Origin of the sequence: Candidatus Tisiphia endosymbiont of Nemotelus uliginosus, assembly GCF_964264835.1 — a bacterium.
Classification (GTDB): Bacteria; Pseudomonadota; Alphaproteobacteria; order Rickettsiales; family Rickettsiaceae; genus Tisiphia.
This window is the reverse complement of record NZ_OZ183485.1, coordinates 1,441,431-1,499,101: the sequence shown is the minus strand read 5'-3', so window position 1 is coordinate 1,499,101 and position 57,671 is coordinate 1,441,431. Positions and strand designations below refer to the sequence as shown.

The 57,671-nt window shown below is 32.8% G+C and carries 48 protein-coding genes, 2 tRNA genes and 1 other RNA gene (1 of these 51 only partly in view); 18 read left to right on the top strand and 33 right to left on the bottom strand.

Annotated elements, in window-relative coordinates:
- Positions 1-4: 4 nt before the first annotated feature.
- From ACFELV_RS06640 to ACFELV_RS06625, 4 genes are all read right to left on the bottom strand, one after another.
- Entirely contained in the window at positions 5-1,264 is a 1,260-nt protein-coding gene (locus tag ACFELV_RS06640; RefSeq protein WP_375327277.1) for a pyruvate dehydrogenase complex dihydrolipoamide acetyltransferase, read from the bottom strand.
- 16 nt (positions 1,265-1,280) lie between these two features.
- Complete coding sequence (gene infC, locus ACFELV_RS06635) at positions 1,281-1,817, bottom strand: translation initiation factor IF-3 (RefSeq protein ID WP_375327553.1); 537 nt, start codon at positions 1,815-1,817, stop codon at positions 1,281-1,283.
- 199 nt (positions 1,818-2,016) lie between these two features.
- On the bottom strand, positions 2,017-3,930 hold the full coding sequence (gene thrS, locus ACFELV_RS06630) for a threonine--tRNA ligase (RefSeq protein WP_375327276.1): 1,914 nt from the start codon (positions 3,928-3,930) through the stop codon (positions 2,017-2,019).
- 317 nt (positions 3,931-4,247) lie between these two features.
- Positions 4,248-5,108, bottom strand: a complete 861-nt coding sequence (locus ACFELV_RS06625; RefSeq protein ID WP_375327275.1) for a hypothetical protein — start codon at positions 5,106-5,108, stop codon at positions 4,248-4,250.
- A gap of 436 nt (positions 5,109-5,544) precedes the next feature.
- Between ACFELV_RS06625 and ACFELV_RS06620 the strand changes: the two genes are divergently transcribed.
- The 5 genes from ACFELV_RS06620 (at position 5,545) to ACFELV_RS06600 (ending at position 10,491) form a co-directional block, all read left to right on the top strand.
- Entirely contained in the window at positions 5,545-6,831 is a 1,287-nt protein-coding gene (locus tag ACFELV_RS06620) for a bifunctional folylpolyglutamate synthase/dihydrofolate synthase (protein ID WP_375327274.1), read from the top strand.
- A 26-nt stretch (positions 6,832-6,857) separates the two neighbouring features.
- Positions 6,858-7,484: a superoxide dismutase gene (locus ACFELV_RS06615; RefSeq protein ID WP_375327273.1), complete on the top strand. Its 627-nt coding sequence runs from the start codon at positions 6,858-6,860 to the stop codon at positions 7,482-7,484.
- A 137-nt stretch (positions 7,485-7,621) separates the two neighbouring features.
- An RNA gene (gene ffs, locus ACFELV_RS06610) (signal recognition particle sRNA small type) lies at positions 7,622-7,715 on the top strand.
- 186 nt (positions 7,716-7,901) lie between these two features.
- Positions 7,902-9,437: a DNA polymerase III subunit gamma/tau gene (dnaX, locus tag ACFELV_RS06605; protein WP_375327552.1), complete on the top strand. Its 1,536-nt coding sequence runs from the start codon at positions 7,902-7,904 to the stop codon at positions 9,435-9,437.
- Between the two features lie 730 nt (positions 9,438-10,167).
- On the top strand, positions 10,168-10,491 hold the full coding sequence (locus ACFELV_RS06600; RefSeq protein WP_375327272.1) for a YbaB/EbfC family nucleoid-associated protein: 324 nt from the start codon (positions 10,168-10,170) through the stop codon (positions 10,489-10,491).
- 437 nt (positions 10,492-10,928) lie between these two features.
- On the opposite strand, the gene ACFELV_RS06595 is transcribed toward ACFELV_RS06600, so the two are convergent.
- The gene (locus ACFELV_RS06595; RefSeq protein WP_375327271.1) at positions 10,929-12,773 is read right to left on the bottom strand and encodes a ComEC/Rec2 family competence protein; all 1,845 of its coding nucleotides are present in this window, start codon (positions 12,771-12,773) and stop codon (positions 10,929-10,931) included.
- Between the two features lie 22 nt (positions 12,774-12,795).
- On the opposite strand from ACFELV_RS06595, the gene ACFELV_RS06590 reads away from it, so the two are divergent.
- Complete coding sequence (locus ACFELV_RS06590; RefSeq protein ID WP_375327270.1) at positions 12,796-13,005, top strand: hypothetical protein; 210 nt, start codon at positions 12,796-12,798, stop codon at positions 13,003-13,005.
- Positions 13,006-13,339: 334 nt separating this feature from the next.
- On the opposite strand, the gene ruvB is transcribed toward ACFELV_RS06590, so the two are convergent.
- Genes ruvB through ACFELV_RS06575 form a run of 3 tightly spaced genes read right to left on the bottom strand, consistent with a single transcriptional unit; the run spans position 13,340 to position 15,202 of the window.
- Positions 13,340-14,350 carry a Holliday junction branch migration DNA helicase RuvB gene (gene ruvB, locus ACFELV_RS06585; RefSeq protein WP_375327269.1) on the bottom strand — a complete coding sequence of 337 codons (1,011 nt, stop codon included), beginning with the start codon at positions 14,348-14,350 and terminating at the stop codon, positions 13,340-13,342.
- Positions 14,343-14,957, bottom strand: coding sequence for a Holliday junction branch migration protein RuvA (gene ruvA, locus ACFELV_RS06580; protein ID WP_375327268.1), 615 nt, complete (start codon positions 14,955-14,957; stop codon positions 14,343-14,345). Before ruvA ends, ruvB begins: the two co-directional genes overlap by 8 nt.
- A complete protein-coding gene (locus ACFELV_RS06575) occupies positions 14,954-15,202 on the bottom strand; it encodes a Holliday junction ATP-dependent DNA helicase RuvA (RefSeq protein WP_375327267.1) in 249 nt (82 codons plus the stop codon). The genes ruvA and ACFELV_RS06575 overlap by 4 nt, the downstream gene beginning before the upstream one ends.
- A 149-nt stretch (positions 15,203-15,351) precedes the next feature.
- On the opposite strand from ACFELV_RS06575, the gene ACFELV_RS06570 reads away from it, so the two are divergent.
- The 3 genes from ACFELV_RS06570 (at position 15,352) to ACFELV_RS06560 (ending at position 19,241) form a co-directional block, all read left to right on the top strand.
- The gene (locus tag ACFELV_RS06570; protein ID WP_375327266.1) at positions 15,352-16,617 is read left to right on the top strand and encodes an MFS transporter; all 1,266 of its coding nucleotides are present in this window, start codon (positions 15,352-15,354) and stop codon (positions 16,615-16,617) included.
- Between the two features lie 60 nt (positions 16,618-16,677).
- Positions 16,678-18,432, top strand: a complete 1,755-nt coding sequence (locus ACFELV_RS06565; protein WP_375327551.1) for an ABC transporter ATP-binding protein — start codon at positions 16,678-16,680, stop codon at positions 18,430-18,432.
- Positions 18,433-18,659: 227 nt separating this feature from the next.
- A complete protein-coding gene (locus tag ACFELV_RS06560; protein WP_375327265.1) occupies positions 18,660-19,241 on the top strand; it encodes a hypothetical protein in 582 nt (193 codons plus the stop codon).
- A 98-nt stretch (positions 19,242-19,339) separates the two neighbouring features.
- On the opposite strand, the gene ACFELV_RS06555 is transcribed toward ACFELV_RS06560, so the two are convergent.
- The 13 genes from ACFELV_RS06555 to ACFELV_RS06495 all read right to left on the bottom strand — a co-directional run bounded on the left by ACFELV_RS06555 (position 19,340) and on the right by ACFELV_RS06495 (position 31,446).
- On the bottom strand, positions 19,340-20,017 hold the full coding sequence (locus ACFELV_RS06555) for a 7-carboxy-7-deazaguanine synthase QueE (RefSeq protein ID WP_375327264.1): 678 nt from the start codon (positions 20,015-20,017) through the stop codon (positions 19,340-19,342).
- Positions 20,018-20,030: 13 nt separating this feature from the next.
- On the bottom strand, positions 20,031-20,867 hold the full coding sequence (mreC, locus tag ACFELV_RS06550) for a rod shape-determining protein MreC (protein WP_375327263.1): 837 nt from the start codon (positions 20,865-20,867) through the stop codon (positions 20,031-20,033).
- Positions 20,868-20,869: 2 nt separating this feature from the next.
- A complete protein-coding gene (locus tag ACFELV_RS06545) occupies positions 20,870-21,910 on the bottom strand; it encodes a rod shape-determining protein (protein WP_375327262.1) in 1,041 nt (346 codons plus the stop codon).
- A gap of 295 nt (positions 21,911-22,205) precedes the next feature.
- Complete coding sequence (locus ACFELV_RS06540; protein WP_375327261.1) at positions 22,206-23,294, bottom strand: LptF/LptG family permease; 1,089 nt, start codon at positions 23,292-23,294, stop codon at positions 22,206-22,208.
- Between the two features lie 15 nt (positions 23,295-23,309).
- Positions 23,310-23,386: transfer RNA gene (locus ACFELV_RS06535), tRNA-Ile, on the bottom strand.
- A 122-nt stretch (positions 23,387-23,508) separates the two neighbouring features.
- Positions 23,509-24,588, bottom strand: a complete 1,080-nt coding sequence (locus ACFELV_RS06530) for an IS4 family transposase (RefSeq protein WP_375326208.1) — start codon at positions 24,586-24,588, stop codon at positions 23,509-23,511.
- A 218-nt stretch (positions 24,589-24,806) separates the two neighbouring features.
- On the bottom strand, positions 24,807-25,301 hold the full coding sequence (locus ACFELV_RS06525; protein ID WP_375327260.1) for a hypothetical protein: 495 nt from the start codon (positions 25,299-25,301) through the stop codon (positions 24,807-24,809).
- Positions 25,302-25,335: 34 nt separating this feature from the next.
- Complete coding sequence (locus ACFELV_RS06520; protein ID WP_375327259.1) at positions 25,336-25,803, bottom strand: lysozyme; 468 nt, start codon at positions 25,801-25,803, stop codon at positions 25,336-25,338.
- Complete coding sequence (locus ACFELV_RS06515; protein ID WP_375327258.1) at positions 25,769-26,278, bottom strand: hypothetical protein; 510 nt, start codon at positions 26,276-26,278, stop codon at positions 25,769-25,771. The genes ACFELV_RS06520 and ACFELV_RS06515 overlap by 35 nt, the downstream gene beginning before the upstream one ends.
- A gap of 38 nt (positions 26,279-26,316) precedes the next feature.
- Positions 26,317-26,673: a hypothetical protein gene (locus ACFELV_RS06510; protein ID WP_375327257.1), complete on the bottom strand. Its 357-nt coding sequence runs from the start codon at positions 26,671-26,673 to the stop codon at positions 26,317-26,319.
- A 19-nt stretch (positions 26,674-26,692) separates the two neighbouring features.
- Positions 26,693-27,172, bottom strand: coding sequence for a hypothetical protein (locus ACFELV_RS06505; RefSeq protein WP_375327256.1), 480 nt, complete (start codon positions 27,170-27,172; stop codon positions 26,693-26,695).
- A gap of 97 nt (positions 27,173-27,269) precedes the next feature.
- Positions 27,270-30,821 carry a hypothetical protein gene (locus tag ACFELV_RS06500; RefSeq protein WP_375327255.1) on the bottom strand — a complete coding sequence of 1,184 codons (3,552 nt, stop codon included), beginning with the start codon at positions 30,819-30,821 and terminating at the stop codon, positions 27,270-27,272.
- Complete coding sequence (locus tag ACFELV_RS06495) at positions 30,811-31,446, bottom strand: hypothetical protein (protein WP_375327254.1); 636 nt, start codon at positions 31,444-31,446, stop codon at positions 30,811-30,813. The genes ACFELV_RS06500 and ACFELV_RS06495 overlap by 11 nt, the downstream gene beginning before the upstream one ends.
- Before the next feature lie 98 nt (positions 31,447-31,544).
- Between ACFELV_RS06495 and ACFELV_RS06490 the strand changes: the two genes are divergently transcribed.
- The 3 genes from ACFELV_RS06490 to ACFELV_RS06480 are packed head-to-tail and all read left to right on the top strand — an operon-like array spanning position 31,545 to position 36,990.
- Positions 31,545-32,624 carry an IS4 family transposase gene (locus tag ACFELV_RS06490; RefSeq protein WP_375326208.1) on the top strand — a complete coding sequence of 360 codons (1,080 nt, stop codon included), beginning with the start codon at positions 31,545-31,547 and terminating at the stop codon, positions 32,622-32,624.
- A gap of 12 nt (positions 32,625-32,636) precedes the next feature.
- Positions 32,637-34,007 (top strand): 2-oxo acid dehydrogenase subunit E2, encoded by a 1,371-nt coding sequence (locus ACFELV_RS06485; protein WP_375327253.1) that lies wholly within the window; start codon positions 32,637-32,639, stop codon positions 34,005-34,007.
- On the top strand, positions 34,000-36,990 hold the full coding sequence (locus ACFELV_RS06480; protein WP_375327252.1) for an alpha/beta fold hydrolase: 2,991 nt from the start codon (positions 34,000-34,002) through the stop codon (positions 36,988-36,990). The genes ACFELV_RS06485 and ACFELV_RS06480 overlap by 8 nt, the downstream gene beginning before the upstream one ends.
- Before the next feature lie 153 nt (positions 36,991-37,143).
- On the opposite strand, the gene ACFELV_RS06475 is transcribed toward ACFELV_RS06480, so the two are convergent.
- The 3 genes from ACFELV_RS06475 to ACFELV_RS06465 all read right to left on the bottom strand — a co-directional run bounded on the left by ACFELV_RS06475 (position 37,144) and on the right by ACFELV_RS06465 (position 39,303).
- Positions 37,144-37,587 (bottom strand): 4'-phosphopantetheinyl transferase family protein, encoded by a 444-nt coding sequence (locus tag ACFELV_RS06475; RefSeq protein ID WP_375327251.1) that lies wholly within the window; start codon positions 37,585-37,587, stop codon positions 37,144-37,146.
- The gene (locus ACFELV_RS06470) at positions 37,574-37,810 is read right to left on the bottom strand and encodes a hypothetical protein (RefSeq protein ID WP_375327250.1); all 237 of its coding nucleotides are present in this window, start codon (positions 37,808-37,810) and stop codon (positions 37,574-37,576) included. Before ACFELV_RS06470 ends, ACFELV_RS06475 begins: the two co-directional genes overlap by 14 nt.
- A 209-nt stretch (positions 37,811-38,019) precedes the next feature.
- Positions 38,020-39,303 carry a hypothetical protein gene (locus ACFELV_RS06465; protein WP_375327249.1) on the bottom strand — a complete coding sequence of 428 codons (1,284 nt, stop codon included), beginning with the start codon at positions 39,301-39,303 and terminating at the stop codon, positions 38,020-38,022.
- A 182-nt stretch (positions 39,304-39,485) separates the two neighbouring features.
- Here ACFELV_RS06465 and ACFELV_RS06460 point away from each other — a divergent pair, with 182 nt between their 5' ends.
- Entirely contained in the window at positions 39,486-40,442 is a 957-nt protein-coding gene (locus ACFELV_RS06460; protein WP_375326263.1) for a transposase, read from the top strand.
- 71 nt (positions 40,443-40,513) lie between these two features.
- Here ACFELV_RS06460 and ACFELV_RS06455 read toward each other — a convergent pair whose 3' ends face one another.
- From ACFELV_RS06455 to ACFELV_RS06425, 7 genes are all read right to left on the bottom strand, one after another.
- Positions 40,514-41,314: a hypothetical protein gene (locus ACFELV_RS06455; protein ID WP_375327248.1), complete on the bottom strand. Its 801-nt coding sequence runs from the start codon at positions 41,312-41,314 to the stop codon at positions 40,514-40,516.
- 48 nt (positions 41,315-41,362) lie between these two features.
- Positions 41,363-41,845, bottom strand: a complete 483-nt coding sequence (locus ACFELV_RS06450; RefSeq protein WP_375327247.1) for a hypothetical protein — start codon at positions 41,843-41,845, stop codon at positions 41,363-41,365.
- A 142-nt stretch (positions 41,846-41,987) separates the two neighbouring features.
- Positions 41,988-42,062, bottom strand: a tRNA-Thr gene (locus ACFELV_RS06445).
- Between the two features lie 345 nt (positions 42,063-42,407).
- Complete coding sequence (locus ACFELV_RS06440) at positions 42,408-44,522, bottom strand: AsmA-like C-terminal region-containing protein (RefSeq protein WP_375327246.1); 2,115 nt, start codon at positions 44,520-44,522, stop codon at positions 42,408-42,410.
- 196 nt (positions 44,523-44,718) lie between these two features.
- Positions 44,719-45,192, bottom strand: a complete 474-nt coding sequence (locus ACFELV_RS06435) for an AsmA family protein (protein WP_375327245.1) — start codon at positions 45,190-45,192, stop codon at positions 44,719-44,721.
- 525 nt (positions 45,193-45,717) lie between these two features.
- A complete protein-coding gene (locus ACFELV_RS06430; protein WP_375327244.1) occupies positions 45,718-46,422 on the bottom strand; it encodes a class II aldolase/adducin family protein in 705 nt (234 codons plus the stop codon).
- 7 nt (positions 46,423-46,429) lie between these two features.
- The gene (locus ACFELV_RS06425) at positions 46,430-47,605 is read right to left on the bottom strand and encodes a mechanosensitive ion channel family protein (RefSeq protein WP_375327550.1); all 1,176 of its coding nucleotides are present in this window, start codon (positions 47,603-47,605) and stop codon (positions 46,430-46,432) included.
- Positions 47,606-47,701: 96 nt separating this feature from the next.
- Between ACFELV_RS06425 and lgt the strand changes: the two genes are divergently transcribed.
- From lgt to ACFELV_RS06410, 3 genes are all read left to right on the top strand, one after another.
- Positions 47,702-48,478, top strand: a complete 777-nt coding sequence (lgt, locus tag ACFELV_RS06420) for a prolipoprotein diacylglyceryl transferase (protein ID WP_375327243.1) — start codon at positions 47,702-47,704, stop codon at positions 48,476-48,478.
- Entirely contained in the window at positions 48,472-49,554 is a 1,083-nt protein-coding gene (locus ACFELV_RS06415; RefSeq protein ID WP_375327242.1) for a class I SAM-dependent methyltransferase, read from the top strand. The genes lgt and ACFELV_RS06415 overlap by 7 nt, the downstream gene beginning before the upstream one ends.
- A 259-nt stretch (positions 49,555-49,813) precedes the next feature.
- Complete coding sequence (locus ACFELV_RS06410; RefSeq protein ID WP_375327241.1) at positions 49,814-52,042, top strand: hypothetical protein; 2,229 nt, start codon at positions 49,814-49,816, stop codon at positions 52,040-52,042.
- A 339-nt stretch (positions 52,043-52,381) separates the two neighbouring features.
- Here the strand turns inward: ACFELV_RS06410 and ACFELV_RS06405 are convergent, their stop codons facing one another.
- Both ACFELV_RS06405 and ACFELV_RS06400 read right to left on the bottom strand, forming a co-directional pair.
- The gene (locus tag ACFELV_RS06405) at positions 52,382-53,440 is read right to left on the bottom strand and encodes a hypothetical protein (protein ID WP_375327240.1); all 1,059 of its coding nucleotides are present in this window, start codon (positions 53,438-53,440) and stop codon (positions 52,382-52,384) included.
- A 127-nt stretch (positions 53,441-53,567) separates the two neighbouring features.
- Positions 53,568-54,836 (bottom strand): MFS transporter, encoded by a 1,269-nt coding sequence (locus ACFELV_RS06400; RefSeq protein WP_375327239.1) that lies wholly within the window; start codon positions 54,834-54,836, stop codon positions 53,568-53,570.
- Positions 54,837-54,956: 120 nt separating this feature from the next.
- Between ACFELV_RS06400 and ACFELV_RS06395 the strand changes: the two genes are divergently transcribed.
- Together ACFELV_RS06395 and ACFELV_RS06390 are read left to right on the top strand one after the other, a co-directional pair.
- A complete protein-coding gene (locus ACFELV_RS06395) occupies positions 54,957-55,376 on the top strand; it encodes a VTT domain-containing protein (protein WP_375327238.1) in 420 nt (139 codons plus the stop codon).
- Positions 55,377-55,426: 50 nt separating this feature from the next.
- Positions 55,427-57,671, top strand: the 5' portion of a protein-coding gene (locus ACFELV_RS06390; protein ID WP_375327237.1) for a PD-(D/E)XK nuclease family protein. The gene runs 680 nt beyond the window's last position; 2,245 of the gene's 2,925 nt are visible here — the first part of the coding sequence; its start codon is at positions 55,427-55,429; the stop codon falls past the right edge of the window.

Below are 57,671 nucleotides of genomic sequence, written 5' to 3'. Positions count from 1 at the left end.
GGAATTATATTAACATTGAAGCAGGGTGTTCTATAAATTTCTTAAATGCTGCTAAAAACTTAGCGCCAACTGCCCCATCAACCACCCTATGGTCAGCAGATAAGGTAACATCCATAATGGTAGCTATGGTTATTTGATCATTTTTTATTACAGGTCGTTTAGAGCTAGCCCCTACTGCTAAAATACAGCTTTGTGGCGGGTTAATAATCGCGCCAAAATTTTTAATATGATACATTCCTAGGTTAGAGACACTAAAGCTGCCACCCTGAAATTCCTCCGGCGATAATTTATTCTCTCTTGCTTTCTGAATCAAGGTTTGTAATTCAAGGGCTAAGGATATAATATCCTTTTGATCTGCATTTTTTACTATAGGAGTGATAAGGCCATTATCTATGGCAACAGCCACAGCCACATCTATATTATTATAGTAGCGAATAGCCGCTTCATCCCAGCTGGCATTTGCTTCGGGTACTAACTTCAAAGCTTTTGCTACTGCTAGAATAATAAAATCATTAAGGGACGTTTTGATTTGTCTCTCTTCCATCAAAGTTTTGTTAATATCTTCCCTCAAATCAAGCAGCTTATCCATAACGCACTCTATTGAAAGATAGAAATGAGGAATAGTTTGTTTAGAGTTAAGTAAACGCTTAGCAATAATCTTGCGAATATTATTGTGGGGTATTAATGAGTATTCCTCTCTATTTCTTTGTACTCCTGTAATTTTATTACTACTTGTTTTACTGGCTAGGTAAGAAATTATATCTTGTTTTATTATTCTTCCTTGTGGGCCACTACCTTGTAATAGAGTAAGATCGATGTTGTCAAGAGAGGCTAATCTTTTAGCTAAGGGCGAAGCAAATATTCTCTGGTGATTATTAATAAGGGAGACGTGCGCAGAGATGATAGATGTAGATTCATCTGGTCCTACTTGGTTGGTTGCTTCATTTACGGGTAAAGAGGTAGTCAAGGGGGTGGTAACATTATTGTGTAAGAGTAAATTATCTATTGTCGTACTATCTTCTCCTTCTTCAAGCAGTACAGCTATTAGAGAATTTACTGGTACATTTTCTGTACCTTGAGGTATAACAATTTTACTTAGAACTCCTGCATCTATAGATTCTATTTCCATAGTCGCTTTATCGGTCTCTATTTCTGCTATAATATCGCCAGGAGCAATTTGGTCTCCTTCCTTTTTTAACCACTTGGCAATATTCCCCTCTAACATTGTAGGAGATAAGGCAGGCATTAAGATTTTTATTGGCATAAGTATCAATTCTTATTTACTGAGTTTTTAAAGGATCAGGACTGACTAACATTATGATTTGTTTGCCTTCCATTTTAGGAGCTGAATCTATTTTAGCAATGCCCTCTAACTCTGTGGTTATGCGAGCAAATAGTTTCAAGCCAATATCGTTATGGATAATTTCTCTACCTTTAAACCATAAAGAAATTTTTACTTTATATCCTTCTTTGAAAAAATCTTTTATTTTCCGAAGTTTGATCTCAAAATCACCTTGACTAATATTAGGCTTAAATTTCATTTCCTTAAGCACAATTGTCTTTTGTTTTTTCTTAGCATCATGGATACGCTTTTTATTTTCGTATTTATACTTACCAAAATCTAAGATTTTACATACGGGTGGTTCAGCATTTGGCGAAATTTCTACTAAATCCAAGTTAGCTTTTTCTGCTCGATCTAACGCCTCTTTAATACTAACGATGCCGCACATTTCACCATTTTCATCAATTAACCGAACTTGACTAGCCCTAATTTCCCTGTTAGCCTTTGGAAAATTACTATTTTTAACTCCTAAAATCACACTGCTCCTTAATTATTGTTAAATAAATGATACTCCTATTATTTGAGATAAGAAATATACTACTCACCTTGCAAAAATTGCTTTTTCATTTTACCTATGAGATTAATCCACTGAGAATCTAATGGATTATTAAAAAAATTACAAGTAAATCTCTACTTCAGCGTATTAATTAAAAGATTTTTTTCTTGAATTGAGCCTATGTGAAATAGCGTTCATTTTGTTCAGTTATAAGTTTTATTAATTCTGTTATCTTAATCGTTTCTTGTTGCTCAGAACCAAGAGATCGTATAGTAAGTAGGTTATTTTCTACTTCATATTGACCTATAACTGCTATTATAGGTACCTTATTGTTAGAAAAATTACGGATTTTATAATTAATTTTTTCTCCAGACACATCAATATCAGTCCTAACGCCAGCATTAATTAATAATGTATTAACTTCTAAGGCGTAGGGCTGTAGGTTGCTCGTAATAGTGGCAATAGCTACTTGCGCTGGGGCTAGCCACAGTGGAAAACGGCCGGCATATTCTTCTATTAATATCCCAATAAATCTTTCAAAAGATCCAATGATTGCCCTATGCAGCATTACTGGTCTTTTTTTCTCACCATTTGCCGCGATATAAGTAGCATCAAGACGTTCTGGTAGTACAAAATCTACCTGTAAAGTCCCACACTGCCATTCTCTACCTATTGAGTCTTTAAGACAAAATTCTAGCTTAGGACCGTAGAATGCACCATCTCCAGGGCTTAATATATAAGAATACCCTGCTTCTTCTACTGCTTGTTTTAGGGACCTTTCTGCTTTATCCCACACCGCATCACTACCAGCCCTATCAATAGGCCGATCTGAAAATTTAATTTTTATTTCAGAAAAGCCAAAATCTTTGTAAATTTCAGTTAACAGTTTACAAAAACTCACTGTTTCACTATTAATTTGCTCTTCAGTACAGAATATATGGCCATCATCCTGAACTAAGCTTCGAACTCTCATTAGCCCATGTAAGGCGCCTGAAGCTTCATTTCTATGACATAATCCAAACTCAGACATGCGCAGCGGTAGATCTCTATAACTTTTTATTCCTTGCTTAAAAATCTGGACATGACAAGGGCAACTCATAGGTTTAAGTGCTGAAATTTTATCCTCTGTTAAATTTAAAGCAAACATATCTTCTCTAAACTTTTCCCAGTGGCCTGATTGCTGCCATAAACTTTGATCCAGTAGAATAGGGGTTTTTACCTCCTGATATCCAGCTTTCCTAATTTTTCTCCTAATATACTGCTCAATAATATTATATATGTTCCAGCCTTTATCGTGCCAAAACACCATTCCTACCGCCTCTTCTTGAAAATGAAACAGGTCTAGTTCTCTCCCTAATTTTCTATGATCGCGCTTTTCAGCCTCTTCTAGCATATAAAGATAGTCATCTAATTGTGTTTTGGTTGCCCATGCAGTACCATATATTCTCTGTAACATAGGATTGTTACTATTTCCACGCCAATAAGCCCCAGCTACTTTCATTAACTTAAAATATCGTACTTTACCGGTTGATAAAGCATGAGGGCCTCGGCATAAATCAATAAAATTGCCTTGCCTATATAAGATAATATTTTCATTGGCTGGAATTCCGGAGATAATTTCTGCTTTATAATGTTCTCCTAGCCCTTTAAAGAATTCTATCGCTTTATCCCGTTCCCATATTTCTCTAGTAATTTTGTCGTCTCTGTTAATGATTTCCTGCATTTTAGCAGTGATCTGGACTAAGTCCTCAGGAGTAAAGGGTTTATCGGTGGCAAAATCATAGTAAAAGCCATTTTCAATTGCAGGGCCAATAGTGACTTGAATATTAGGAAATAATTCTTTTACTGCTTGAGCAGTAATGTGTGCCGCATCATGTCTAATTACTTCCAAGCTTTCTGGATCTTTATTGGTTAAAATTCTTAAATTACAATCAAACTCAATAGGCAGATCTAAGTCTTGCAGTTGGTTATTGATTTCTACCACTAACGCCTCTTTGGCTAAAGAGGGGGAAATCAACCTAGCTATTGCCAATCCTGTAATATTTTTTATAAATTGTCTTGTTGATCCATCGGGAAAAGTAACATTAATCATTGTATGTAAGATGTTATTTTAGTTTATAGAAGGCCTGTATATTAGCTGGTTATATATTAATATTCAACTAATTTTATAGGATACGCTTTCTTCCTATTTCAAGAGCTGTGGCACAACTCTTGAAATTCTTGAAGTGGATTCTATAGTCTAGCAATTCTTTAAGCCATAGGAGTATACATACAAAATGCTGATACCAAATTGCTTTCTTCACATTATATTTCGGGATTCGTCGTGCTCACCTCGATCTACTAGGTTCCGCGCACTTCACCACTCATACTCCTATTACTGTCTTGAAAGCAACTTGATATGAGTATTAATTAAAGATCATTAAGATGATCTGTATCAACTTCTATGATACCAGCGTCACCACTTATTAATATTTTCACTATTTGAGAGTCATAAGACAAATGCTCCATGGAGAGCATAGGCTCCTCTTCATTGTGCTGTTTAATTACTTCAGGATAAATCTTGCGTTGTAACTGCACCTTTCCCCAGCAATATAATAGTTTAGCTGCAGATAGGAGGGCTAGCGTACCTGTTGCATATACAAAAATTTCCGTCCAATTAATTGAATTATTAATCTCGGATGTTTCTTCCTGCTCAGTGAAAATAGGAGGAGATAACCGTGAAACTATTCTTGCATTGTAGTGCGCTTCTTCTCTTGTGATCAACTTTCCCTCACTTGCAGAGAGGGTAGCATTATTATAAGTGATATTATTATGAAATGGGTTCAATAGTGTGCTAGTAAGATTAACTGCATCCTGACTCGTACTTATATTATTATGCTCCATTGTGTCTATTACACTAAAATTTGTATTGGTTGATTGATTAAATTGGCTTTCTGCTACAATAATTTTATTGACTGTGCCTTGCTCTTTTTGGTGCCAACAATCTTCTACAGATTTTAACTTTTGATCTGCAAGGTATTTAGAATGTTTAGCATTTTCCTTAGCGTTATTACATGTATTTATTACTTTTAATAGCTCCTGATATTTATTTATTTTGCGCTTACTATTCCTTTCAACTATAAAACTGTTTTGCATTTGGGTGATTTGATTTACACAGATTTCATCTATAATAATTAAATCAGTTTCCTGAGTCTTTTGTTCTTTTCGAGCATTTATTATATTAGCGTTTAATTCTGCTGTACTGTACTTATGGCATTTTTCTGGTAACATAACGAAAAATCTTTTTTTAATTAATAAAGTTCTTTTAGCGTGACCTTAATACGATATAATTATGGTATATCTAATTGAGGTTAAGTGTATAAAATTGTATTTTAATAGGATTGAAAGAATTGATTCCTAACGCCAATCAATTATCCAGTATAGCGATATAAATTAGCGTTATTATCCTTGAGCCTTAGCCGTTGCTAAGCTATTTCTTTTTAGCGTGTGGGGAAGTTGTCTTGCTATTTAATAGCTAACTCCAACTTTTACTATTGAAATATTGGTAATTAATACAGCGTTAGAAATACTTAAGATATTAATACAATTTTAACCAATGTAATGTATAGACAAAGATTTAAATAAGTCAAGCAATTTACACTAAAAATAGTAATTTAAATTTATTTGATGTCAGCATATTGCTAGAAATCGTTAGTTGAGAGAAATTATGAGAATGCCCCATTTTCCTACTGCGCCCTGGAAACAAAATATCCAGTATAATCTGGTGAATATTAATAGATTACTAGGAATATTGAATAATCCGCACCTGAAATTACCTCCCGTAATTCATATAGCTGGCACTAATGGTAAAGGATCAAGCGTTGCAATGTTTAAGAGTATATTTCAGAAAGCAGGTTATACAGTACATACTTATACCTCTCCGCATTTATTAGAAGTTAATGAAAGAATAGTAATACGAGGAGAAAAAATTTCGGATCAATTTTTATTTGAAGTATGTGAAAGAGTAAGAATTGCAAGCTTACAGGAGAATATTGAACCTAGTTTTTTTGAAGGTATAACAGCTGCTGCTTGTTTAGCATTTGCTGAGGTCAAAGCCGATATCTTAATCCTTGAAACGGGGCTGGGGGGCAGATTGGACGCGACTAATATAGTGGCGTCTCCTCTTATTACGCTGATTACTCCTATTTCTTACGATCACATGCAACAATTGGGTAATACACTGCCAGCTATTGCAAGCGAAAAAGCAGGTATTATTAAGCCAAATATTCCGTGTGTGATTAGTTGTCAAGTAGAAGAAGTATATCAAGTATTGTTAGCAAAATGCCAAGACTTAAATGCACCGGCTTTTTGTTATGAATATGATTTTTGTATCAAAAAAAATGCCGATAATTTTACTTATTTATCCAAGAATGCTAATCACCAATTTTCATTTCCCTGTTTGCTAGGTGACCATCAACTGATCAATGCTGGGGCGGTTATTGCCGCCATTAGCTTAATTAATACTAGATTTAATATAACTAATGGCAATATAGAAAGGGGGCTACAAAATATCAATTGGCCTGCTAGGTTGCAAAAAATGTCTTTTGGTAAATATTCTCACTTAGCGGGGGAGCATGTCCAAATTTGGCTAGATGGTGCGCATAATAGTGCAGGAGCCCAAGTGCTGTCCGCTTGGATTGCTGATAATTTAAAGCCGCCAGTTTATCTCATTTTAGGGATGACAAAAAATCGCAATGTAGAGGATTTTTGTTTACATTTAAAGCGATTGACAGTAAAAGGATACGGTGTTAGGGTTTTATCTGAAGTCATGAGTTATAGCAGTGAGACAATAAGTCATAGAGGCAATGCGGTAGGAATAGAATTTGTTCCTAGCGATTCTTTAGAAGACGCTATTAGGGAGATAAGCAATTTAAAACAAGCAAGAACTAATATTATAATCACTGGCTCTTTGTTTTTGGCAGCAGATTTTTTAAAGTTAATAGAAGCAGCCTAACCTTAATAATAAGTGGAGTAAATTACATGATATATTGTCCTCAAGCAAACCAACTATCCTATCCGTTTATTCTGCCAGAATTACCATATGATAAGAAGGGGTTTGCTCCTATACTTTCTGCCGAATCTTTTGATTATCATCATGGTAAACATCATCAAGCATATATAACTAACTTAAATAATTTATTACAAGATCAGCCAGTTTTACAAAAAATGAGCTTGGAAGAATTAATAATTGCCTCAGCTCAAGATCCGTCTAAAAGTACTATCTTTAATAATGCGGCCCAGGTATGGAATCATAGCTTTTTTTGGCATTCTATTAAACCACAAGGAGGAGGCAAGCCTAGTAGTAAAATATTAAAGATGATAGATAAAGATTTTACGAATTATGAAAATTTTGTTGCAGAATTTAAACAAGCGGCAATAAGTCAATTTGGTAGCGGTTGGGCTTGGTTAGTGTTGAATGATGGTAAATTGCAAATAGTTAAAACCAGTAATGCAGAAACTCCTATTACCAAATCCATTAAACCATTGCTTGCTTGTGATGTTTGGGAACATGCATATTATATTGATTATCGTAATAAACGCCCTGATTATGTATCAGCCTATATAGAGTCTCTGGTTAATTGGCAATTTTGTGAGAAGAATTTGTAAGACTTGCCAACTCATCTAACTGACATGAAATTTAGTATTGTGTGATATATGAGAAAAACAATTCTGGGCAGAAAAATTTTTATACAATATTCAGATTAAAATAGCTTGCGTTAAGTAAAGAAAATGACTATTTTACTTACTGCTAGTAGTGGGCATGAATTCTGCTCAGGTGGTCAGGTTCGAAAGAAAGCAGCCAAAGTAGTTTGTAGTGGGTCATTGCTAGCAATATTGAGTATATGGCGTCATTGTTTCCAAAAAATCTTAAGCAAATTCTATAGTCACTTCGGTGGTTCAAAGAAGTATCAGTCAATATAAAACGATTTTTAGTATATAGGCTACAAACACTTAAAAAACTCGGCAAAGTAAATTGCCAGTTATCTAACTCAACACTAATATTTCTATCGTATTTCTGTGAATATAAGTAGTAAAAAATTACCTGAGCAATATATTAACTTTGCCAGAAAATATCGCCCAAATAATTTTGCAAAGTTATATGGGCAAGAAGTGTTAACAAAAGTTTTAAGCTATACTATTGCTAAAGAGCGAATAGCACAAGGTTATCTTCTGACTGGTATTAGAGGAGTTGGTAAAACAACGTCGGCGCGTATTATTGCGAAAACTATTAATTGTACTAACCGACAAATCCAAGGTCAAGATATTAGTGCTTGCGACAATTGTCAGAATTGTACTAGCTTTAATAATAATAATCACCCAGATATAATAGAGATTGATGCGGCTAGTAAAACCAGTGTAGATGATGTTCGTAAAATAATAGAAAGTAGTGAATATAAGCCCTTAATAGCTCAATATACTATTTATATTATTGATGAAGTACATATGTTGTCTAAAGGTGCTTTTAATGCTTTACTTAAAATCCTTGAAGAACCCCCTAGACATATAATATTTATATTTGCTACTACTGAACCCCAAAAAATTCCACTAACAATAATTTCTAGATGCCAACGATATGATTTAAGAAGATTAACATTGTCAGAATTGTTTCAATTACTGCAAGAAATTGCTGATAAAGAACAGTTAAAAATTGACAATGAAGCCTTAAAAATAATCGCCTCTAGATCGGATGGCTCAGCTAGAGATGCTATTTCGCTATTAGATCAAGTAGTAGGGTTAGGGCAGGGCGAGATAATTACTGCCCTTGATATTTGTCAAATAGTTGGGCTAGTAGACACTGTAAGTATTATTAAATTTATGGAAGCTATTATTACTAAAGATACGGCTAAATCATTGGATTTGCTGCATGAACTTTATATGGCCTCAGCAAATCTTGAAGTGTTTATTGGACTCTTATCAGATTTTATTGCATATCTCACCAAATTGAAGATGTTGCCTAATTATCAAAATCCAATATACGAAGCTTTTAGCAAAGAAATAGCGAATATTTTATCGCAAGTGACTATTTGCCAGCTATCGATTATTTGGCAGATATACAGTAAAGGAGTTATGGAAATAAAAATATCACATAATCAACTGATAGAAGCAGAAATGTTGGCAATAAAATCTATTTATTGCCAAATGCTGCCATCTATTGAAGAACTAGCAGAGGCAGATAATCAGTTAGCTCATCAGTTAAAGCTGCCTGCTTCCCAAGAATCTAATTTACATAATCAAATTCTATCCTTTCTTGGTTATTTATATTTACATAATGAAATGGAAATATATTATTATTTAATGAATGAAGTAGAAATTAAGTCTTTCACGAATAATAGCATTGAACTTGCGGGTAAGAGCTTTAATGTCACAATACAGGAACAACTGAATAATTTATTATTGGCTTGGTCAGGCAATGCTTATAATATTATCGTTACGAAACAATTGAAAATCATTACTCTAAAAGAACAATTTATCGAGAAGGTCAAAACAAGTCAAGATTGGCAAACCTTAATCAGACATTTTCCAGATATCACTATCTCCGATATATTACTAGATAAGTAGTGGATACTCTAGGAATTTTAAGAATTGGCGTTGGTGTGTTCTAGAGGTTGATGGTGCTCACGTACTATATATAGTACTGCCTAGCGCTCCTTGAAGTTGATTCTATCGTCTACCAACTTTTAATCATAGGAGTGTATACTGCTTTAAATGGGCCTAATATCTGATTCTTTTTTTGGTGAAGTTGTATGCTCTACTGCAATTGTTGCCCTTTAACTCTTGATAAAGGATTAAAAATTGTTTTGTCAACTCCTTTAAGCTTTTGCTCGGGATGTAAAGAAATAAAGAAGAGAATTATATAGGCAAAGAGATTTAGGTACTGTAGAGGGTCCCATAATTTTGCAGGATTTGGTCATGCTTACGTATTACTTAGACGGCCTTAGGCAACCTGAACTTAACATGCAAATATTACTAACTAATCTCAACTCGATATAAGAATTAATAATTCTTATATCGAGTTGAGATTAGTTATAAGGAAAAATGCATACTCGAAACGGTTCTTCGTATGTATTTTAACTTTTTTCATCATTCAATAGATGATTTTAATAATTAAAATCATCTATTGAATGTAATGTTATATAGTAACAATCAGGTGTAAAACTGCTTTACACCTGATTGTTACTATATATTTCTCTGAATTTGATGTAACTTGTTACATCAAATTCAGGTTAACTACATCTCTTTGGCTATAAGATAAGCTTTGCATAATCTAATAATTAAAGGACAAATTAATATGGCAAATTTTAATCAGTTTTTAAAGCAAGCACAATCTATGCAGAAGAAAATGCAAGAGATGCAAGATCAAATGGCTAGCGCTGAATATACTGGCAATGCTGGAGGGGGATTGGTGCAGATTGTTATTTCTGGGCGAGGAGAAGCTCGTAAAGCTTTGATAGATCCCTCGTTACTTAGAGAAATAGAAAAAGAAATGCTAGAGGATTTAATTATTGCTGCTTTTAATGATGCTAAAAGCAAAGCCGATCAAGACTCCCAGAATTCTATGGCGGATGCTTTTAGTAATATTAGTTTGCCACCTGGCTTAAAAATGCCATTTTAGTACAAAAGAGACGTTTAGCATTTCTCTACTGCAAATTCTTGAAGAATTGACAAAATAATAACCTAGCTCTTGTTATGTTAAGGTTTAATGGGGATGCAACCAATTTGGGTTGTCAAGAAAATAGACTTTCTGCATAAATCTACTCATTACATAACCTCAATTTGATATAAGAATTATTAATTCTTATATCAAATTGGCTTTGTTATAAGGAAAAATGCATACTCGAAGCGATTCTTCATATGTATTTTAACTTTTTTCATCATTCAATAGATGATTTTAATAATTAAAATCATCTATTGTAATATTATATTTTAACAATCAGGTGTAAAACCGCTTTAAACTGATAGTTTCTATATATTTCTCTAAAATTCGATGTAACAAGTTATATCGAATCCAGGTTACATAGAAATCTTCACAGAACCTAGTAAAAAATTTTGTCAATAGAGCCTAAACCTATTATTATTGGTTACCACTTTACATTGTATAGGATTACAAAAGATCATTATGACTCCAGCTTGTTGTAAGTACTCTCTAGATAAAGTTATTTTATGACCTTGGCATTGATTTTTATCTGCTAAATTAAGATATATATCTACATTTTCACATTGTGTGTTATGCTCAATTGGTTGCGAATTGATAACGAGTTTATTGCCATCGGAAATAAATATGTTTTTTGGAGTCCTAACTATTTTAGCGTCTTTTTGGCCAAACCACTGTGCCCAATAAAGGCGTTTAAATTTTGATATTGTAGCTTGTGTGTTGATGCTACCCCGCCATGTGTTTCTTTGACTATTGAATTTATGAGAATAAGTATGAATTTCAAGTTTAGAATTATTATTTTTTAATCCTATATTATTGCTTGTGATATCAAAGATAAAATTAGGAACAGGAGATTTTAGCATTAAAATAAACGAAACTAATATTATTAGTACCCCTAAAATACGCCATTTTGTTTGCCATAAACAAATCCAAAAAAATCCCAATAAAAATATAGTTAAGCTAAGTTTACTGATATAGCCTACATGCCAAAGAGGGAAGGGTAATAATGTGGTAAATTTTACAGATTTAATGATTAAATCAATAAAAAACCCCATACAACTCAGACAATATTGCTCTATGCCAAATATCATGAACCATAACGACATAATTGCTAAAGGCATTAAAAAGAAAGACATTATAGGCACGGCAATAAGATTCATGATGATAGAGTAAGTAGGGAAAGTATAAAATTGATTTATTACCACAGGCGCTGTTACTACTCCGGCCAGAAGGCTTGAATAAATATTAGAAGCATAATAAAATTTTATCTTCGTAAATATTCCCTGATTTGCTCCTAAAATCCATTGATTCTTTAAGTAAAATTCATAACCACTAGTTAAAGACAATACCGCGATGAAAGACAGCTGAAAACTTGGGTAAAATACCACTTCTGGATTGATCGATAATATTATAAATGCTGCAGCTGCCAGGGAACGAAGAGGAAAAATTGCACGTTCTATCATCAGAGCATAAATAAAAATCGCTGTCATAATAAAAGCTCTAGTAGCAGCAATTTGCATATTGGTTAATTCTAAATAACTATAACTACCAATTAAAGAGCAAATTGCTGCAATAGATTTTATGTTATAATTATAAGCTATATAATTTGATAAATTTAATAGAAATCGTATCGCGATGAATAGGATAGTGGCCACTAAGGATAAATGTAAACCGGACACACAAAGAATATGAGATATTCCTCCTTGCCTCATCGCTTGCATTATATTTTTATCTAGAGATTTTGTTTCTCCCAATAATATTGCAGCTGCAAAATTGCCTTTAAGAGTACCAAGTACTTGTATTAATCGGGTATAAATATTTTTTCTAATATTATATAACAGTTTATGAGTAGTAAGGATATTATGGGATATAATTTCAGGAGGAGCTAATGCAAAGCCAGTTGCATCTAAATTATTAAAGTAAGCATAAAAACTAAAATCATAACCGCCAGGCAATAAGCTACTTTGCGGTCTGCAAAGTTTTGCTACTATTTTTATAGTGCTATTTATATCAATTTCTTTGGCATATTTTGCTGGGATAGTTATCCTAACTTTTGTTAGTTGTTGCGGTATAGGCGAGTATAATTGATACACTTTAACTTGATGCAAAGTAATTTGGATAGCATGATTACTAGAATGTATTTCTTTAATTATCCCCTGGACAGGGGAAATTATACATTCTTCAACTTTTAATACATTAGTATTATTGTTGGGTGCAAGCTGGTTGGTTATGGTATTATGCAATATGTTGTAGTTATTGGTGTATGTGCGGAATTTGCTAATTACCATACCATACGAGAAGGCAATTATTAACCTTAACATGAAGCGTTGCAATATGGCAGGTTTTGCCATTATTAAAGGCAAGGTAGTAGTAGGAATAGAGATAAGTAATAAAAAAGAAGGTTCGTTAGTTAAAGTAAAATACGTGACGATGCCCGCTATGAAGCTCACACAATACTACAAGCTAAGATTATGATATTCTTGTTCTAAGATATGGTTAATTGATAGAAAAGGCAGAAATAAGGTCATTTAAAAAATTAATAGTAGATTTTTAAATATATTAAACTACTTTAAGTTGCAATGCAAGTAGTTTAATATAAATATTCAAGGGTCAGTTGAATTATAAATTGATACAAAATAACCTTAATTTGATTCCTCTATCTACTCATTAGAGTGATCGTGCTATTTGTATAGTCAATTAATATACATTATGGACGTCGTGGCTCGTTGCTTTACCATCGTATCTTCTTCAGCTTCGCGCCTCTTCCAGCATCCCTAATTCATCTTAATTGACTATAGCAATTATTACTTTAAAATAATTTAAAATTTTGATTTACACTCTCAAGGCCCAAATGTTCAAAGGCGCTTTTAGTAATGATTCTTCCGCGCGGAGTACGTTGCAGTAAGCCTATTTGGATTAAATATGGTTCTATTGTTTCCTCAACAGCATCACGTTGTTCAGATAAAGCAGCAGCAATAGTATCGATTCCTACTGGTCCGCCCGCATAATTATCGGCTATAAATTTTAAATATCTATAGTCATTACTATCAAGACCTATTTTATCCACTTCTAAACGATTTAAGGATATATTGGCAATATCTTGATCAATTTCTATCTTACCCTCGACTGAGGCAAAATCTCTTACCCTTTTTGCTAATCTGATAGCAATTCTGGGAGTACCTCTGCTACGTCGCGCTATTTCCTCTAAGGCATCATTAGTTAAGTTAATTTTTAATAATTTACTAATTCTAATAAGAACTAATTTTAATTCTTCCACGTTATAAAAATGTAATCGTAGAGGGATACCAAATCTATCCCTTAGGGGGTTGCTTAAGAGCCCAAGTCTAGTAGTTGCTCCTACTAACGTAAAATTTGGTAGATTAATTTTTACCGTTCTAGCAGCTGGCCCTTCACCAATGATTATATCTAACGCGAAATCTTCCATTGCTTGATATAATGTTTCTTCAATATTAGTACTAAGCCGATGAATTTCATCGATAAATAATACATCTTTTTCTTGTAAGTTAGTAAGTATAGCGGCCAAATCAGCCGCTTTTGATATAGCAGGGCCTGAAGTAGTTTTGAAATTCACTCCCATTTCCTTAGAAATAATTTGGGCTAAGGTGGTTTTGCCAAGGCCAGGAGGACCATAAAATAATGTATGATCCAAATGCTCAGAACGATTTTTGGCTGCTTGGATAAAAATAGATAAATTTTCTTTAATCTGTTGCTGCCCGACAAATTCTGCTAAGTAACTAGGTCTTAAAGAAAATTCATGATCTGTGGGTAGTTTATCACTTGACAAAATATTTTTAGACATTAGTTCCACGGGCTTTTAATGCAAGTTTGATTAGTTCATTAATGGAAATATTTGCATTATTAGCAATAATTTCTTGTACTAAAGTTTGTGCTTCATTTCTGTTAACACCAAGAGAAGTTAAGGCTAATATCGCATCTGACATTATGCCAAGTATGTTACTATCGTGTTTACCATGAGTATTGCTCAGGTGGTGAGTATTTCCAAATGTGCTTGCAATTTTATCCTTTAATTCCACAATAATACGCTCTGCTAATTTACTGCCCACTCCTGACACCACTTTAAACGCCTCTTTATCTCTTGTCAGTATAGAAGATTGAATTTGTGAAGGAGATAAATTTGATAAAATCGTTAAAGCCATGCGAGTGCCTATACCACCTACAGATTGCAATAAATTGAAAAAATATTTTTCTTCAAAAGTTATAAAACCAAATAGATTAATGTGGTCCTCTCGTACATGAGTTTCAATTAATAATTGATATACTCCATTGACTTCTAATTGATTTAAAGTCATACTAGAGCAATATACTAAATATCCCACATCATTAACATCAATAATTACATAATCCTTAAAACACGAATCTATCTTGCCTTTTAATTTGCCGATCATAAATTATTGATCTTAGTTTTAATTTTTGCAGTGCGATTTTTTAGATAAATATGGGTAATTATAGGAGCCCCAGTTATAAAAGCAGCAAGAACATAATGTATTAATAAAGGGGTTTCTCCGCAATGACACTGCCCATCCTTAGGTAAAGTTTCTAATAATATAATGTTAGCAATAATAAAAGTAGCTATTAGATATATTATTGTATATAGTATATATTTAAGTTTTATCCATATATTTTTTATCATAATATCTTCTCGTTATGATCATAAAGTTATTTCAGTAATTGTTTTTACTATAAGCCAAAATTTGCTGTTGCTAAGTTGATATATAATTATTATATAACTTTAAATTTTTGTTTTAAAGCTAAATAGTAAAGTTTTCCTTAATAAAACATATGATAAGGCCTGCATTTTTAATTGCTTTTTTTACAATTATCGTACGCTATTATGATTATGCCCTCTTTGGATTCTCCGCCGCAACTCTAGCTAAGAATTTTTTCCCTACTAATACCGTATATAATCCAATAATACTATTTTATGCTGTGTTTAGTATAGCAGTGATCGCAAGACCTTTGGGGTCAATTATTTTTGGCTTTATTGGAGATAAGTACGGACGCGCGACCACAGTAAAAATTTCAGTATTTTTTGCTACTACCTCCACGATTTTAATTGGCCTTATTCCTAAATTTGATCAAATTGGCATATTTGCTACTTTAATTTTAACTTTTTGTCGGATGCTATTTTTTATCAGTCTAGCTGGTGAGAGTGAGGGGATAAAAATTTATGTTGTAGAAAAAGTGGGGAAATCTTATAAAAATTATGCTAATGGTATTGTAGTATGCTGTAGCCAAATTGGTGCATTGTTAGCGGCAGCAATGTATTATTTTGCAACAGAATTTACTAGCATTCAATATTTATGGCGTATTAATTTTGTTATTGGGGGAATATTTGGCTTACTCATAATATTTATGCGCCATTATTTTGAGGAAAGTGAAGAATTTATAAAATCTAAAAATATTCATATCTTTTCTGAAGTAAGATTCTTTGACTTAATAAAAATCATTAAGGAAGTAACAGAAAAATTTATTTTAGCTTTGATAATTAGTGGTACTATAGGAGGTATTTATCATTTTTTAATTATTTTTTGGGGGGTTTTTTTGGTTCAGTTTTCTTTAATTAATAACTTTTCTCAAGAGCAGAGGATAAATATACTACTAATAGCAATATATGCTATAATGTCTATCATTTCTGGTAAATTAGCTGATAAATTTTATCCTAAGTTGCAAATTATAATATCACTATTATTAAGCTTATGCGGAGTAATTGGGGCTCAACTTCTTCTACCTATTAATAATTATCTAATTTATTTTCCTATATTTCTTATAGTGCTTGCGCCTTTTTACATGATCCCCTTACAAATTATTATGCAATCTATATTTAATACTAGCATGCGCAATAGAATGTATGGTCTCTCTCATTCAGTGGGGGGTATGTTGCTTTCATCTACTACGCCCTTTTTTTGTACGAAATTGTGGCAATATTCTCATTCCTTGCCCTTAGTATTAGGGTTTTTATTGTTATTATTATTACTACTGTTTACCACAGTAGTTTATCTATATAACGGTAATAGGATGCATAAAAATTTTCATCAAAAATTATAAAATAAATAGGTTATTTTGTTAGCAGGCTCTAATAAATTTAAGAAACAAAAGTTACAAAAGATTAGCTTAATAAAATATGACTATAGTGCATATGTTACACTCAAAAGATTGGTAGGTGAATATATCAAACCTTATTTAAAGCAGCTAATGATTGCCGTATTTTTTATGGTGATTTCAGCGATTTGTTCTACTATTAGTGTCAAATTAGTGCAACCAATTATAGATCAATTATTTTTGACTCATGATAGTAAAATGCTGCTTATACTACCCTTAACTATAATATTAACTTTTGCTGTTAAGGGCATTGCCGAGTATTATCAAAGCTATTTAATTAAATTTATTGGTCAGAAAGTTTTAACTGATCTGCAGATTAAAATGTATGAGCATTTGTTATGTGCAGATATTTTATTTATTCAATCTCAATCCTCAGGTCGTTTAATATCTCGTTTTACTAATGATATTTCAATGATGCGGGGCGCGGTATCGAATTTGCTTGTCGGTTGTGCCAAACATCTGTTATCCGTTTTATTTCTAATAATATTAATGGTTAAGTTAGAACCAATATTATCCTGTATCGTATTCATTGTATTTCCCTTAGCCATTTACCCTATTCAAAAATTAGGGCGAAAAATTCGTAAAATATCTGGGCATGCCCAAGAAGATTTAGCTAATTATACTTCCAGGTTAGATGAGACCTTTCAATCCATTAAAATCGTTAAGTCTTTTTTGGGAGAAAAAGTAGAAAGCCATAGAGCATTATTGATTTCTACTAATATTTTGAATTTCTTAAAAAAAACTGCAAAATTAGATGCATTAATTTCGCCAATTATGGAAATATTATGTGGCACGGCTGTCGCAGGCATCATTTGGTACGGTGGTTACTTGGTTATGATGGAGAAAACTACGCCTGGGGCTCTTTTCGCCTTTATTACTGCTTTCGTCTCGGCCTATCGACCATTTAAAAGTTTAGTATCATTAAATGTCAATTTACAAGAAGGAATAGCTGCCACTAAGAGAATATTTAATGTATTAGATACCGAACCTACTATAAAAGATAAGCTAAATGCCAAGCTTGTGCAATTAAACAACCCAGAAATAATTTTTGATAAAGTAGGTTTAAGTTTCCCTCATAAAGCAGCATTAAAATTAATTAATTTAAAGTTAGAAAGAGGTAAAATCACTGCTTTTGTAGGGCGTTCTGGAAGTGGTAAAACTTCCCTTTCAAATTTACTGGTTCGTTTTTATGATCCTTCGACAGGAAAAATTTTAATTGATAATCATGATATTCAAGACATACAAATTAGCTCTTTAAGGCAGCAAGTAGCCCTAGTTACTCAGGAAACTACATTATTTGATATTAGCATTGCTGAAAATATTGCTTATGGCACACCTGATGCGGTGCGAGAGCAGATTATTACTGCTGCAAAGCAGGCAGATGCGGATGAATTTATTTCCCAGCTACCAGAAGGGTATGATACTATAATTGGTCATCAAGGCTCTACTCTATCAGGGGGACAACGCCAACGTCTAGCAATAGCTAGGGCTTTTTTAAAAGATGCGCCCATTTTAATATGGGACGAAGCTACCAGTTCTTTAGATCAGAATTCCGAGCAATTAATTTTCAATTCTTTATTAAATACTCGTAAAAATAAAACTACTTTAATCATAACTCATCGTTTGGCCAGTATTCAAGATGTAGATCATATAGTGGTTATGAAAGCTGGAATGATAGTTGAGCAAGGTACTCACTTGCAATTAATGGCTAATAAATGTGAGTATTATAAATTATATAATAAGGAAGCAGCAGCAGAATAATTTTTTTATCCTGAATCACCATTTCCCTACCTGTTAAAATTCTTAAATGATATTTAATATCTCCATAAAAATAATCTCAATATATTTATGTGTAATTTAAACACATTAATTAAAATTTTTTAATACATCCTACCTTTATATTGTTTAATTAATATTTAATAAATGTTAACCTTTAAGTTGTGTTAAGTATTAACATCTATTCACAATTAAGTTTATGGAGAATTATTATGTCTAAAGATAATACAATGTCAAAACCAACGGTTCGTCAAGTGCTACACCCGTTCACTAGTTTGTCTTCTGATGACATGAGTACAGGTTTAGCGCCTGGCCACTATCCTTGGGTAGCAGGTTCTATTTTACATGTACGCGTGCCTGGCAACCAAGCAGGTCCTTACACTATCCAGAATGAGATACCTAATAATACTATTCAATGTATAGTTAATTATTCTAAATACCCCGTACAATTTCATACCCAAGGCAAAACAACTTTAGGCTCTATGCCGGACAAATATGCAAGTGGACATTTAGTGGGCTCTACAGTAGAAATACATATAGATGCTGGTTCAGAAAAAGCAAAAATTCTTTTAAATGGTGGGAGTGGGCAGAAGCCTGAAAAAGTTGATACACAAGATTGGGTAAAAGTAAATGATTATAGCGCTTTGACTAAAATAATTGGCCCATGTGAAGTATATCTAAAACCTCAGAATTCTGACTCTAACCATCCTACAATAGATATAAGTCATGTGCAGCTAGAGCAAGGGGCAGTACTTGTTACCGGTGATGCTCACGGATTTGATGCAGTAGCTTAAATATAAATGCTTAACAACAGTTAATTACTAAACATCCTCATTTTTCCTCCTATTTAAACTAAAGTAGGAGGTTTTTTATATTCAGTTTAAGGAATTTTTTACTCTATTCCTAAAATTTTATGAGTTTGCAAGGAAAGACGATAGCCATAGTTAAGCGCTAGCTCAACAGCAAGTTTTTCATTTTCTTTGTTAATAATGTGATTATTTTGATCCATAGGCTGGACAAAAACTGGAATATTATATTTGCTTTGTCCTAGCTCAGGTATATAGGAATAGGCCAGGATATTTTTAGCAACTAAAAACTTCATTGCCTGAAGACGAATTATTAAGTCTTCTCGTATAGGTAAGTAGCGATTTTTGGCCACTTTAGGGGAACACACTATCTGCACTTGCTGAGCAATATTGCGATATAACGTGCCATTAGTTTCAATTTGTACGGCGAATTTTAAGTTTACCAAACTATCACATAATAGTTCAATAGCCTGACGGAAAGGTTCTCCGCCAGTGATCACTACCAAATTTATTACTCTCTGCTCATTTAAATTATGAGATAGAGTTAAAACCTTTTCAATAATTTCTTTAAGGCTTAAAATATTAAAGTCTTCAAAATCAGTATCACAAAAATGGCAAGCAAGATTACATCCGCCAAGACGAATAAAGACAGCAGGAGTTCCTACCAAAGGGCCTTCTCCTTGGATAGTTTTGAAGATATGTTTTATTGCCAGGTTAGTGCCATCATTAAAGGTGGGAGATCTTTTGGGATTTTGTCCAAACATATATTTATTTAATCTATTTGGGCAATAATATATTAACAAATTCTGTTTTAGACAAATCTACTACTGGCTGTACACTGATATCTCCTTGCTTGATATTATTAACATACCCTACCGTAATACCGGCAGGATATATATTACCATGGCCAGAGGTGATTACTTTTTCTCCCTTTTGTACGAGATGAGCTTTGGGTAAGTAAAGAATTTTACCATCATTGGTTCCTCCACTCATAATACCTTTTTCTCTTGATACAGCTGTAGTGATGGGAATTCGAGAGTTTACATCGTTAATTAAAATTACTTTTGAGTAGTTATTGCTAACTTGTATTACGCGTCCAACTAATCCTTCAGCGTGAGTAACTATTTGATTAATTTCTACTCCATGTTTGGTGCCTGCAGACATCACTGCAGTTTTACTAAAAGGGTTGAGAGAGACGCTAATTAATCTAGCACCAATATGTTTATATTGCTCTTCTTCTACCACTGACAATAACTTTTTAAGCTCAGTATTTTCAGCTTGAATCATATATAGTTCGTTCTGTAAATGCTTTAATCGGGCGACTTCTAATTTAAGGTCAATATTTTCCTTTGCTAAATTTTTAATGTACCCAATATTTTGAGTTAGTAGGTTAATTTTCTTAAACAAAGCCTTGTGCACTGAGAATATACCAGAAATACAATGACTTACAATTTCTAAAGAAATATTAGTTAGTTGCTGCGGAGAAGATATATAGATATAGAATGATAAGATTAAAAAAAATAAAATAAAAAGTCGTTTTAAAGTGATAAATATAGACTTTATGAATATTGATACTTCATTAGTATTTTTTATTCTATTTTCAATTAAGGCCATCGTTAATCTTGTTTAAATAACACATGTTTTAGTTTAGGAAAATCTTCTAATACTTTGCCAGTTCCAAGGGCAACGCAAGATAAGGCATGCTCAGAAATTATAATTGGTAGATTAGTTGCTTCTTTTAGTACATAATCAAGGTTCCGTAGTAATGCGCCTCCTCCTGTCATCACAATACCTTTATCTACAATATCAGATGATAGTTCAGGAGGAGTAGATTCTAAGGCAACCTTGACTGCTTCAACAATTTGGCTGACTGGCTCAATTAAACTATCAGCTATTTGTTTTTCATTCAATAACATTTCTTTGGGAATTCCATGTACTAAATCACGTCCCTTAATTTCCATTACTCTTGGTTCTAAATTATCGTCTACGAAAGCAGTCCCAATTTCTTTTTTAATTTTTTCTGCTGTCGCTTCCCCAATTAATAAATTATAGTGCCGCCTAATGTACGAAATGATTGATTCATCCATTTTATCTCCGCCAACACGTACCGATCTAGCATAGACAATACCACCTAATGATAAGACTGCTACTTCTGTGGTGCCGCCGCCTATATCAACAATCATGGAACCAGTGGCTTCGGTGACAGGTAATCCAGCGCCAATCGCTGCTGCCATTGGTTCTTCAATTAAATACACATCTCTTCCTCCTGCACTTTCGGCTGCTTCTTGGATGGCTCTGCGTTCTACTGGAGTAGACCCAGAAGGTACGCAAATGATAATCATCGGCCCGGTAAATGATCGGCGATTATGTACTGTTTTAATAAAATATTTGAGCATTTCTTCTGCTCCTTTAAAATCAGCAATAACTCCATCTTTTAAAGGTCTTTTGGCTTCAATATCCGTGGGAGTACGGCCTAACATAATTTTTGCTTCGTGCCCAAATGCATAGGGCTTAAAGGTACCATTTTCTTTAATGAGGGCAACTACTGACGGCTCATTAAGTACGACCCCTTTACCTTTAACATATACTAAAGTATTTGCGGTGCCTAGGTCGATAGCGATATCCGATGCAAATTTACTAAAAAATTTTGCCAACATTTTGATTTCTCCTAAACTCAAATTTATAACTCTTTTCTCTCTATTGATCAACAACCTTTGAGTGTTTTTAATAGATTATTTATGTAGTAGCAGGAGCGAACTGAGATTAATTTCCTACATTTATTCATGAGACTGCTATCATTATATAATAACCCCCCCAGTCTACTCTTCGGCGCTTAAGAGTTGATTTTTTCATTTGATCAAAGTTTCACGTGCTCTCACATACTTGCCTTTCGCTCTACGCGCTCACTTATGGAACATAAAATCCAACTCTTGAAAATCCATTAAGAGTATATCAAGCATGCCTAGCAGGGGTAATAAACAGGTTACTTATTAATAATATACAGATATTTGGTAATAACACTGCTAAAGCTGGCGTGATTGTATTATAAGAAAGCATTTTGACTGCAATTTCTAGGGCAAAATAAGTAATAAAGCCTATAAATAAACCAAGGATCAGAACTTTACCTTGGATATTATTTTGTTGTTTTAAGTTAAAAAAACAAGAAGCTAATATTACCATAATCCCCATAATTATTGGTTTAAATAATTGCTTATAATAATAAATTTTATAATTAAGTGTTGGTAATCCTGCCTCTACTAATTGTTTTATGGTTAGGGGTAAGTCCCATATTGAAATCATTTCAGGATTAATAAAATTATCTAATAGTTTATTTACTGACAAAGTAGTGGGAATATTCAGCTGACTGTAAGATTGTACACTTTGACCATCATACATTTTTGCCGCAGTGATGTCTAAGTTATTATCAGTTAAAATGGCATAGGGTGCATCAATTCTTTTTAAAAAATTATTATTTTGATCCAACATTAATAAAGTAAAACCTTTTAGCTTATTATTAGCTATATCAATTACTTTTGTTTGTACTATTTGTTTAGTAATATTATTCTGCTCCAGAAATAATATACCTGATTGGGATATTCTAAAATTAGCAGAGGTTTTATTTGTTAATTTGGCTTTTAGTTGTTCGTATTTTTGTAAGCCAATGGTACCAATAGGGTTACAGATGGTGGTTATTAGGATACCAAATATTATTGCAGCGATAGCGGGAATTAATATTATTTTCCAAATATGGATACCATTACATAACATTAGTAGTAATTCATTATATTTTGTTAGTTTTTTGAGTAAGAATAACATAGCACTAAAGCTAATTAGTCCGCTTATTTCATTAAGAAAATATGGGATTTTGTATAATACAAGTTTCCAAAAATAGTGGGTTGGTATATATAAAGATTTGAATTGTTGTAAAAGATCAAAAATATTAGACAGAATTAAGATCCCAGTAACTATCAGTGAGATATTGATAAAACAACCACAATATAATCTTAATAAATAGATGGAAAGTATTTTAAGGTTAATCATTATTTTAAAAATGATTGGTGGGCCCGGCAGGACTTGAACCTGCGACAACACCGTTATGAGCGGTGGGTTCTAACCAACTGAACTACAGGCCCTTTAACAATAATTGTTAAAGTCTTATATAATTATTAGGGTATGAAGTCTAGCAAAATTTTATAATAATCAAAAAGTTTTAGTTAAAAGTCAATAGATATAAATTACCCATAGTACCCCACACTTATTGTTGAAGTTGAAAAGCATGCATAATGTGTTTTCGTAGTAATGAAAACAACATAGCAGGGGTATCACTTAACGAGTTATAAAAATAATCTTTTATCCAATCAAATCCGTAAGTAAATAATGAGTATAATTTACGACCATGTTTTTTGATCTTTATAGGATAAATTTTGTTCTTAATGTCACCAGCAAGCACGCAAATAGCTAAGGATAAAGATACTATTGCAAATAGTTTTTCCAGCTTTTTTTGATCTGTAATGTGGGTATCTTCAATATTAAATCCAGATGACTTGAGAGACAGAAAAGGTCGCTCAATGCTCCACCTCTGCTTATATGCTAGCAAAGCACATTCACCAATAAGCACATTACTAGCAATAAATAGTTGCTCTCTTTCTAATTGCAAACAAGTTATTTTAATTGCCATACCATTGTAAATTTTGCTTTCTATAGTTTTAGTGTCACCCATTTGCATATCGGCAAAACATTTATTCAACTTCATCTTGCCACCGTTGAAATGCTTGACCTTCTCACTTTTTCTTAGCCTGATAGCAAAAGGTAATTTTTGGATTCCACCCATATATTGCAACCATTCCTCACCAACAAATTCCCGATCGGCAAGGATAAGCTCTATCATTTCCTTAGGTATAATTGTTAAAATTTGCTCAATCAATTTCTTTCTTTCATTAGTAGAAGAGTTGCCTTTTTTATCAAGTAACAACCATGCTATAGGAATTGAAATATTACCATAAACGATAGTTGCAACAAAAAAATTCAAATTTTTAATACCAAATTGCCAGCTGGTTCTATCTATGGCAAGGCTAATTTTACCTGTTAGACAGAGCAATTTAACAATAATTTTCCCTAAACTTATAAAGCACATATTTTGTTCTAAAAGCAAACGCTCAACTTTAACAATCTTGGCATGCAAATTGCCTTTAGAAGCGACATACAGTGCTAATTCTTTGATTCTCACAGTTTTAGCTTTTACTACTGCACAAATTAATTCTGCAAATGTTTTAATTCGTGCTGGGTGCCAATCTAAAAATATGTATAATATTTGGTATAGTGATTGAGAGTCCATTAATACCTCCTGTTGCTTGTTTCTCAGCGGAGATTAGTGACTCTCAGTCACTTATTCAATTTATTATTTTAACCCTCCTGTAAAATCTGTGGGGTACTATGGTTTTTTATAAAACTTTCTATTTTGTGAAAAAACAGGGGTTTTTGTCCAAAGTCCAAACATTAAACTCAGGTTATAATAGACTCAAAATTTATTTCTGTAAAGGTAATGACTGTCAGTTAATACAGTCTAAAGGTGCGAGTGGAGATTTCTTTGATATATATAGCATACAGGTCGGGAAAGTCGTCTTTAAACTTAGGTATTTCAAAGGTTTTGCGAGTAGAGCTTTTCCATGAAGCAAGAATATAATCCCCTTTTTTTAAGTAAGTATGCAGCTGCATGTAGTTCATTACTTCAAGTTTTAGGTTATTTTCCGTGCAGAGTAGCTTTTGATGCAACTCCTCCAGCTTATGCAATTCTGCTACTTTCTCGGCTATCAACTCATTTGCTTCAATGATATTTTGCTTAGCAATATTATCACTGGAAACTGCATAAAATTTTCTTGCTTGTTCGATAGTTTGTGGTATTAACGAAGGAGTAGGTGAAGTCTGCTTTACCGTGTTATTTAGCACAACCCCTTGAGGTTTATTTTTCTTTTTGTTTAAACTAGGAGCATGTTGTTCTTGATTCTTATCTTGTTCTTGATCTATATTGTGGTTAGTTTGGCTTAGCATTTTACTCCTCGTTAATATATTCTTCCGATTTTATTTAAGTCCCTTGCAAAAATATTTCCCTTTCCAATAATCGTCTCTTTACCAAACCATTAAGCTTAATACCGCCAGCATGAACCCATCTAGGAAATTCATCAGCAGCTAATAAATATTCACCACGCAGTAGTTTTTGCCTTAAAGTTGAAGCTTGAAAGGCAGCAGCTCCACAGTTGAAAATAAATGATATCAAAGCTCCCTCTTGGTAATAGCTTAATGGTATGCGGCAATGTCGGTAAATAGTGGATTTAGCTTGTGCCATATCCTGCTTCAGTAAGCACTCTGCTTGTTCTTTAGTAATACTCTCAAACTTTTGTTGTTGTCTATTGTCTTTGATAACATGCCCCCAACCGATAGTCTTTAATCCAGCCGGACAATAATAAGGTTGTAGTCTCAGTCCTTCGAAGGTTTTAATTATATATTCCGCTTTATTATTAATAGCCATGAGTTTTACCGTTACCATTGCCATTAACGTTACCATAACCATGACCGTAGCCATTAATTCGGTATCTACCAAAGGCTCGATGACCAAACCAAAAGCCAATAACCGCACAGAATATCCCCTGATCCTCATTACTCCATATTGTGGCAATTGATGCACCATATTTTAGGAAAATTGCTATTTTTAAGGATGCATAGAGTAGAAAAAAGATATAAGTAATCGTTGGTCTAACACTGGCAGATAAACTATTTACCCAATTACTGTTAGTGGTGTTGCTTGCTATTTGCATGCCAGCATATTGATACAGATACTTACTCTCATCGCTATCAGCTCTAATTTGTATTTCCTCAAGCCGAGAATTATGCCCAGTCTTTAAAGCTTCTATCTGCCGGTCAATTAATTTCAGCTCATGTTCCTTATCTTTTTTGTCCTTAAGGAAATGAAAAATCTCCGGTATAAAACTACTACAAAATCCTATAAATGCACTTAACATTGCTATCATACTATTACCACTACCATCTTTATTATTATTCCATGAGCTTAATAGGCATTAACAGAGCCACAACTACTGCCACCAATAGTTAGAACCCTATTAGCAATATCAAGGGTAACATCACCTGCAACATTGTTAACGCCGGCGTAAGTTTTCCAAGCCGTTACCGTGATAGTAGAACCTATACTTAATCTGCAGGATGGTGTATTAATACCGCCGTTTATGTTACTTGGTAGTGCTAAAGTCCAAGACTGACCAGTAGTATTGTATCTTTGAGTTTGTGCCTGAGTTTGTAAATTAGCAACTTGAGTAGTTAAACTATTAATCTGTAGTTGTTTTTGATTAACACTTTGCTCTAAATTATCTATTGTATTTAACAAACTTTCTGTTTCATCTTCTGCCATAATATCTGATAAATGCAAGCTAGCTAGCTAGGGAAGTTAAGCTTTGACTTAAATCATTATTACTGTTAAGACTAGTAATGTTATTAAGACTATTACTCTGACTATTAATGTAGATAATATATTTTATAGTTTTACTATTGCTAGGAATACGGTTAATCAGGTTCTTGAGATTATCTCTACCGATTCGGCTAGTTAAGTTCCATGGCAGGACGATATATTGAGCTTCATCATCAGAAGTTACGACTACTTTGCTAAAAGGGTGTTGATCGCCGACAAAAAAGCTTAAGGACTCTCTAGAAATCGTTATAATATCCGTGCCATTGCTAGTTTCTACCTGCACTTCCGCTCTATCTACTTGGCTAGGAGCAAAAATCTTACCCAAGTTAAATTTAGCAATATCCGGTAAATGATCACTATTGCTGGCATAGACAGTCTTCATGATTTTTTTAAGATTTTGGATATCTTTTAACTTGTTAAACTTGACGGTGATTTTTCGCATAAAACCCTCTTAATATTTGTATTCTAGAGGATTTATTATAACATGGTAATTTATACTTTGCATCATGTTTTGTGATATTTTTACATCATATTTATAGTTATCTTTTTTGATAGCAATTCAATAAATCAGGGTTTATAGTTAGCAGATTGAGTGCTATAGGTAAATAAAATAAATTCCTGCCCGGAATATTACGACAAACTAATTGCTCAGCCAAGTCTTTTGCCTTATCTTCATTGCCGTCCCAAACATGGCTATAGATCGACATTACATCATTTACGTCGGCAAGAATCGGTCCAAGCATTGCTTGACTAAAACTATGACCATACCGATTATAACGACTAAAGATAAAATCACTCAAAAACCCTGCTCCCCCTCCTTTTAGTATTGCAGCTTGGAATATCTTAGGATCAGTTAAATCTGGCATTTCTTCACCTTGCAATAGGTTTTTAGCCGCTAGTGATAAATAACCACCAATAGTGGCTAAACTAAACATAGTAGTTACTATTTTAGGGCTAGTTAAACCGCGAATAATATCTTTTCTGCTACCAGTTCGTTTATTTAATGGTAGTTGCCCCACCACGTAATCTTTTAACGGTCTTGCTATATAAGTAATTGGATATTGTTTGAATTGCAGTAGCATTCTTACCGCTACTCCAAGCGGAGTACCAGCATTAGTACCAAGAGTAGTAAAGTATCGTTCCGACGCATGAGCTTCCGGAATGCCGGTATCGACTCTATCTCGTAAATATCTTCGAAAATTATTTTTAATAGCATCTGCTAATCTTAATGCATCATCAGTAGTAAATTCTTTATTAGTCGATTTGATAAAATGATCTTTTAGGACATCATGCGGTATTTCTGTGGTAGGGATGATATATTCTTTACTATCGGCTGCTTTTTGTACTAAAAACTTATATAATTGCCAGTTACTTTCATTAATGCCGTAACGTTCTAATATTGTTGTTAATTGTCTTGGAGCTTTGGCATAAGGTCTTTGCACGTGATAAGCAAGATGATTGGATAATATTAACCCCAGCGTTGATTTAAAGCTATTATTCCACCAATCCATTAGGTTAATTTTGAAATAAAAATTAGTAGCTTTGGTTAGCATGCCAGCTATTGGCTGCTCAGCATTTAGCTCCAAATAACTATGACCCAACAGATTTTCAATTCCCACTCCTAGTAATCTAGCACATTCTTTCTTCTCTTTAGAACTAAAATTATAGGTTAGAGCTTTCACAATATTGGCAAATGCTTGAATCATTGGCAAACCATGATACATTTGCTCTGCTACAAAAACGGCACTATCGGGTATTGAAGACAAAGTGATATTACCAAGGCTAGATAATATCTTGATATTACGCAAATTTCTATCAATATTAGCTAGTAACGGATTATCAGGAGTAACACCAATCATTAAATCAAGTATATCATCGAGTTTTTTCCTACCTAAAAACTCTAATTCAGCTAAAGCAAGTTTATCATTATTCGCCGCTTTTTCTTGCAGTCCTTCTATATAATGTTCTTTTAAATTATTTAAAGTAGCCCTTGGATTACTGCCCATGCTCTCTAACAATCCACTAGCTTTGCCAAGTTTTTGTAAATTAATTGCTATCGAATGCGATAAATTATGCGTACCAAATATTTCATTATATTTAAGCCAGCTATCAACTGATTTAAAATGTAATTTCCTTGCTGATTTGAAATATTTAACTATATCAGTTAGATAAAATGAGTTTGGTAAATACTCGTCACATTGATATAAATGCTTACCAGTTGCTAGATTATTAAAGACTTGCTGCAAATCAATATCCTTATCCATTATTTGCCAATCAAGTAACGGGCTAATAAATTCTTGCCAGCTGGCAAACCCAGCCTGTCTTATAGCATAGGCGTTATGTGACTGACGAGTAATATAGCCGGGTAATTGCTCGATATTTGCCCCGGCTCGGTTGGCTCGAGCTACTGCCGTACTTTGCCATTTATCAATAATTTTGGCACAAGCTACTGCCTTGGGAGAATTAGTTGCCCTCTTATCTTGACCGGTAAGATTATAGATTTCTTGTGCTATTGCTCCTTGATAATGTTTATCTTTAAATATTGCCAATAAGTCGGCTTTGATTAAATCATTGATTAAACCGCTTTCCAATTCTCGAGCAATAGTTACTTGCCTTAAATTAACTTGTTTTAAGTAATCTTTAAAACCTTCTGATGGAGCAAGAGGAAAACGATCGATATAATTCTTGGCTTCTTCTAGTAACTCATCTTTGTTAGCTAGTTCATTGGTTGAATGTTTACTTTGTTTAGCTATTTCATTTTGCTTTATTATTTTAGTCTTTTTTATTTTCTCTGTTGTTGTCTGATAAATTGTAGGTTGAGATTGCTGCTCAAAGATTGATTTAGCATTATTTGGATCATTTAAATCAATAAACTTACCGTCCTCCAATTGCCTAGCAGCAATATATAAATCTATGTGATCAAGGTCATAAGCTTTAAGTTGTTGTTGCTCTGATTCTAATCTATGGTAAATACCACTATCTATATTTTGTAATCGCTGGTGAATCTCCATAAATTCAGCATCACTGCTATATTTGTCATAGATTCGCCATAATTTATTTCTTTGTTCATTTAACTGTTGTATAAATATCTTAGGTATTTTATCTTCTTCACCACCGGTGGCAAACAATTGATGCAGCGTTTCCTCAAACTTAGCTAAATGCTTTTCCTGCTGAAAAAATTCTGGAAACTTAGTACTGCCTTCCTGCCAAATATTAGCTTTAATAGCTTGAGCCTCAGCAATATTTACTGAACTATGCTGCGTATCGGTTTGATGTATACCAGCCGGATAATCAGTCGGATAAGTTTTACCTTTTAATTTATTTATAAGATTTTTAAATTGTTGATTAATTGCCGGATTATTAGTAGCAACATCTTCGGACAATAGCCCTGATGGCAAATAATAACGATCTTTTAGTTTTTTAAAGCCGTAACCAAGACTATGCGATATACCATGTAGACCAGCTCCAAATACTCCGCTAGCTAAAATATTATGCACACTATCACTTACATTATAGTCAATTTGTTCTAAGCTACGTTCACGGTGCATAAAAGGTTCGATAGCTGTTTGTCCAACTACTCCGCCAACCAAACCTTTCAGTAAACCGGTTTTTAATGTTCCATATTTTAAGCCAATTGCCGCCCACTTTGCTTGTCCACCAATAGGTATAAAACTTGCTGCAATATTAACCGGGTTAAGATTACTGCCCAATAGTTCAGCGGCAAACTTGCCTACTTCTTCCTGTAAACCACCTTTTCCTCTAGCCATTATATATTGGTCAATCTCTCGTTGTTGCTTTTTGGCAATTAGATACTCCACCATATCAACTGTCATAGATGGATCATATTGCAAACCAGAATCTGCATATTTTTGCTTAAATTCCTCCTCGGAGATGGTTGGTAAATCAATATATTTGGCTATATCTTGCATTTCAGGTGATAGCATATATTTAAGCTTGTCCCTTAAATATATACTAGAATCAGTAAAACCAAGGTTTAATGCAGCATGCCATACATCCAAGCTTGCTGCACCAAGATTATCAAGACCAAAACTATCACCTCGTGGTTTAGCTAGCAATATTTTACTGTACATATTGTTCCTCATAGCCTGTTGTTTCAAACCATGGGTTAAGCAATCTATCCATCGTAGAAATAGGATCGTTTAATTGTCTTAAAGGCACGGTAAATATCGTGCTAGGTGAAGAAAATAACGGATGACTACCTCGTTCATCAAAATAGACAAAATATACTGCTTTCTTATCCTCCGTTAGCCTAAATTGTCCATCACTTAATACTTCCTTTATCCTCCTATCAAGAGCTTGTTGTATTTGTTGATTACTATAACCTTGACCAAATGAGCTAGTTATATCATAGACAATATTCCCCTTGATTATATCACGCCGTAATTTGTTTAAATGATAATTTACATAAGTCCCATCAAGCTTCACTACTTCCCCTTGATCTATTAGGTTAGCTGGCACGTAGAAATTAGCCAGCGGCTTGATATAAGATTTACTTACCAACTCATTAATCGCTAATTGAGTAGCCATCTTGGGTGCTAAATTTTTGTGATGTTGATAAAAACGGGCTAAATGATATATACCGTCTTCTATTAGATTAACTTCTGCCGTATTCTCTGGTTGATCAAACAACATCTGCCGGACAAAATCCTTGAGAATCGTATTTTGCCCGATTTCCTGCTTAATAGCTAGTTTCATAGTACCCCACAGATTTTACAGGAGGGTTAAAATAATAAATTGAATAAGTGACTGAGAGTCACTAATCTCCGCTGAGAAACAAGCAACAGGAGGTATTAATGGACTCTCAATCACTATACCAAATATTATACATATTTTTAGATTGGCACCCAGCACGAATTAAAACATTTGCAGAATTAATTTGTGCAGTAGTAAAAGCTAAAACTGTGAGAATCAAAGAATTAGCACTGTATGTCGCTTCTAAAGGCAATTTGCATGCCAAGATTGTTAAAGTTGAGCGTTTGCTTTTAGAACAAAATATGTGCTTTATAAGTTTAGGGAAAATTATTGTTAAATTGCTCTGTCTAACAGGTAAAATTAGCCTTGCCATAGATAGAACCAGCTGGCAATTTGGTATTAAAAATTTGAATTTTTTTGTTGCAACTATCGTTTATGGTAATATTTCAATTCCTATAGCATGGTTGTTACTTGATAAAAAAGGCAACTCTTCTACTAATGAAAGAAAGAAATTGATTGAGCAAATTTTAACAATTATACCTAAGGAAATGATAGAGCTTATCCTTGCCGATCGGGAATTTGTTGGTGAGGAATGGTTGCAATATATGGGTGGAATCCAAAAATTACCTTTTGCTATCAGGCTAAGAAAAAGTGAGAAGGTCAAGCATTTCAACGGTGGCAAGATGAAGTTGAATAAATGTTTTGCCGATATGCAAATGGGTGACACTAAAACTATAGAAAGCAAAATTTACAATGGTATGGCAATTAAAATAACTTGTTTGCAATTAGAAAGAGAGCAACTATTTATTGCTAGTAATGTGCTTATTGGTGAATGTGCTTTGCTAGCATATAAGCAGAGGTGGAGCATTGAGCGACCTTTTCTGTCTCTCAAGTCATCTGGATTTAATATTGAAGATACCCACATTACAGATCAAAAAAAGCTGGAAAAACTATTTGCAATAGTATCTTTATCCTTAGCTATTTGCGTGCTTGCTGGTGACATTAAGAACAAAATTTATCCTATAAAGATCAAAAAACATGGTCGTAAATTATACTCATTATTTACTTACGGATTTGATTGGATAAAAGATTATTTTTATAACTCGTTAAGTGATACCCCTGCTATGTTGTTTTCATTACTACGAAAACACATTATGCATGCCTTTCAACTTCAACAATAAGTGTGGGGTACTATGATATCAGAGGAGTATAGCGCTAAAAAAATAGATGTTAGAAGCATCCCTCCTAGAGTCAGGGCTTATTGCAAGCAGCATAATATTGATGAAGATATAATGGTTAATATTCCAGTGTCTAATACAATTTTAACAATTGAAGATGTAGAAAAATTCTTAGCACAACAATCATCGTCTAGACCAAGTGATATACTCCTCTCAGATGATTTTGCTGCTAGGCGCGATGGAGCGAAGCCTATAGATAATAGGCGAGCATTGAGCAACGACGCATGCAAAATCATATCCAAGGAGTATATGCGATATAAAGAAATGTGTTTCTCAGCCCAGCAACAAGCACTTAATCTTCATTTTAAACGCAGTGCTGACCTAGTTATTCCTGCTACATTAGTTAGTGTAATTAACATAGAGAATATAAAATCTTATTTATATTCAATGCTTAGTCACGAAATTACTGCCTACTCCTTTATTTCAGAATTCCAGTTATTTGCCTATTTAATAACTGGGATTTTAATGGAACATCCTAAGTTTCGTTCAAGAATAATAGACAATAAAAAGTTTTATGAATATGAGAATCTAAATCTTGGTATAGCAGTCCAAACTAAAAAACATGAACTTGTAACTGCTGTTATTCCTGATGCTAATCAATTAAGTATTGATGAATTTATCACGACTATGCGTCATAAAATAGATCTAGCAAGAAATGGTAATGATCAAGCTGCAAGTATTATTCCTCATGTTATAATTAGCTATATGGGATCGGGATCAGTGATCTTTGGATCCCCTGTGTTAGTAAGTCCAACAATAGCAACACTATTTTTAGGTGGCCCTATAGATAAGGCTCGACAAGGTATTTCTTACTTATCTCTTACCTTTGACCACAGGCTCATTAATGGTATGGATGCACAAAATTTTTTACAATCAGTAAATCAAAAGTTAGAAAAAATTAGCTTACAATCTTCTTGTCCACAAAATATAAATTATTTTTCAACTCCAAATACTACTACAGACAATCACAATGTAGTTAATAATTTTAAAAGTTGGTTTATAGAAACAATAAGTCTTTTATTAAATGTTAAAACTAATGAAATAGACTTGAATGAATCGCTAGGAATGCAAGGATTAGATTCTATAAAAGCTGTAGAACTAGCTAGTAATTTGAGTACTTATTTTAAAGTAGATATTCCACCTACTATAGTTTGGCATTATCCGAACTTCAATAGCTTAGTTCAACATTTAACAGAACGATTTAATTTATCAAAAAATGATAATGAAGTAGAGAATAATATAGATAAAATTTTTGATAATCTGAAAAACCTCTCACCATCGGAAATTGATGCTTTATTTAAAGAGATAGGATTTAAAAATGAATAAGGATTTAAAACAGGTTTTAGCAAGCTTAACTAAATCTCAACAAATATTATTATACGAAAAATTTAAACATGTGTCGCAGGTATCAGATCATACAAGTGATAATAAGGATTCAATTGCAATTACTGGTGTATCATTTCGTTTTCCAGGAAAAGTAGATGATAAAAATAGTTATTGGAAATTGTTAGCTTCAGGTATAAACGCTATTACCAAAATACCAGCTTTACGTTGGTCTGATTTTGATAATCGTGAATATTATGGTGGATTTATTGAGAATGTTGATTGTTTTGATGCCAGTTTCTTTAATATTTCACCACGTGAAGCGGAACTTATGGACCCGCAACAACGTTTATTATTGCAAATTGTTTGCCAAACAATTGAGGATGCTGGATACGCAGTAGGTTCATTATCTGGAACTAGAACTGGATTATATGTTGGAGCATTAAGTAATGATTACCAAAGATTACAAAAGAAATTTAATATAGAGCATAGTTTTACTACTACAGGAACATCATTTTCAATGATTGCCAATAGAATTTCTTATTTATTAAATTTAAAAGGACCGAGTTTAGTTATAGATACTGCGTGCTCTAGCTCATTAGTGGCTCTGCATCAAGCAATTAATGCAATCAAAATGCAACAATGTGATCAGGCTTTAGTAGGTGCTACAAACTTACTATTATCTAGTGATTGGTTTATGGAATTTAGTAATGCTGGAATGTTGTCTCCTACAGGTAATTGTAAAACATTTGACTGTAATGCAGATGGATATGTAAGAGGTGAAGGGATTGCTGCTATAATGTTAAAACCTTTAAATAAAGCATTACTTGATAAAGATCATATTTATGGCATAATTTTAGGTTCTGCAGTGAACCATGGTGGTAAAGCAAATTCTTTAACAGCCCCAAATCCAATATCTCAAAAGGAATTATTAATTGAAGCATATAAAGTTTCTCAAATTCCAGCTTCTACAATTAGTTATGTTGAAGCTCATGGTACTGGCACTCCTTTAGGAGACCCGATTGAAGTTGAAGCATTAAAATTAGCTTTTTCAGAATTATTAATTGAAGAACAGGGCTTACAGAATTCAAAACATTATTGTGGTCTTGGATCTGTTAAAACAAATATAGGACATCTAGAGGCTACCGCTGGATTAGCAGGCTTAATAAAAATATTATTGTCTTTTGAAAATAAACAATTACCTGGGCTAGTAAATTTTACCGAATTAAACCCCAAAATTAATTTAACTGATAGTCCATTTTATATTGTTAAAGGTTTACAAGAGTGGAAAAATTTACTCGATGTAAATCATTTACCTATACCACGTAGAGCAGGTGTCAGCTCTTTTGGTTTTGGGGGAACAAACGCACATATAGTACTTGAAGAAGTACCAACACAAAATATATCACAACAATTATCCAAATCTTCCTATTTAATTACTCTATCAGCAAAGACCCAGGAATCTTTACAACAAAAACTTGTTGATTTAAAGATTTGGATTACCACGATGATAAATCATGGAGAATGTAACACTAATAGAACGTTAGAAAATATTAGCTATACCTTAAATATTGGTAGAGATCATTTTAAGGTACGATGTATGATGGTAGTAAGCTCAATACAAGAATTAGAAGCAACATTAAAGTTAGTTAATCAAGAACAGAGACCAAGCAATTATTTAATTGGCAATGCTACTCTGCAACTACGAGAATTAACTGATGATAAATTACTTGCAAAAATTATTGATGAAATCCGGGATGATCAGTCTTGTAATATTGCTCATTATCGTAACAACTTAATATTATTAGGTGATTTATATGTTCAAGGATATGCAATTGATTGGCATATTTTACATCAAAGAGAAACTAAACAACGGATTAGCTTACCTACTTATCCGTTTCTTAAAGAACGCTATTGGATATCTCAGCAAGATGTTAAGCTATCAACAACAAGTGATATAAAATTTTCATCTAATATTCAGATCATTACGAAAATAATATCTGAATTTCTACAAATTGATGTTGTTAAATTACAAGAAGAGGAATCTCTTGACAATTTTGGAGTTGATTCAATAGCTCTTTTGAGCATTTTAGAACAATGCAATCAAGTATTCGGTATGAGTATTATGCTTGATCAAATTGCTGGTATTAAAACAATTAAATTATTAGCTAATGCTTATAAAAACCAAAAAGGTATGGATGATACAATTGTTGTTACTGAGAACGAATCCTTAATTTCTGCTTCAATTAAACTTACAAATAATCTTAAAAAAGATGAAATATTTTTAAAATATCAAAAAGTATTTTTAAATTATCATGAATTACAAATATCTTTACTTCCTATTTTTAAGAGTACAAATATTGAAATTTTTAGAGCTGGTGCTGGAGAACCTATTGTCTTTTTACCACCTCTAGACTCTATTGCTTCAATTTGGAGAATGCAATTTATAGAATTTGTTAAAGATTACGAGGTTATTTCACTTCATTACCCTGGATATGGTATAAGTGATTTTACATATAACATTGCTAATTTAGAGAGTATATCAGATATAATAATAGAGATGCTTGATAATTTAAATATTAGTACACCAGTGCATTTAGTAGGATGGTCTCTTGGAGGCTTAATAGCTCAAAAAATAGCAATAAAGTATAGGGAACGAATTAAAACATTAACTCTAGTTAATACAACATCTAAACTTATGTATAATGCAGATGTAGAGAGTATTACTTTAATTCTAAAACTATTAGAAAAGGATTTTAATCAATATAATTCTAGTAATAATCAAAAACTGAGTCCAATTACTATGGAAGATATTAAGGGAGCAAATAATCTTGATATAACTTTTCATTATTTTAATGAGGTATTTAAACATGATTATAGAGATAAGATACGTTCAATTAATACTCCTACTCTAATTATTGCGGGAGAACAAGATATGTTAACAACAGTTAAAGATGCAGAGTACATGCATAATAAAACATTCTAGGTATTTCCCATTAAAATCTGCTGGGCACTGCATCCCGCTATTTAATTCAGAATTTTTCAATAAAAAATTATATTCATTTCTTACATCATCTTAGTATAATCAACTATTATCTTCTCTTTATTAACGTGAGTTCGCGTTGTCTAGCCTCCTTACTTAATCATCTTCTCCCGCAATACAAGCAGAAATATAATATTCATAATTATATTGTAAATTTATGATCTTGTTCCCATAATATAATAACTCGTTTCTTTGAATTATCAGTTCAGGGAATTTAGAATCCATCATGCCAACACCAGAACACTTTAAAATTGCTTCTTTAGTAGTCCAAAGTTGATAAAATCTTCTAATTGAATTTTCTTCCATAAGCCAAGAAATTTCACGATCTGATGCAAAACACTCTAGTAAAGGTAGGTAATCAAACTGATAATCTATAAATTCTATATCAACTCCAATCTCTATATTTTTGCTTAAGGCAATAATGGCTAAATTTTTTGAATGCGAGATATTGAAACTAATATCATTTGTTTTTAAATAAGGCTTGCCAAATTTTTTATATTCAAAATGGATCTGAGAAATATCTTTATTAAAGAAACTCACCAATTATGTATTTTGCTAAAACCCGACATATTGCAAATTTACTAGATAAGGTAAAGTTTACAAATTTTTCACATCTATGTTTTTCTTTATCATTTAAGAAATGTTTAGCTATCATAAATTCTGTGTTATTGATGTTACTTAAATCTATTATAACAAAATGACAATGATGTATTTTACTATCTAAAATTTGTATTCTATTCTGTAAGATATTTAATGATTGCATAAGGATGACCCATTTCGACTTTATAGACTCCTAAACTAGCATCCCATTTACCTGATGCTCCCAAAACCCCTTAAATTTACCATTTTGAACTACCAGTAGTGCTAAAAAATTGCCCTTTTCAACAATAAGTAATGATCACCAATGCCCTTTACCTTACCAACAATAGAAGACGTACACTTGCAGAATTTCAGCAAACCCTAGAGGCCAATTTAACATATAGCACTAATAGCAGCTAGGTCAATATGTCCCATTAAATTACTTTCTAGGCTAACTTGCTGTGAGCAGGTTAAGTCATTGAAGGCATAGTACTTGGGTTGTATTGACTCGTATGAGTATAAATCTGCAGAATCGCTATGCAAGTTTGGATAGTCATAGACAACTACATCTTTACCAGTGGATTTACAGCCTGCCAATTTTGGGGTATATTCTAAAACTACTTTACCATCTTGACCCCATTGTTTTACAGGAAAGTAAGTAAATTTTTCTTCATGACTAAAATTCCTAAGAGGATGCTCCTCGATAATTCTCGTTAAATTTAAATAGTTTAAGCAGGGGGCTACAATCAGTGTTCCTATTTTGTTATATAAGTATTGTGTATAATACCAAGCTCCTGTTTGTACTATTTCCTCTTCTTGGGCACGATCAAATAGTGCCAAATTTACTTTACCAAAATGTGGGTTAGAAGTATTAATAAGGTTAGGTTTACCAACAAATACTTCACAACATGCTCTACATTTTTCTATTTCTTCTATACTAATTTTAACGTTATTAGCAGTTTCATACTCTTTGAGAGCTTTCATTTGCGCATTTTCAGTACCAGGACTATCAAAGGTAGTAGATTTGCCAACTTTTCTTCCTGCCAATTGAGCTAACATTATCATATAATCAGATGGAAGAGCCCCAAGCGAATGACCGCTAGTACTAATTGTATAATCATCACTAAATTCGTGCATTATCCGTTGAAGCGTTGCTTTAGCTGGTGCGAACTTGTAGGGGGTACTACCGACAGCAATGCACAAATCATCTATCGCATCATAAATACTAGGCACAGTACCTGCAGAAGCTATATGTACTTCTTTAGTATTGTGATTTACTAACGCCACAGCCTTGTATCCATACTGAGCAGTTTCAGGTCTATCAGAAGATTTAAATGCTATTTGCCAACCTGTACCAATTAAATTATTGCCCATTAAATTTAATTCTTTTCTAGCAAATTTGTGGCCATTGGGCACTTCATAAGCAAGGTCGGTAGTTTTGTGAGCAAAATTCAAAATGCTGATATTGTGGCCTATTGGCAATTCCTTTCGATCAACCAAAATATATTCATCGGGAAGATCATCATTGCTAACCTCCATGTTCGGAGCCACAACAACATTATTATTGATGTCTATAAGTTTAGCTTGAACTTCACTATTTCCTAAAATATCTTCATCTATAATGGCCTCTTGCTGAACTGCAGCAATTTTACTGCCAAATACCCCGCTTATACTCATCTCCCCTCCTCTTAACACTTTATTTTTAAACCGTTTAATACGGTCCAGTAAAAGCTGATTATATACTAAACTTTTAAAATATACAATATTTTTATTATAATTATCTTCACCCGACTTAAATTGCTAGAAGTAAAAAAGCGTGATAATATGATCTCCAAATATAATAATCATTGGAGAATAAGATGCGAATATTTACTGGAGGAGTAGCTCATATAGCAAAGGTAATTGAAGAGGATTTAGGTAGTCGAGTTACTGGTTTGCATAAGTCGCATATAAGTGGGATTGCTGATTTGGCAGCATCTGCATTAAGCTGTAGCAGCGTCAATAGTGGAGAGTGGATTGCGGTATTGCCCCGTAAGACAGGAGATGTTAAATCGAAAGAAAGGTATATTAGTAGATTGTTATCTAACTGTTTGATAGAACCTAAGCCGGTTATGCATGGTTTTGTTCCGGAAATAATTACGATGGCCGCTAGCAAAGAAAAGACTGCTATATTGATATTGGACCAAAGTAAAATATCCACTAATTTTGAATGTTTGATGATTTCGTTGAGAGTTGGTGAAAGAGCCATGCCAATTGCATGGAAGGTTGAAAAAACTCAAGGAGCCATTGGCTTTGAGGTGCAAGAATCATTAATCAAGGATGTAGCTAAAATGATACCTGAAGGTGTTAAGATCTTGCTTGCAGCCAATCGGTTTTATGGTACACACTCGTTAATTAATTTATGTCAATCTCTTGGATGGAGCTATCGAGTAAGACTTAAATCTAATCTTATACTGATGCAAGAAGGAGGGGAAATCACTACAGGTGATGCAGTCAATATGAAGCTGACATCTTTAGAAAATCAAACTTTTCACAATACCAATGTTACAACTAATATAGGTATTTTACAAGAAGCTGGTTGCAAAGAGCCGTGGATTATTGCTATGGATTGCCTACCATCAAAATACAGAGTACTTGATTATGGGATGAGATGGGGCATAGAATGTATGTTTTCTGATTTTAAATCACGAGGATTTTCTATAACCAAAACACATTTACAGCATGAAGATAGGATTGAACGTCTTATTTTAGTACTGACTGTTGCTTTATTTTGGGCTATCTCTACTGGGGCTATATCTTCAAAAAAAACTTTATAGATCCACAATATCACTATTTAAACAGGGCTTAAGATTCTTATTACATGCCGCTCTCAACCTACCTGAAATACCTAAATTATGGCTCTATAAATATTCAGTCGGGTGGTAAGATCTGACAAACTGATATCTTTTAATAATTGCAGTTGATACTGTTCTTGCTCATCTCCCTTCAATTTACAAGAAGTTAATAACTCATAAGCCATATTAGGCTCAAATACTCCTGCTATTTTTCTCCTTAATTGCGCTTGCTTGCTAATATCCGTGCTGCGTTCTATTTTTTCCAAATATTGCTCCTTTAGTTTTTCAGGATCGCTAGATTTGAACTGAAAATTGCTGTTATTCACCTTGCTACTCTCTCTTAGTTCATGTGTTAAAGCCTTGACCATATAGTTCAATAGCACTTTTTTATTACAAAAATGATGATTAGGATACTGATCTGCTAATTTCAATAACAGCTTGTTGATGAAGCTGAGGTTAAACTCTCGATTTGACCTGATCTGTAGTAAATTAGCATCTTCTTCAGTTAGTGGATGGAAATCTGCTAATCTTTTTCTTTTGAACCAGCCCTTATTGTTCAAAGGCGCTGAAAGGGTAGAGTAAGGTGATACTGTTATCTCACTAACCCTGGTATCAGCAATTTTCTGCATCACAGGCCTAAGGCTAGTAGCTAACAGTATTGCAGTTACTCTGGCATTTTCAGTAAGCTCCTCCATTTTGCTAATCCTCTCTTCTGCTTGCACCTTGCTAGGAGGAAGAGTTCCTTGTGATCCTTGACAGGATGATGCTATTGGTAGTTCTACTTGCCCTTTGTGCTGTTCTATTTGTTCTGGTTGTTTTTTTACAAGTTTATTTCTATTATTAGAGTTTTCCAAAAAAAACAGATTCGCTAGCTCTAGATATATTAGATTTATTATTAATATCTATAATATTGTGTGCCTGAAATTTTTTTCAGCTTCATGCGAAAATTTTTTCGGGTAAGGCTGAAAATTTTTTGCCAATTTTATGCATGGAGTGTTACGACATTTAACATGTTGTTTAACTACAGTTGCATTATACAATTGAATAAAGCCACTTTCTTGTAATTCAAGCATACATTGTCTGATACGTCTTTGACAAACTCCAAGTGCCTGCTCAAAGAAATGATAAGATTCTTGTAATTCATCATCTTGGAGATTGTTACCGCTATTATGACAAACCTGAAGGCGGAAAACTACTAGCGACAATAATTGCTTAGCAGTTTTGCTGAAAGCTTTGTTGCCACTACCTTGAAGATCACGCCACTTTGGTGGTACAAAATTACCGACGAAATTATAAAAGATAGTATCATTTTGGTTGCTATTAACATTACTATTAGTATAGGTATAAGCGACGGTAGAAGAGGAAGAGTTGACTAATTGCTGCATAATCCCTCTACCTCTGCACATCAGTTTTGATAAGGGTTTTAGAGCAATTATCGCCAGCTATTTGGGCTAGCCTGAACAGCATATGACCAGCATATGGCATTGTGGAGGAAATTGTTACATGGCGCAAAGCGTGATAAGTATGTGGTGCCGCTAGGAGGAATCGAACCTTCGACCTCATCATTACCAATGATGTGCTCTACCTCTGAGCTATAGCGGCGTTAGTAGTGAGCTGAGTGCAATATAACGCAGATAGAGCGGTCTATTGGAGATCAATAAACACAATCAGGTTATCGTGAGCTTATACGCTATATTAGCTACTATACTAAAATATAATTCTACTTCAAAATGTAAATTTTATTCAAATCATATTTTGAGAATAAGTGAAGTTAAAATCCCTTTATAGAAGCTTTTTAAGAATGTCCGGAACCCTATATTAGCAGCAACTTAGTTTGTTAAGCATTATTTATATTCTTATCAAGAAACCAAGATTAAATATGGCGGGGCTTTTTATAAATAATACGCTCTTTTTGCCATATCTTATCTTATTAGTCAAGGAAAAACTTTATTTAAATAATCCTTTCAATTCTTTGCCTATATTTTGTAGCTCTTGCACTGGGCTTTTATTAGAAGCAGGAGCAGAAGAACGATCCTTTTGTACTTCGTCAGTGTTTTGACCTTGCTCTACTCCAATAAGATTTTTAAGAAGTTCTACAGGCTTTTTACTTTGCCCCGCCTTTTCAATTACATTACTCAATACATTCTTGATTAAATATTGTTGCAGAAGTTGAGTATCCAGCTTATGCTGAATATTATTAAGGGCTCCATGAAACCGGACCTTGAATGGTGGTAAGGATTTTTTAATGTCTAAAGCAACAATACCTTCAATGTCACAATAATATTTTGGAAGATCAATATTACCTTGCGCTGTCATTTCTGATTCCTCAGACGATAATTTACCTTGTACTATATTTGCGACCCCATTTTTTATTTCAGTAGCAAGAATTAAGTTTTGAAACCTTGTTTCACCGCCAGAAAAAGAGATATCTAAAATTTTTAAGATACCTTCAAGATTTTTAGTTGTTTTCAAGTTATTTAATATTTTTTGTAAATCAAATCCGCTTATCGCCCCTTCTGTAGCTGTTAGAGTTGTACTCCCACCTAAATTATTGACATATTGTAATTGACTGTGCCCCAATGTATTGATGCCAGCTCTAAAATTCACCACTCCTTGAGTCACTTTAATCTTTCCCTCTTGCTTTATTATGTTCCTTAACTGAGCTCCTTTAAGGTTAGTGTTTAAATTAATGGCTTGATTATTGTGAGAGGAAATTTGTCCGCTTAGTTCTATCTCGCCTCCATATAATTTGCCGTTTAAATTAGTAATATTAAGAACACCATTTGATAATGACATAGTAGTTTGGATAGTATCAAATATTAAATCTCCTTTAATAATTTTCTGGATATACAGGGTTAAATTGCCATTAAAACTCTTTAAAAATGATAAATCTATTTTATTTCTACTCCAAGGCGTGGAACTAACAGGCTTATTAGATTGCTCGGTACTAGTTCCTTGATTATAATTAACAGATTTATTATTAGTCGGGCCATTGCTTAAAGCATCGAGATTTAAAGAAGTTATCTTGATATCTGAAGAAATCTTGGGCTGAGCAGCGGTTAAATTGATCTCGATATTCCCAGTAAGGCTGCTTGGGCTATTTTTCACCGTTACTGCTAATTTATCTATATTAATTTTTATAGTTTTAGCTATATCTCCTTTTAAATGCCATAGGAGAGAGTAATTACCAAATGGGAGGGTAGAGGCAGAAGAAACAGTTAATTCATTTATTATACTGCCTAAATTCTCTCCACTACTTTGAATTGTTAAATTAGGTTTAATAGATTTTTCGATAGCAATGTCACCTTGTATATTAGTAGTAGCGTTTAAAAACATGAGAGTAGTATTAGTTTTAACACGGCCTTTGTCTGCAGACGTTTCACCTGTAATGACTAGATCGTTAAGTTGAACAGGTAAATTGATTGCCAGTAAACTAACGAGTGCAGGTATGTCATGAGCGTTTAAGCTATAAGTCGCTAGCATATTCTTCTGCCAATTCTTTAGCCTCAAATTTCCTTTTAAATTCGCTTTACTAATACTTAAATTGATATCATCCAAAGAAAAATCTTGATCGCGATATAAGGCGGAAGTAGAAAAAACAAACGGCTGATTTAATAAAGGTTTAGGAATAGTGGCAATATTAATTGCTAATTCATCAAATAAAGGCTTTAAAGAAGTGCTGGTAATAGATAATCTTTCATAAAAATTATTATTATTTTTTTCTTTCTCAAGAGGGGTAATCTTAATATCTATATTACCAGGATTTAATTTAAGTTGTAGATCTAACTTGTTATCTTCAAGAGAAAAATTAGCATTACCATTAGCAAATATTTTACCGGATGACAACTCAATGTCGTGAAACTTTAATAATTTTTTATTTAGCTCAATATTAGAAGTTACTTTATGATCTGCGCCATTAAGAATTTTTATGGCCGGGAAAATATCTTGCAGTTTCTGGGAATTACCTGCTACCGTAACTTGTCCAATAAAACTGACATTCTCCCGCTGCAAATTACCTGATATAATAATTTTTTCCTGTAAGATATTTACATGAGATTGCAACGCAATAATTCCTTGCTTTTCTTGGATATTACCTTCAAGGTTATAATGTTTTCCTAAAGAATAAAATTGACCAGATATATTGGAAGGACCGTGCAGGTTTTTTACCTCTAAGTTATCAATATCTATAGTAGTGGCGGAATTCCCCTCCTTCTTATTATTGCTAAAATCAAAATAATTTACCTTACCCTTAAATAGCTTAATTGAACCTATATATTGAAGGTAAAGTGTTGTTGGGATTGATTTTTACTGCCTTATTATCAGCTTCTGCCTCACTACTCACATCGCTAGAAAATTCCCAAGAAGCTGAGCCATTCGGTAAACGCTCTAAGTTAAGTATTGGTTGGTCAATATTAATGGCTGTAATATTGATATTACCCTTAAGTAAAGAAAATAGAGAAACAGCAACTGACAGTTCCTTTACTTCTAATAAAGAATTAATATGAGCCCCTGGTAGGGAAGAAAGGGATACTGACTTGAGTTTTATAGAGGGAGTAGGGAGTAAAGAAAATGTAATATCGCCATTAATTTGTAATTCTCTTCCTATTGTTTCTCTAACTTTAGCAATAGCCATTCCTTTGTAGGAATCTAAAGAAATAAAATAAGGGATTATTAATAGTATAATAACGATACAGCCGATGAATATAGCGCTGTATTTTAGAAATTTTTTCATTTTAACTCTCTAGTTATTATATTATAAAACAGAATTTCATCTTGGAATTAAACGATTATTTATATTAGTTAAGTAGCGGCAAAAGGCAAGAGGGTTTTACCCTCCAAAAGCCCTAAGCAAATATAGATAAACTATAATATATAATATAATAAGAGAAATAACTGTAAAACAAACAGATGGTATCACTACGGTTTTGATAAACCATCTAAGTTCAGGTTTGAATATTTTTTTCATTCTAATGCTCTTTTTATCCTAACATGAAATTTTATCCCAAGGTGATATGTGATTGCTTTAAACACGGATTTGTAACGCAAGCAAACATAGAGTTTACATACTGAGATTAAGCCCACACATAAAAAAAATAATACCACACCAATATCCAAAAATATTTCCCCCAAATATAATATATAATATGATCGATAATATAACAGAGAATCCTATAATACAAATAGAGCTAAAATAAAGCAACGGTATAACTGTAGTTTTAATATAATGATATATACTCATTTAGTACTTCCTTCATTTCTACGTTTTCCTCTGCTTAACTAAATTAAGCCAAGCCAGCCAATCGCGCTTCCCTAGATCCTCTTCAAATGCTAGCAAATCTTGCACCGATTTTCTACAAATTTCTGGGGGCGGCACAATTAAAGGTTGGTTTGTTGAAAGAGCCAATATTTGAGTTTTACAAGCTTGCTCTAAATGGTATGTATAAAACATAGCTTCATGGATTGTTCTGCCGCTTGCTAAGATTCCATGATTACGTAAAAACATTACATAATTTTTTCCTAAATCCTCAATCAGTTTATCTGCTTGTTTTCCCTGAAGTAGCAGAGAATCATATTGATGATAGGATAATTTGTTATAAAAATGTAGCGCCCATTGACTTATAGGTAGCAATCCTTCGCTCATAGCAGAGACAGCAACCGTTGCAGGAGTATGTAAATGAAAAACCGCTTTTATATCTTGCCTATTTTTATATATATTACCATGCAGGATATAGCCGGTTTCGTTATAGCTATATTCACTTCCTTCTAGTACTTGGCCATTTAAGCTAATTTTTAATAAATTATCTTTTGTCACTTCCTCAAATCTTAAACCAAAAGGGTATATATAATAAAAATCTTCACCTGTAGGCCGTGCTGATAAATGGGTATAGGTATGGTCATCTAAGGCAAGTAGGGCTAAAATTTGGTATGCAGCAGCTAAGTTAGATTTGATTTCTAAAGTCATACTATTATTATTTCTGAAATGTCTTTAATTTAAATTGCGGTAGCACTGCAAGTAAGTGATCAAAAATATCTGCTTGGATATTTTCATACATATTTAAATCCATCTCATTAGTAAAAACGTATAATTCTAGAGGTAATCCACTAGTGGTTGGAGCTAATTGCCTTACTAAAAAGGTAAAACCTTGCTGATATATTGTAGAATTATTTTTTAAATATTCAGTGATATATAACCTAAATATTTTTAAATTGGTTACACTATTTTTTTCCTCTTTTATAGTAATCTTCTCTATCGCTTTTTTCATAAGGTATGGAGAGCTTTGTAAATCGTCTAAAAATACATTAGGAACGAATACAACGCTATTCATATCTAGGTAAATTGCTCTTTGAATCTTTTGGGCCGCTACTTCTTTTATACCCCGATAATTTACTACATTAGTAGTTAAAAGGCTACTCGTTGGAATGGTAGAAATAGATTGATCTGTATTTCTGATCTTAGTTATGGCAATGGTAATTTTTTCTACTGTTCCTTCAATATTTAACTGCGCGATTCTAATATAATCGCCAATTCTTATTATATCGTAAGAAATAATTTGTAAGCTTGCTACTAAACCTACCACACTATCCTTAAACAGAAAGGTTAATAATGCTGCTGCTGCACCTAAACTTGTAAAAAATGCTCTAGGCGAAATATTTAAAATATGAGCAATAATTATGATAGCAGCAATGCTAATAATAATCATTTTTAGTACTTGTACACATAGACTTAAAGGTGCACGCCGTACGAGAGGAACGGCTTTTTTCTTTTGATATATATCAAAAGCGCTATCAATTCCTGCTAAAGTTAGCAGCGTAAAAGAGATGCCAGTATAAATTCCTATTACATTATTCTTAAGTGCATTGATCAAATGAGGGGTAGATAACAAATATGGGTTAGCGAAAGAATTTATTATGTTATTCCAAAAGGTAAAATATAAACTCAATAATGTGTGTAGTAAATAAGTATATATAGAATATTTTTGTAGTATGATTTCGTACTCCCCACACCACTTACTGACATAACCTTTAATTATTGTAGATATGATTTTTTTAATAAAGAAGATCGCTGGAATAATGGAAAGCATAAACAATATCAATGATATAATTTCAAAACTATATTTATGATAAAAATCTATAAAATATTCTATTGTCATATAAATTAACCATTTTACACTTAGGATACTATAATATATATGTTATATTATTTCGCTAAATAATAGTCTAGCTAATTTAAATTATAGTATATGATTTTTCCTAATGTTAATCCTGTAGCTTTCTATGTGGGGCCATTTGCCGTTCACTGGTATTCCATAGCCTATGTTTGCGGTATAATAATTGGTTGGTTTTATGCCCAGAAAATTATTAACAAATTTCAAATTAATATTACCTCTAGAAGTCTAGAAAATTTTGTTACTTGGGCTATCTTAGGAATAATAGTTGGAGGAAGATTAGGGTATGTATTACTGTATGACCCGATTAAATATTTTTCTGAGCCGATAAAAATTTTAAAGACCTATGAAGGAGGAATGTCGTTTCATGGCGGCCTATTAGGTTTAATAATTGCTAGCTATCTTTTTTGTTATAAATATAAGATTAAGTTTTTATTACTGGCAGATATATTAGCAGCCATTGCTCCTATCGGTTTATTCTTAGGAAGAATAGCTAATTTTATCAATGGAGAATTATATGGTAGAGTGACAGACATGCCCTGGGGAGTGGTGTTTCCAGCTAGTGATTTACAATTAAGACACCCTAGCCAATTATATGAAGCTATTCTTGAAGGTATTATATTATTTTTAATTTTATTTTATTCAACCTTTAAATATAAAACTATAAAAATTTTGGGAATAAATTCTGCTATATTTCTAATATTTTACTCAATATTTCGCATTATTATAGAACTATTCCGGGAGCCAGATCTACATATTGGCTTTATTTATCATAATTTCACTATGGGGCAAATTTTATCTTTCCCTATGTTAATATTAGGGATATATTTGTTAGTACGAGTTAAATGGTAATTCCGGCGCAAATAAAAGGCCTAATTAAACAGCATGGTCATATTACAGTGGCAGAAATGATGCAGTGCGCTATGTCTGCTACTCCTTATTCTTACTATCAAAAACAAGATCAACTAGGAAAGCAAGGAGATTTTACTACGGCGCCTGAAATTTCACAACTTTTTGGTGAAATAATTGCTTTATGGGTTATTGATCGGTGGTACCAAATGAATTGCCCCACCAAAACTAATTTAGTAGAATTAGGACCCGGTCAAGGGACTCTAATGAGAGATGTGCTGAAGGTTGCTAAATTAGTGCCAGAATTTTATCACTCACTAGAAATAGAATTAATTGACATTAATCCGCATTTTGTTAAGAAACAGCAAGCAATTCTTCAACAATTTAGTGATACTACGACCTTAAAGCACCTAGCTGCAGTGCAAGATATTGCTAAGATACCTTCTATTATAATAGCCAATGAATTTTTTGATAGTTTACCCATTAAGCAATATATTAAAAGTAAGGATTTATGGTATGAAGTGGTGGTACGCCTTGATTCGGCTAACGAGCAACTAAAATTTGATCAACGCATAATTACGCAAGCGCTACAGACTAATCTGCTCCAAGTTTACTATAACGCAGTTGAGGGAGCGATAATAGAAGTATCAGCCCAATCTCAAGACATTATAAGATTTATTAGCGAGCATATAAAGCGCTATGGCGGGGGGGCTCTTATTATTGATTATGGTTATGATATTAATCCGCTGATAAGAACCCATATTCAATATCCCTCTACCTTGCAAGCAATAATGAAGCACCAATATTGTTCAGTTCTAGATAATCTAGGCACCGCTGATTTATCAGCCCATGTTGATTTTCATGAATTAAAAACAGTAGCTAGAGATATAGGGATTAATGTGCAAGACACCATAACCCAACGTGATTTTTTAATTGACAATGGTATTTTGCTGCGCAGTCAACTCTTAAACAATAAATTACCGTACAACGAAGCAAAGGTAATCTCACGACAAGTTGACAGGTTAATCTCGGCTGACAAAATGGGTATATTGTTTAAGGTATTGAGTCTTTGCTCGTAAGTAAAACTATAAATTAAGGGATATTACGTAATGAGGTATTGTAGGAACAGAAACAATAGAGAGAATTAAGGTCTAATACCATTTCCCAAAACTAAATTAGCACTAGGAGTACGAGTGCCCGCTACCACACTACTGGACAAAAATATACGTGAGGAGCAGGAGATCATGAAGTACAGCGACGTGATAATTAGTTTTCGGAAATGGTATAAAACAATTGAACAAAAGAAAGTATACCAACTAAATCTAAGAGTATTTATCAATGAAATCTAAGAGTTTTACTAACCACGATATAAAAAACAATAAAACTAAGAAAAAATTACAATTGTTTTTTATAGAGGAATATTGTCCTCAATATAAAGATATCAATCTGTTCAATCAAACAATAGATAATGATAAACTATTAGAACAAATTGAAAAAGATTTAAATAGAAGGTTGAATCTTTTTATTCACGATTCCAATTCCGCTGCTGCAGATAATATCACTAATGTAGTTGAGAGTATGAAAGAGAGAATAACAAAAGATTCCCTGTCCACTTCAGACTTATGTCAAGAATTACAAAGTACATATAGATTATCTTTAGGACAAGCCAATTATATTGCAATTTCTAGCACTCAAGGAGGAATAGGAGGATGTTATCCAAGTGATATAATTGCTAAAATTAAACCTGATGTAACCATGTTAATTAATAAACCAGGTACTTTGTCTCAAATCATTATAGATGAAGATAACCATGTCCAATATATTGGAGGTCAAGTGATATTATTTGATCAATCTATAGAAAAATGGTCAGAAGTGCTGAATAAATCAGTAGGAATTGAGAATTATCTATTAGAAAAAAGTACTGATCAAGTGATTTTATATGTAACAATTAATTTAGGTCCTTTAGGGCAAGACATAACTACCCGTCCCGAAGTTCGAATTGACGTAGCTGGTGCCGGCATAAAAGGCTATGACTTTATAAAACAACTTCGTTCCATTAAAACTAAATGTAACAACACTGCTGCTGCAGAGATTAAGTTAAATTATATAACACTATCAGACTTTACTATATATAAGAATAAGAGTGATGAAAGATGTGAGCTTGCACTAAGAACAGAGCAAATATGGTATGACATAGATCTCACTGCAAGTGCATCATCTAGTGAATCATTATCAGTAGAACAAATGATTCAAGAAAGTAATATAGATGCCTGTTTAAAAACACGCTCTACCTTTTATGTAAGCATGGATTCCCTGCAAGATTTTGTAGGATTAGAAGGTGATAATACAAATACCAATAAGTTGTCTAGTACATTCAGTTTTTTGACCCAATGTATATTATCTAGTGATACATTATCACTCAATCAGGAACAAGAATCTTATGAGGTAAGTTCAGATTTTATACCTATTACAAAACCACTAGCAGCCCGAGATAGTAAAATAGTACCACATGCTGAAACTAGCATTATATCATTAGGGGACAGAATAACTGTGCAGGATAGTAATCAAGAGGAATGCTATTCTCAAGCCCAAGTTGCCAAGATTGTAAAATATATAATACCACAAGAAGGCAATAGATTAGCAATTATAGAGTCTATTAGTCAACTTGAAAAATTCTTGAATAGCGGTGATTTGATGAATAAGCCTGATATCAATATAATATTATATAACTTAAATGCAATACATTGGGTGACTTTTTGTATTACAAAATTACCAGAAGAGATTATCATTTTATATAAAGATTCTTTGGGTAATGATATTCCAGAAGAGATAAAAGAGAGCATTACCCAATGTTTTAATGACTATCCAGTAAGATTTGCGGTTCATAGGGAGCAAGAGCAAAATGACCGCAGCAGTGGCGGTCCTATGGCCATACGTAACATACAGATTATATTACAAGGGTTGCAGCAGAATAAAGAAGAGTTTATTCACCAATTTACCCAAACAAAATTTTGTACTCAGCAAGATGTTGCGCAATATAAGGAAATTTTTGATCAACTTTCCATATCCTCAAGCCAACAAGATTTAGCAATAGCATTAAAGCAAGACAATAATAGCAGTATTATAATAAGAAAAAAGTTATTAGAAGAAACGAAACATTTAGATATATATCTCCAGAAAATTAAGAAAGATAAGGATTATGTTGCATTAGTAAAAATACAAAATCATGAAAATTTTATTCAACACTTAAACAAGTATTATGAACCCTTCCTAGGCTCTCAATTACTTAATTATTTGATAATATCCTATTCGTATTTAGGAGAGAGTGGAAATCAATACATATTGGAAGATATCCAGTATTATTTAGTTACAGTAGGGAACATACCAGTCATTGATTGGCTCATCCGATATGAAAAACTTGATCCACTATTATTGCTGGATAATGCTATATATCACTATGCTTTGCCAGCCTCAGATCAAGCTAACAAATCTCGTATGTGCACTGTCATTCAACATATATTAACCGACGATAAGATCATCAATTATTTCACTTTACAGAATATTTAAGCATTACTTCATCAGTTCACAAACCCTAAAATAAATGAGAGTTATTCATTAGATTCCAATAATGTAAGAACAATATTATCTTTTATAGATTCGGTCATTCAAGAGAACTGGAGTAAAAAATTAATAGAATTATTCCATCCCACTACTAATAACCATATAAATAATGCCGAACAAATTTCTGTACCTACTTTAGGATCGGAGGAAGAGAACCTAGCCAATACACTAGTTTGACCGTATCTGCAAATGTAGAGATGCAACTTCGAGTAGAGAATAATTGTCCAAACTACACTCTTCATTTAAGAGCAGTATATAGAAGTAGAATTTCGCAAGAAGTCTGTTTTATTGCCCTATTATGCTGATATCTACTTCTACTTTATCTTCTTGGATTAGATGGTCCGTTGTGAAGCTAAGGTTATTTACTTCAATCTCTATGTTATTTTTTTGTATTCCTCCAACTGGTGGTAAAGTCATACCAACCGCTTCTAGGTTTTTAATATTATTATAAAATGTTTCTCCTGGATACCAGTATAAAAAAGTTTTTAATTCGCTATACCAGGAATCAAGTAGTGGATTTATTGCCTCAGAAGTTATAAATTTTAAGCTATTCACTATGTAGCTGTGTTTAATAATATTAATTAACTTATTGTTAATGTATTGGAGAATATTGCCATCTTCCTGATATTCAGCTAGCAGGGTTAAGCAGCTTCCACACAGTTGGGTAGTATGGGCTAATATGGCCTTGGCTTCAACAGAATTGTTATGTGATATATTGTCAAATAATATAGAATGCAAACATAATAATTGATATAAATCCTCGGGCACAATGTCCTGATGTAAGGTGCTTGTTAATGCGACTACTTTACGTTGGTAAAGATGTAAATAGTGAAGGCTCTCAAAATGATCTATCCTTCCTATTATTTTAGGAAACTCTAAAACGTGACCACGTGCTACTAATAAGTTATTGCAATATTCAGTAATGTCAATAAAAAGCTTGTTAGCAAAAAAGCTTTTCTCTATATAAGTAAAAATATTATTAGTGCTATTATAACTTGTGGATAAATTGGCCGCAGCTTCTTCTGTAATAGGGTTATCGCATGGCTTCCATTCAGAGATTAGGCTTATTTTTTCTATTATTTTTCTAAGTTGCACATTTTGTATAGGACTTTTAAATAATTTATTAGCTAATTTACTGGAAATTGTTTCTAGTACGCAGTTAATGACACAAAATTCACTAAATGTTATTTTAGACGTGATAAATTTCGGGTGTTTGACTACCTGGATATAAATATTTTGTAAAATTGTCATTAGTTCAAAAACATTCAGCAATTTAATATTTATATGGTCTTGCTCGTCCCAAGTGCCTAAATTTGTTATATTATTGGATAAAGAAATTTGCATAACATTCTAGTGGTCAATTAAAAATCTTTATCATACACCAGCTAATAGTTGAATACAAAAGAGTTTTAGGGAAGAGAGAACTTTTTATAGATGTCTAGGTTGGGTTGACACAATTAATAAGGGAACACTATACGCTATCCTTGTTTGAGGCTATATCAGTTTTAACTTTAGAAAATAAGTATAAAAATATTAAAATTCCAATAAAGCAACAGACGGGGATAGTAGAAATCGCAATAGTAAAATCATAACGGTTATAGATAGCCATCCCTACCTCATCTATAGCTCCATTCCATGTATAGTTTATGGCGTGACTCATAAGCTTATGGAAAAAATATCCAAATGCCATATTAATACAGTTAGCTATCGCGATTGCAAGACCTGCCGATTTATCACTCACTAAACTGCTAACAATACTAAAAATAAGGACCTGATAGCAACAAAATATTCCTAGCAGAAACATTAGTAAGCAGCTAGTATAGAACCCTAATGACGGGATATATAATAAAATGATAAAAATAACTATCATCATTAAGCCAGATATTATAATAATTAGATTAGATGATTTGACTAAATTTGAAGCCATAGCAAGTATTGGCCCGCCAAAGCACATGCCAGTATATACGAAGGAGGTAACAAAACTACTTTCTATATCATCCATATTATAAATTTGTTTAAAGAAAGGAATAGCCCAGAGATCAGAGAAGCCTTCTAATGCTCCCACCATGAGTCCACCAGCAATACCAATCAATAAGATAGTTGGATTTAATAAGAGCTTAAATATAGAAATATTGGTCACCCTATCCGTTCTAGGTTTGCTTTCAATCTCACTATCACCTTTTACTAGCAGAATCACTATGCCGATAGTAAGCGCCACTATAGCTAAGCTATAAAAAGTATTTTGATAACCAAAAAAATTGAATAACAGCTTCATTGGCGTCAGCCCAAATACTGCGCCTATCAAACCAAAAGTAAAAGAAAATCCTATCATTAAAGCGTGATATTTTAATGGAAAATAAGCTGTACTAATTTTAGCGACGGATAAAAAACCTATAGCTGAACCAGCTCCAATCATTAATCTACTAACTAGTAAAAAATTAAAATTGGTACTCGTAATGAAAGCTAAAGTACCAAGGGAAGTAAGGAGGATGGATAAGAACGTAACAATCCTAAAATTAAATTTATCTAACATTAGGCCAATTGGTAATTGCATTCCTGCATAACCTAAGTAATAATATCCCGCAAGAGTGCCAAATGCGATAGTATCAATAGAAAATTTTTGCATAATTTCTTCTCTAAGGATACCAACAGGAAGCCTTAATATAAATTGAAAAGCAAAAAATAAACTAGCAAAAAACCATAAGAAAAGTGGTTTGCGTAAAGAGGAAATTTTATTCACATGATTCACAGGAAAATATTTATATATTTTTGATTTGAAAGGAAAGGATTATATTATAGCATTATGTTTACAGCAAGTTTTTTATAGAAATCTTAATATATTTGTAAATAATATAGCAACATGAAACAAGAATCAGTATATTCCTTACTGTTTACCGATAGTTTATTAGGTAACTTAGCAGTAAATTTAGATGGTGAGCTAATAGTGCATTCTATTATTGTTTTTAATAATAATAATTTATTGATATTAACCATCGCAACAATTGCTTCATTATTGGCAATTATTATAAATTATTTATGCGGCAGAATATTATCTAGAATTTTTGTTCATTTATCGGCTGCGCGATCTTATAATAATTTTCAGTTATTTGCTCAATTTTGCTCAAAATATAGTATATTTCTGCTTTGTTTGACAATGTCTCCCTTAGGCAGTAAATGTATTCCTTTAATTGCTGGTTTTGTTAAAACAAGTTTTTGGCGCGTTTTATTTATTAGCACCTTGGTTAAGTTATGTTATTATACCTATATAATTTACCTGTAATTAATCACAACAGATCAATAATATTATAAACCCTATAGTATCAAATATTAATGAATCTATATAGAGTAAGCCCATGTTTACCATTTTTAGAGATATTAGCTGATTTTATTTTAGATAATTTCAGGAATAAAGATGCTATCAATAATCTTAAGGTGATATTACCAAATGGAATAGCTTGTTCAAATTTACAAGCTATCTTAGTTAAAAAACAGACTTTGGCAATTTTACCTAAGGTGATCCCACTTTCTAATATTATAGCTGACGGGGAGGAAATATTTAAAATCCCTGCCGAAAATTTATCCGAGATAAGCTTGTTGCAAGAGAAAATAATTCTAACAGAAATTATTTATCATTACCCTCAATTAAAATTTAGTACCGCGCAAGCTTTGCAATTTGGTTCTATAGTAGCTGAATTATTTTATGAGCTCGCTTGTCATCATTTAACTATAGAGGATGTAAATGTTATAGAACAAAAAAACTTATCACCTCATTGGGATGCAATTTATCAGTTTCTTCAATACACCTATCATGCCTGGCAGAAAAAGCTAATATCCTTACGAAAACAAGATAGGATAAAATGGCAAATTACTATGTTAGAGGCAGAGATATCTAGATTAAAAGATCCTAACTGTAGTTTAATAGTGGCAGGAATAGTGGGTGCTGATCAGGTATTATGGCGTTTTTTAAAAGAGGTGGTAAGTGTCTCAAGAGGCTTTGTCATTTTGCCCCCGATTGATAATATCCCAAATAACTTATTTACCAAACCAACAATTGCAGAAGACGATGGTTTATATACCTTTAAAAAGTTATTAGGATTTTTAGATTGTAATTTATCTGACTGTCAGCTATTAAGGAGCGATCCTTCCTATAATACTGTTTTCAATAAACTGATTACAGCATGTAATCAAGAAGAATTGAATGATCAAAACGTACAATACCCCACTAGTATAAAATATATTGCACTGGAGGATATTTTTGAAGAAGCTGAACAAATCGCGTTATTATGCAGACAATCTATTAATAAAAAAATAGCAATTATCGTAGATAACCCGCTGATTAAATCATTTTATAGTAATTTTCTCACTAAATATTCTTTAGAATTTCACGATTTAATAGGCACTAATTTATCGCAAACTTTAATTAGCTCCTTAATTATTTCTATTAGCGAAATATTATGTAACGATTTTGATCTAAAGAAACTATTTTTGTTATTAAAAAATCCTTTAATTAATTCGCGATTAGTTCAAGAATTAGAGCTTTTAATTAAAGGTAAGAATAGATTTATTTTAAGCACGTCACAATTACAGGCGTTAATAGACAGTTCTAATAATAATGAATTAATAAAATGGGGTAGTAAATTAATCAAGTTACTTTATCAAGCAACTAATAGTAATTTTATTAAAATATTGAAATCTTCAGTGAAAATTGCTGAAACACTATATCGTGATATTTGGTATGAAGCTACAGCTTTGCCTCTTGCAAATTTTCTCTCTGAACTAATACGAAATAACTGTAACTTAATATTAGAAGATAAAAAATACTTTCCTGAACTACTGAACATATTAATGAAAAGTTATAAGTATTTTGAGTCTCACCCCTCTACTCCTAATATAATTATCGGTAAAGTAGAAGATTTAATATTATTAAAATTTGATTTAGTAATATTAGCTGATTTTAACCAGGGAAGTTGGAGCGGTGATTCATCCATTAATCAGTGGATTAATGAGCAAACTTTACAGAAATTACAGATGACTCCCACTAAGGCAAAAACTGCTATATATCAATATTTTTTTTATTTATTCCTACATAACCCCGAAGTAATAATTACTAGAGCCAAACGACAAAATGGCAAATCAGGGATATTACCTTCTAATCTATTATTAAAATTGGAGTTTTTTTTAGGAGATAAGTTAATCAGGCAATCCCCTATAATAGCCGATAATATTTCAAGTCAAGATAATATTACTTCTTTAAATATACTCAATGGCTTTCAAGAGTTGGAAATGAAAAAACAACTCTTGAAAGCCGAAGAATATACCCACGATTATATTTATAGTCCTATTTTCCCTGATACCTTATCGGCGACTAATATAGAGATGTTAATTCGGAATCCTTATAGTTTTTATGCTAAAATGATACTGAAATTAAGACCTAAAGAGATAATAGGACAAGATCCAAAAATATCTGAATTTGGGATTTTTATTCATAAAATTTTAGAACAATATTCTAGAAATTACGATGAATCAATATCAGATCATCTACAATTCATATTAGAGATAAGCTATGATATTCTTC

Coding starts and splice junctions, on each gene's coding strand:
- ACFELV_RS06640 (WP_375327277.1), bottom strand. CDS start 1,264: ATGCCAATAAAAATCTTAATGCCTGCCTTATCTCCTACAATGTTAGAG.
- thrS (WP_375327276.1), bottom strand. CDS start 3,930: ATGATTAATGTTACTTTTCCCGATGGATCAACAAGACAATTTATAAAA.
- ACFELV_RS06625 (WP_375327275.1), bottom strand. CDS start 5,108: ATGTTACCAGAAAAATGCCATAAGTACAGTACAGCAGAATTAAACGCT.
- ACFELV_RS06620 (WP_375327274.1), top strand. CDS start 5,545: ATGAGAATGCCCCATTTTCCTACTGCGCCCTGGAAACAAAATATCCAG.
- ACFELV_RS06615 (WP_375327273.1), top strand. CDS start 6,858: ATGATATATTGTCCTCAAGCAAACCAACTATCCTATCCGTTTATTCTG.
- ACFELV_RS06600 (WP_375327272.1), top strand. CDS start 10,168: ATGGCAAATTTTAATCAGTTTTTAAAGCAAGCACAATCTATGCAGAAG.
- ruvB (WP_375327269.1), bottom strand. CDS start 14,350: ATGTCTAAAAATATTTTGTCAAGTGATAAACTACCCACAGATCATGAA.
- ruvA (WP_375327268.1), bottom strand. CDS start 14,957: ATGATCGGCAAATTAAAAGGCAAGATAGATTCGTGTTTTAAGGATTAT.
- ACFELV_RS06575 (WP_375327267.1), bottom strand. CDS start 15,202: ATGATAAAAAATATATGGATAAAACTTAAATATATACTATATACAATA.
- ACFELV_RS06570 (WP_375327266.1), top strand. CDS start 15,352: ATGATAAGGCCTGCATTTTTAATTGCTTTTTTTACAATTATCGTACGC.
- ACFELV_RS06560 (WP_375327265.1), top strand. CDS start 18,660: ATGTCTAAAGATAATACAATGTCAAAACCAACGGTTCGTCAAGTGCTA.
- ACFELV_RS06555 (WP_375327264.1), bottom strand. CDS start 20,017: ATGTTTGGACAAAATCCCAAAAGATCTCCCACCTTTAATGATGGCACT.
- mreC (WP_375327263.1), bottom strand. CDS start 20,867: ATGGCCTTAATTGAAAATAGAATAAAAAATACTAATGAAGTATCAATA.
- ACFELV_RS06545 (WP_375327262.1), bottom strand. CDS start 21,910: ATGTTGGCAAAATTTTTTAGTAAATTTGCATCGGATATCGCTATCGAC.
- ACFELV_RS06540 (WP_375327261.1), bottom strand. CDS start 23,294: ATGATTAACCTTAAAATACTTTCCATCTATTTATTAAGATTATATTGT.
- ACFELV_RS06530 (WP_375326208.1), bottom strand. CDS start 24,588: ATGGACTCTCAATCACTATACCAAATATTATACATATTTTTAGATTGG.
- ACFELV_RS06525 (WP_375327260.1), bottom strand. CDS start 25,301: ATGCTAAGCCAAACTAACCACAATATAGATCAAGAACAAGATAAGAAT.
- ACFELV_RS06520 (WP_375327259.1), bottom strand. CDS start 25,803: ATGGCAATGGTAACGGTAAAACTCATGGCTATTAATAATAAAGCGGAA.
- ACFELV_RS06515 (WP_375327258.1), bottom strand. CDS start 26,278: ATGATAGCAATGTTAAGTGCATTTATAGGATTTTGTAGTAGTTTTATA.
- ACFELV_RS06510 (WP_375327257.1), bottom strand. CDS start 26,673: ATGGCAGAAGATGAAACAGAAAGTTTGTTAAATACAATAGATAATTTA.
- ACFELV_RS06505 (WP_375327256.1), bottom strand. CDS start 27,172: ATGCGAAAAATCACCGTCAAGTTTAACAAGTTAAAAGATATCCAAAAT.
- ACFELV_RS06500 (WP_375327255.1), bottom strand. CDS start 30,821: ATGTACAGTAAAATATTGCTAGCTAAACCACGAGGTGATAGTTTTGGT.
- ACFELV_RS06495 (WP_375327254.1), bottom strand. CDS start 31,446: ATGAAACTAGCTATTAAGCAGGAAATCGGGCAAAATACGATTCTCAAG.
- ACFELV_RS06490 (WP_375326208.1), top strand. CDS start 31,545: ATGGACTCTCAATCACTATACCAAATATTATACATATTTTTAGATTGG.
- ACFELV_RS06485 (WP_375327253.1), top strand. CDS start 32,637: ATGATATCAGAGGAGTATAGCGCTAAAAAAATAGATGTTAGAAGCATC.
- ACFELV_RS06480 (WP_375327252.1), top strand. CDS start 34,000: ATGAATAAGGATTTAAAACAGGTTTTAGCAAGCTTAACTAAATCTCAA.
- ACFELV_RS06470 (WP_375327250.1), bottom strand. CDS start 37,810: ATGCAATCATTAAATATCTTACAGAATAGAATACAAATTTTAGATAGT.
- ACFELV_RS06465 (WP_375327249.1), bottom strand. CDS start 39,303: ATGAGTATAAGCGGGGTATTTGGCAGTAAAATTGCTGCAGTTCAGCAA.
- ACFELV_RS06460 (WP_375326263.1), top strand. CDS start 39,486: ATGCGAATATTTACTGGAGGAGTAGCTCATATAGCAAAGGTAATTGAA.
- ACFELV_RS06450 (WP_375327247.1), bottom strand. CDS start 41,845: ATGCAGCAATTAGTCAACTCTTCCTCTTCTACCGTCGCTTATACCTAT.
- ACFELV_RS06435 (WP_375327245.1), bottom strand. CDS start 45,192: ATGAAAAAATTTCTAAAATACAGCGCTATATTCATCGGCTGTATCGTT.
- ACFELV_RS06430 (WP_375327244.1), bottom strand. CDS start 46,422: ATGACTTTAGAAATCAAATCTAACTTAGCTGCTGCATACCAAATTTTA.
- lgt (WP_375327243.1), top strand. CDS start 47,702: ATGATTTTTCCTAATGTTAATCCTGTAGCTTTCTATGTGGGGCCATTT.
- ACFELV_RS06415 (WP_375327242.1), top strand. CDS start 48,472: ATGGTAATTCCGGCGCAAATAAAAGGCCTAATTAAACAGCATGGTCAT.
- ACFELV_RS06410 (WP_375327241.1), top strand. CDS start 49,814: ATGAAATCTAAGAGTTTTACTAACCACGATATAAAAAACAATAAAACT.
- ACFELV_RS06405 (WP_375327240.1), bottom strand. CDS start 53,440: ATGCAAATTTCTTTATCCAATAATATAACAAATTTAGGCACTTGGGAC.
- ACFELV_RS06395 (WP_375327238.1), top strand. CDS start 54,957: ATGAAACAAGAATCAGTATATTCCTTACTGTTTACCGATAGTTTATTA.